The sequence below is a fragment of the Streptomyces sp. NPDC031497 genome, from assembly GCF_055580905.1.
Window position 1 is genome coordinate 281,613 of record NZ_JBVIKO010000006.1, and the last position, 57,168, is coordinate 338,780.

Annotated in this window: 49 protein-coding genes and 1 pseudogene (2 of these 50 running past the window's edge); 33 read left to right on the top strand and 17 right to left on the bottom strand. The window is 70.8% G+C overall.

Features of this window, described 5'->3' with window-relative positions; genetic code table 11:
- Together ACZ5K7_RS15120 and ACZ5K7_RS15125 are read right to left on the bottom strand one after the other, a co-directional pair.
- Window positions 1–1,988 carry the 5' portion of a tetratricopeptide repeat protein gene (locus ACZ5K7_RS15120; protein ID WP_468913603.1) on the bottom strand. Its footprint begins 1,213 nt before the window's first position, so 1,988 of the gene's 3,201 nt are visible here — the first part of the coding sequence; the start codon lies at window positions 1,986–1,988; its stop codon lies beyond the left edge, outside the window.
- A 93-nt stretch (window positions 1,989–2,081) separates the two neighbouring features.
- Window positions 2,082–2,480, bottom strand: coding sequence for a hypothetical protein (locus tag ACZ5K7_RS15125; RefSeq protein WP_351708436.1), 399 nt, complete (start codon window positions 2,478–2,480; stop codon window positions 2,082–2,084).
- A gap of 197 nt (window positions 2,481–2,677) precedes the next feature.
- On the opposite strand from ACZ5K7_RS15125, the gene ACZ5K7_RS15130 reads away from it, so the two are divergent.
- The 10 genes from ACZ5K7_RS15130 to ACZ5K7_RS15175 all read left to right on the top strand — a co-directional run bounded on the left by ACZ5K7_RS15130 (window position 2,678) and on the right by ACZ5K7_RS15175 (window position 18,456).
- Window positions 2,678–3,304 carry an ArsR/SmtB family transcription factor gene (locus tag ACZ5K7_RS15130; RefSeq protein WP_468913606.1) on the top strand — a complete coding sequence of 209 codons (627 nt, stop codon included), beginning with the start codon at window positions 2,678–2,680 and terminating at the stop codon, window positions 3,302–3,304.
- Window positions 3,285–5,312 carry a thioredoxin domain-containing protein gene (locus tag ACZ5K7_RS15135; RefSeq protein WP_468913609.1) on the top strand — a complete coding sequence of 676 codons (2,028 nt, stop codon included), beginning with the start codon at window positions 3,285–3,287 and terminating at the stop codon, window positions 5,310–5,312. Before ACZ5K7_RS15130 ends, ACZ5K7_RS15135 begins: the two co-directional genes overlap by 20 nt.
- Window positions 5,313–5,527: 215 nt before the next feature.
- Window positions 5,528–6,796 carry a glycosyltransferase gene (locus ACZ5K7_RS15140; protein ID WP_468913612.1) on the top strand — a complete coding sequence of 423 codons (1,269 nt, stop codon included), beginning with the start codon at window positions 5,528–5,530 and terminating at the stop codon, window positions 6,794–6,796.
- Entirely contained in the window at window positions 6,793–8,433 is a 1,641-nt protein-coding gene (locus tag ACZ5K7_RS15145) for an ArnT family glycosyltransferase (protein WP_468913615.1), read from the top strand. The genes ACZ5K7_RS15140 and ACZ5K7_RS15145 overlap by 4 nt, the downstream gene beginning before the upstream one ends.
- Window positions 8,430–9,602: a glycosyltransferase gene (locus ACZ5K7_RS15150; RefSeq protein WP_468913617.1), complete on the top strand. Its 1,173-nt coding sequence runs from the start codon at window positions 8,430–8,432 to the stop codon at window positions 9,600–9,602. Before ACZ5K7_RS15145 ends, ACZ5K7_RS15150 begins: the two co-directional genes overlap by 4 nt.
- Before the next feature lie 2 nt (window positions 9,603–9,604).
- Complete coding sequence (locus tag ACZ5K7_RS15155) at window positions 9,605–11,992, top strand: galactose oxidase-like domain-containing protein (protein WP_468913912.1); 2,388 nt, start codon at window positions 9,605–9,607, stop codon at window positions 11,990–11,992.
- A gap of 495 nt (window positions 11,993–12,487) precedes the next feature.
- The gene (locus ACZ5K7_RS15160; RefSeq protein ID WP_468913620.1) at window positions 12,488–13,774 is read left to right on the top strand and encodes a glycosyltransferase family 2 protein; all 1,287 of its coding nucleotides are present in this window, start codon (window positions 12,488–12,490) and stop codon (window positions 13,772–13,774) included.
- A gap of 4 nt (window positions 13,775–13,778) precedes the next feature.
- On the top strand, window positions 13,779–15,716 hold the full coding sequence (locus ACZ5K7_RS15165) for a right-handed parallel beta-helix repeat-containing protein (protein WP_351708459.1): 1,938 nt from the start codon (window positions 13,779–13,781) through the stop codon (window positions 15,714–15,716).
- Window positions 15,713–16,987, top strand: a complete 1,275-nt coding sequence (locus tag ACZ5K7_RS15170; protein WP_468913623.1) for a right-handed parallel beta-helix repeat-containing protein — start codon at window positions 15,713–15,715, stop codon at window positions 16,985–16,987. Before ACZ5K7_RS15165 ends, ACZ5K7_RS15170 begins: the two co-directional genes overlap by 4 nt.
- Before the next feature lie 125 nt (window positions 16,988–17,112).
- Entirely contained in the window at window positions 17,113–18,456 is a 1,344-nt protein-coding gene (locus ACZ5K7_RS15175; RefSeq protein WP_468913626.1) for a UDP-glucose dehydrogenase family protein, read from the top strand.
- A gap of 13 nt (window positions 18,457–18,469) precedes the next feature.
- Here the strand turns inward: ACZ5K7_RS15175 and ACZ5K7_RS15180 are convergent, their stop codons facing one another.
- The 3 genes and pseudogenes from ACZ5K7_RS15180 to trhA all read right to left on the bottom strand — a co-directional run bounded on the left by ACZ5K7_RS15180 (window position 18,470) and on the right by trhA (window position 20,612).
- Complete coding sequence (locus ACZ5K7_RS15180) at window positions 18,470–19,192, bottom strand: Mut7-C RNAse domain-containing protein (protein ID WP_351708468.1); 723 nt, start codon at window positions 19,190–19,192, stop codon at window positions 18,470–18,472.
- A 169-nt stretch (window positions 19,193–19,361) separates the two neighbouring features.
- A pseudogene (locus ACZ5K7_RS15185) lies at window positions 19,362–19,775 on the bottom strand (MFS transporter); the annotation flags it as partial.
- Between the two features lie 120 nt (window positions 19,776–19,895).
- On the bottom strand, window positions 19,896–20,612 hold the full coding sequence (gene trhA / locus ACZ5K7_RS15190) for a PAQR family membrane homeostasis protein TrhA (RefSeq protein ID WP_351708471.1): 717 nt from the start codon (window positions 20,610–20,612) through the stop codon (window positions 19,896–19,898).
- Window positions 20,613–20,979: 367 nt separating this feature from the next.
- Between trhA and ACZ5K7_RS15195 the strand changes: the two genes are divergently transcribed.
- Complete coding sequence (locus ACZ5K7_RS15195; protein ID WP_351708474.1) at window positions 20,980–22,803, top strand: phosphoenolpyruvate carboxykinase (GTP); 1,824 nt, start codon at window positions 20,980–20,982, stop codon at window positions 22,801–22,803.
- A 356-nt stretch (window positions 22,804–23,159) separates the two neighbouring features.
- Window positions 23,160–25,127 carry a calcium-binding protein gene (locus tag ACZ5K7_RS15200; protein WP_468913630.1) on the top strand — a complete coding sequence of 656 codons (1,968 nt, stop codon included), beginning with the start codon at window positions 23,160–23,162 and terminating at the stop codon, window positions 25,125–25,127.
- Window positions 25,128–25,199: 72 nt separating this feature from the next.
- Here the strand turns inward: ACZ5K7_RS15200 and ACZ5K7_RS15205 are convergent, their stop codons facing one another.
- From ACZ5K7_RS15205 to ACZ5K7_RS15230, 6 genes are all read right to left on the bottom strand, one after another.
- A complete protein-coding gene (locus ACZ5K7_RS15205) occupies window positions 25,200–25,802 on the bottom strand; it encodes a hypothetical protein (RefSeq protein WP_351708480.1) in 603 nt (200 codons plus the stop codon).
- Window positions 25,789–27,327, bottom strand: coding sequence for a vWA domain-containing protein (locus ACZ5K7_RS15210; RefSeq protein ID WP_351708483.1), 1,539 nt, complete (start codon window positions 27,325–27,327; stop codon window positions 25,789–25,791). Before ACZ5K7_RS15210 ends, ACZ5K7_RS15205 begins: the two co-directional genes overlap by 14 nt.
- The gene (locus ACZ5K7_RS15215; RefSeq protein WP_351708764.1) at window positions 27,324–28,523 is read right to left on the bottom strand and encodes a toxic anion resistance protein; all 1,200 of its coding nucleotides are present in this window, start codon (window positions 28,521–28,523) and stop codon (window positions 27,324–27,326) included. Before ACZ5K7_RS15215 ends, ACZ5K7_RS15210 begins: the two co-directional genes overlap by 4 nt.
- Window positions 28,524–28,553: 30 nt before the next feature.
- Window positions 28,554–29,630 (bottom strand): substrate-binding domain-containing protein, encoded by a 1,077-nt coding sequence (locus ACZ5K7_RS15220; RefSeq protein WP_351708486.1) that lies wholly within the window; start codon window positions 29,628–29,630, stop codon window positions 28,554–28,556.
- A gap of 249 nt (window positions 29,631–29,879) precedes the next feature.
- Complete coding sequence (locus ACZ5K7_RS15225; protein WP_351708489.1) at window positions 29,880–30,302, bottom strand: SCO4983 family protein; 423 nt, start codon at window positions 30,300–30,302, stop codon at window positions 29,880–29,882.
- Window positions 30,303–30,393: 91 nt separating this feature from the next.
- A complete protein-coding gene (locus tag ACZ5K7_RS15230) occupies window positions 30,394–31,605 on the bottom strand; it encodes a pyridoxal phosphate-dependent aminotransferase (protein ID WP_468913635.1) in 1,212 nt (403 codons plus the stop codon).
- 135 nt (window positions 31,606–31,740) lie between these two features.
- Here ACZ5K7_RS15230 and ACZ5K7_RS15235 point away from each other — a divergent pair, with 135 nt between their 5' ends.
- Window positions 31,741–32,391 carry a hypothetical protein gene (locus ACZ5K7_RS15235; RefSeq protein WP_468913638.1) on the top strand — a complete coding sequence of 217 codons (651 nt, stop codon included), beginning with the start codon at window positions 31,741–31,743 and terminating at the stop codon, window positions 32,389–32,391.
- A 122-nt stretch (window positions 32,392–32,513) separates the two neighbouring features.
- Here the strand turns inward: ACZ5K7_RS15235 and ACZ5K7_RS15240 are convergent, their stop codons facing one another.
- Together ACZ5K7_RS15240 and ACZ5K7_RS15245 are read right to left on the bottom strand one after the other, a co-directional pair.
- Entirely contained in the window at window positions 32,514–32,714 is a 201-nt protein-coding gene (locus ACZ5K7_RS15240) for a hypothetical protein (protein WP_351708497.1), read from the bottom strand.
- A complete protein-coding gene (locus tag ACZ5K7_RS15245) occupies window positions 32,711–33,142 on the bottom strand; it encodes a hypothetical protein (RefSeq protein WP_468913642.1) in 432 nt (143 codons plus the stop codon). The genes ACZ5K7_RS15240 and ACZ5K7_RS15245 overlap by 4 nt, the downstream gene beginning before the upstream one ends.
- Window positions 33,143–33,318: 176 nt before the next feature.
- Between ACZ5K7_RS15245 and ACZ5K7_RS15250 the strand changes: the two genes are divergently transcribed.
- Window positions 33,319–34,170 (top strand): trypsin-like serine peptidase, encoded by an 852-nt coding sequence (locus ACZ5K7_RS15250; RefSeq protein ID WP_351708503.1) that lies wholly within the window; start codon window positions 33,319–33,321, stop codon window positions 34,168–34,170.
- Window positions 34,171–34,261: 91 nt separating this feature from the next.
- Here the strand turns inward: ACZ5K7_RS15250 and ACZ5K7_RS15255 are convergent, their stop codons facing one another.
- Together ACZ5K7_RS15255 and ACZ5K7_RS15260 are read right to left on the bottom strand one after the other, a co-directional pair.
- Entirely contained in the window at window positions 34,262–35,878 is a 1,617-nt protein-coding gene (locus ACZ5K7_RS15255) for an N-acyl-D-amino-acid deacylase family protein (RefSeq protein ID WP_468913645.1), read from the bottom strand.
- Window positions 35,879–35,893: 15 nt separating this feature from the next.
- Window positions 35,894–37,174 carry an alanine racemase gene (locus ACZ5K7_RS15260; RefSeq protein WP_351708509.1) on the bottom strand — a complete coding sequence of 427 codons (1,281 nt, stop codon included), beginning with the start codon at window positions 37,172–37,174 and terminating at the stop codon, window positions 35,894–35,896.
- A gap of 217 nt (window positions 37,175–37,391) precedes the next feature.
- Here ACZ5K7_RS15260 and ACZ5K7_RS15265 point away from each other — a divergent pair, with 217 nt between their 5' ends.
- The 5 genes from ACZ5K7_RS15265 to ACZ5K7_RS15285 all read left to right on the top strand — a co-directional run bounded on the left by ACZ5K7_RS15265 (window position 37,392) and on the right by ACZ5K7_RS15285 (window position 41,923).
- A complete protein-coding gene (locus ACZ5K7_RS15265; protein ID WP_468913916.1) occupies window positions 37,392–38,432 on the top strand; it encodes a sugar kinase in 1,041 nt (346 codons plus the stop codon).
- Window positions 38,429–39,193, top strand: coding sequence for an IclR family transcriptional regulator (locus ACZ5K7_RS15270; protein ID WP_351708515.1), 765 nt, complete (start codon window positions 38,429–38,431; stop codon window positions 39,191–39,193). The genes ACZ5K7_RS15265 and ACZ5K7_RS15270 overlap by 4 nt, the downstream gene beginning before the upstream one ends.
- On the top strand, window positions 39,193–39,603 hold the full coding sequence (locus ACZ5K7_RS15275) for a RidA family protein (protein WP_351708518.1): 411 nt from the start codon (window positions 39,193–39,195) through the stop codon (window positions 39,601–39,603). The genes ACZ5K7_RS15270 and ACZ5K7_RS15275 overlap by 1 nt, the downstream gene beginning before the upstream one ends.
- Window positions 39,604–39,741: 138 nt before the next feature.
- Entirely contained in the window at window positions 39,742–41,223 is a 1,482-nt protein-coding gene (locus tag ACZ5K7_RS15280) for a GntP family permease (protein ID WP_468913650.1), read from the top strand.
- Between the two features lie 64 nt (window positions 41,224–41,287).
- On the top strand, window positions 41,288–41,923 hold the full coding sequence (locus ACZ5K7_RS15285; protein WP_468913653.1) for a hypothetical protein: 636 nt from the start codon (window positions 41,288–41,290) through the stop codon (window positions 41,921–41,923).
- 36 nt (window positions 41,924–41,959) lie between these two features.
- On the opposite strand, the gene ACZ5K7_RS15290 is transcribed toward ACZ5K7_RS15285, so the two are convergent.
- Complete coding sequence (locus ACZ5K7_RS15290) at window positions 41,960–43,315, bottom strand: M14 family metallopeptidase (protein ID WP_468913655.1); 1,356 nt, start codon at window positions 43,313–43,315, stop codon at window positions 41,960–41,962.
- Window positions 43,316–43,611: 296 nt separating this feature from the next.
- Between ACZ5K7_RS15290 and ACZ5K7_RS15295 the strand changes: the two genes are divergently transcribed.
- Window positions 43,612–44,535, top strand: coding sequence for an anti-sigma factor RsbA family regulatory protein (locus ACZ5K7_RS15295; protein WP_468913658.1), 924 nt, complete (start codon window positions 43,612–43,614; stop codon window positions 44,533–44,535).
- A 165-nt stretch (window positions 44,536–44,700) separates the two neighbouring features.
- On the opposite strand, the gene ACZ5K7_RS15300 is transcribed toward ACZ5K7_RS15295, so the two are convergent.
- Entirely contained in the window at window positions 44,701–46,425 is a 1,725-nt protein-coding gene (locus ACZ5K7_RS15300) for a chitinase (protein WP_468913661.1), read from the bottom strand.
- A gap of 202 nt (window positions 46,426–46,627) precedes the next feature.
- Here ACZ5K7_RS15300 and ACZ5K7_RS15305 point away from each other — a divergent pair, with 202 nt between their 5' ends.
- From ACZ5K7_RS15305 to ACZ5K7_RS15365, 13 genes are all read left to right on the top strand, one after another.
- Entirely contained in the window at window positions 46,628–47,557 is a 930-nt protein-coding gene (locus tag ACZ5K7_RS15305; protein ID WP_351708540.1) for a hypothetical protein, read from the top strand.
- A 55-nt stretch (window positions 47,558–47,612) separates the two neighbouring features.
- Complete coding sequence (gene cpaB, locus ACZ5K7_RS15310; protein WP_351708543.1) at window positions 47,613–48,317, top strand: Flp pilus assembly protein CpaB; 705 nt, start codon at window positions 47,613–47,615, stop codon at window positions 48,315–48,317.
- Between the two features lie 12 nt (window positions 48,318–48,329).
- Window positions 48,330–49,580 (top strand): CpaE/TadZ family protein, encoded by a 1,251-nt coding sequence (locus tag ACZ5K7_RS15315; protein WP_351708546.1) that lies wholly within the window; start codon window positions 48,330–48,332, stop codon window positions 49,578–49,580.
- 242 nt (window positions 49,581–49,822) lie between these two features.
- On the top strand, window positions 49,823–50,149 hold the full coding sequence (locus ACZ5K7_RS15320; RefSeq protein WP_468913666.1) for a pilus assembly protein: 327 nt from the start codon (window positions 49,823–49,825) through the stop codon (window positions 50,147–50,149).
- Window positions 50,146–50,487 carry a TadE/TadG family type IV pilus assembly protein gene (locus tag ACZ5K7_RS15325; protein WP_468913669.1) on the top strand — a complete coding sequence of 114 codons (342 nt, stop codon included), beginning with the start codon at window positions 50,146–50,148 and terminating at the stop codon, window positions 50,485–50,487. Before ACZ5K7_RS15320 ends, ACZ5K7_RS15325 begins: the two co-directional genes overlap by 4 nt.
- Window positions 50,488–50,504: 17 nt before the next feature.
- On the top strand, window positions 50,505–51,842 hold the full coding sequence (locus ACZ5K7_RS15330; protein WP_351708555.1) for a CpaF family protein: 1,338 nt from the start codon (window positions 50,505–50,507) through the stop codon (window positions 51,840–51,842).
- Between the two features lie 3 nt (window positions 51,843–51,845).
- Window positions 51,846–52,790 carry a type II secretion system F family protein gene (locus ACZ5K7_RS15335; RefSeq protein ID WP_468913672.1) on the top strand — a complete coding sequence of 315 codons (945 nt, stop codon included), beginning with the start codon at window positions 51,846–51,848 and terminating at the stop codon, window positions 52,788–52,790.
- Window positions 52,791–52,802: 12 nt separating this feature from the next.
- Complete coding sequence (locus ACZ5K7_RS15340) at window positions 52,803–53,690, top strand: DUF5936 domain-containing protein (RefSeq protein WP_468913675.1); 888 nt, start codon at window positions 52,803–52,805, stop codon at window positions 53,688–53,690.
- A gap of 23 nt (window positions 53,691–53,713) precedes the next feature.
- A complete protein-coding gene (locus ACZ5K7_RS15345; protein ID WP_468913678.1) occupies window positions 53,714–54,925 on the top strand; it encodes a sensor histidine kinase in 1,212 nt (403 codons plus the stop codon).
- 50 nt (window positions 54,926–54,975) lie between these two features.
- Complete coding sequence (locus tag ACZ5K7_RS15350; protein WP_468913681.1) at window positions 54,976–55,725, top strand: response regulator; 750 nt, start codon at window positions 54,976–54,978, stop codon at window positions 55,723–55,725.
- Between the two features lie 108 nt (window positions 55,726–55,833).
- Complete coding sequence (locus ACZ5K7_RS15355; RefSeq protein WP_351318768.1) at window positions 55,834–56,019, top strand: hypothetical protein; 186 nt, start codon at window positions 55,834–55,836, stop codon at window positions 56,017–56,019.
- Window positions 56,019–56,603, top strand: a complete 585-nt coding sequence (locus tag ACZ5K7_RS15360) for a pilus assembly protein TadG-related protein (protein WP_468913684.1) — start codon at window positions 56,019–56,021, stop codon at window positions 56,601–56,603. The genes ACZ5K7_RS15355 and ACZ5K7_RS15360 overlap by 1 nt, the downstream gene beginning before the upstream one ends.
- Window positions 56,604–56,639: 36 nt before the next feature.
- On the top strand, window positions 56,640–57,168 hold the 5' portion of the coding sequence (locus ACZ5K7_RS15365) for a hypothetical protein (protein ID WP_351708573.1). 56 nt of this gene lie beyond the right edge of the window; only the first 529 of its 585 coding nucleotides appear in the window; its start codon is at window positions 56,640–56,642; the stop codon falls past the right edge of the window.

Here is a 57,168-nt window from a genome sequence, read left to right on the forward strand (position 1 = left end):
TCGCCCAGCTGGCGGGCCGCGATACCGGTACGCCACTGCACCGAACGCACCAGCAGACCCTGGTCCACCGCCTGTGCCAACTCACTGATCTCACCGAGCCGGTACAGGTCGCCGCGCAGCAGGCAGTAGTCGCACAGGGCGCCCAGCAGATTCTGCACGGCCGCCTGGTCGACGCCCTCCGCATGCCGCAGCGCCGCCGTGATGAAGCTCGACTCGTCGTCCAGCCAGCGCAGCGCCTCGTCCAGGGAGGTGAAACCGTGCGGACTGAACCGGTCCGAGCGGGTCGACATGTTGCCGTCCACCAGCCGCAGCACCGAGTCGGCCAGCTCCCCGTAGTTGACGATCAGCCGCTCCTGCGCCGCCGCGCGGTCGGCCGGCTCCTCCTCGTCGGCGAGACGGGCCTGCGCGAAGGCACGGACCAGGTCGTGCAGCCGGTAGCGGCTGCCCCGGACATGGTCGAGCAGACCGGCCTGCGCGAGCGCGACCAGATGACGGGTCGCCTCCGCCTCGTCGGTGGCCAGCAGGGCGGCCGCGGCCGCCGCGCCGAGCGAGGCCCGGCCCGCCAGCGCCAGCCTTCTCAACAGCCGGCGCCCGGTCTCCGACTGGTCGGTGTAGCGCAGCCACAGCACCCGCTCCACCGGCTCGACCGGCCCGTACGCGCCCAGGTCCGTGGCCAGCTGGAGCGGCGAACGCGAACCCAGCGACGAACCCGCCACCCGCAGCGCCAGCGGCAGCCCGCCGCACAACTCCCGGATCCGCTCCGCGGACTGCGCGTCGTACGGCCCCGACGCATCCTGCGCCGCCGCGTCCAGCAGCTCCTCCGCGCCCGCCGCGTCCAGCGCCGTCACCGGCAGCTGGTGCACCCAGGCCGGCAGGTCCGCGGGCAGGTCGAGCTGCTCCCGGGCGGTGACCAGGACCAGGCTGTCGGACCGCTCCGGGACCAGCGTGCGCACCTGCTCGGCATCCGAGGCGTCGTCCAGCACGATCGTCACCGCAAGGCCCGTCAGATGCTGGTGGTACAGCTCGCTGAGCCGTTTGACCTGCTGGTCTGCCGAGGAACGCTCACGGAACAGCAACTGTTCGCGGGGCGCACCCAGCCGGTTCAGCAGATGCAGCAGCGCGTCCCGGGTGGGCAACGGCGGCTCGCCCCGGCTGTCGCCGCGCAGATCCACCACGACCGCGCCCCGGAAGAAGTCCTTCAGCTCGTGGGCGGCCCGGATCGCGAGCGTCGTACGCCCGGAGCCGGGCTCCCCGTGCAGGACGACGACCGTCGGACGGGTCTCCGTGGTCGCCCGCGCCGCCTGCGCCCACTGCCGGATCCGCGCCAGCTCCTGATGACGGCCGGCGAACGGCCCGTCCGGGTCGGGGAGCTGGCCGAACGACTGCTGAAGCACCATACGTCTGCGGGCCGCCGCGCTCTTGTCCGCGCCGCGCAGCCCCGGGCCCTGCTTCTTCGGTCCCGTGGAGGCGCTGAGAACCCGCTGCTGATCGAGGAACGGCCGGATGCCGCGTACCTCCAGCGCGGTCAGCCACTGCAGGCGCAGCTGCTCCGGGCCGCCGGGCTGACCGGCCGCGCCGGCCCGGTGATGAGCGGCGGGGAGATGGGTACCGGCGACCTTGACGACCGTGGCGGCCGCGCCGATCACTCCGGCGGCCACGCCCGCGCCGAGCGCCGTACCGGCGCCGGTGCCCAGGGAGAGGTCGGCGACGGTGGCGGCGACCGCGGCGACGGCCGCTACCAGCAGGGGGGTTCCGGCGCCCTCTCTGGCATACCGCTGGCCGAAGCTCTGCCGGCCGGCCTCCGTCTCGTCGAGGGCGTGGGCGTAAGTGTCGTACTCCTCGGCGGCGCTCTGCGCCATCGCCTCCAGGCCGCCCCGGGCCCGGGACAGCAGCAGCTGTCCGTCGACGCGGCCGCCGGAGCGGCGGACCTCCTCCTCCACGGCCTGGACCAGCAGCCGGTCGGCTTCCGCCCGATGGGCGTCCCGCATGTCCCGTCCCCCTCCAGCGGTAACTCCTTTGCTTATGAGTGTCCTTGGGAGAAGGCGAAGTTGCGAGAGGGCCGGATCATCGAAGAGCGGGGGCTAGCGCGGCACGGGCTCGCTCTGCCGTCCCTTCGACAGCGCCAGGAAGACGCACGCCGCGGCCAGTCCCGCCTCCGCCACGGCGCTGCCGAGCGCCTCCAGCAGTTCCGTGCCGACCGCCGACGTCGTTATGTCGAACCACGCGTCCAGGATCGCGACCGATGCCGTCGCCGAAGCCGTCAGACGGGCCCGGGCGTCGCCCCGCAACCCCAGCACCGCCGTCGCCGCGCAGCCCGCCGCCATCAGGACGTCCAGCCCGATCCAGGCCAGCGACCAGTTGTGCACCTCGGTCCTGGTGGGCAGCGTCAGCGCCAGCACCACCGTCCACGGCACGAGCAGCACGGAGGACGACCCGAGAAGGATCAGTGCCCACCGCTTCAACCGCCTTGTCCGCTTCATCCTCCGCGCCTTCGTCGCCGTTGACCGCTCCAACACCTCGACCCCCTCGCCTTGTTCCAGCCCCGCGGAACCTGTGGATCCTGTGGATCCCACGGGTCCTCCGGCATGCCCCCACGCTAGACCGCAGAGAAAATTCTGCAAAGGAAAATCGGCAGACATCAGGGACGGCTCAGGGTTCTCCGGGTTACGGTGATCGCATGACCGACGGCACGCCCAGGACGGCCGCGGCGCCCGACCCCGCCGCAGGCGCCGAGCTGACCAGCCTCGAACGCACCGCCCTCTACAAGTCCCTGGGCAACCCCCTGCGCCGCCGGATTCTCGACTACCTCGGCCGGCACGGCGAGGCCAACTCCACCGTGCTCGCCCGCGAACTCGGCGAGAGCTCCGGCACCACCAGCTACCACCTGCGCAAACTCGCCGAGCAGAAGCTCATCGAGGAGATCCCGGAGAAGTCCGGCGGCCGGGAACGCTGGTGGCGGAGCCTCCCCTTCAGCCACACCACACCCGACCCGGCCACGATGACGAGCGAGGAGTACACGGCGGCCGAGCACCTCGCCCTCCTCAAGATCGAGGTCGACACCAGGCTGTTCCGCCGCGCCCACGAGGAGTGCCGGGGCCCGCAGGGCTGGGCCCAGGTGCAGCGCACCGGCACCTGGATGACCAAGGACGACCTGCACGCCTTCGTCCACGCCTACCGGGAACTCCTCGACCGCTACAGCCACCCGGACGACGCGGTCCCCGAGGGGGCGCGCCGGGTCAACCTGCGCTTCTACGCTGCTCCGGACAGCGTGGGAGAGTGGGAGGGTGAACCGACTGGCCCATGAGACGTCCCCGTACCTCCTCCAGCACGCCGACAACCCCGTCGACTGGTGGCCCTGGTCGGCCGAGGCCTTCGACCGGGCCCGCGAGACCGGCAGACCCGTCCTGCTGAGCGTCGGATACAGCTCGTGCCACTGGTGCCATGTGATGGCTCACGAGTCCTTCGAGGACCAGGCCACCGCCGACTACCTCAACGAGCACTTCGTCTCCGTCAAGGTCGACCGTGAGGAGCGGCCCGACGTCGATGCCGTCTACATGGAGGCCGTGCAGGCCGCCACCGGGCAGGGTGGCTGGCCCATGACCGTGTTTCTCACGCCCGACGCCGAGCCCTTCTACTTCGGTACGTACTTCCCGCCCACCCCCCGCCACGGCATGCCCTCCTTCCGGCAGGTCCTGGAGGGTGTCCGGGCCGCCTGGACCGACCGGCGGGACGAGGTCGCCGAGGTCGCCGGGAAGATCGTCCATGATCTCGCCGAGCGGGAGATCGGCCACCAGGGCGCCCAGCCGCCCGGTGAACAGGAACTCGCCCAGGCCCTGCTCGGGCTCACCCGCGAATACGACGCGCAGCGCGGCGGGTTCGGCGGTGCTCCCAAGTTCCCGCCGTCCATGGTCATCGAGTTCCTGCTGCGCCACCACGCCCGGACCGGTGCCGAAGGCGCCCTGCAGATGGCCGCCGACACCTGTGAGCGGATGGCCCGCGGCGGCCTCTACGACCAGCTCGGCGGCGGCTTCGCCCGGTACTCCGTCGACCGTGACTGGACCGTGCCGCACTTCGAGAAGATGCTGTACGACAACGCCCTGCTCTGCCGGGCGTACGCCCACCTGTGGCGGGCCACGGGGTCGGAGCTGGCCCGCCGGGTCGCCCTGGAGACCGCCGACTTCATGGTCCGCGAACTGCGCACCGAGGAGGGCGGGTTCGCCTCCGCCCTGGACGCCGACAGCGACGACGGGACCGGCAAGCACGTCGAGGGCGCGTACTACGTGTGGACGCCCGCGCAGCTCGGCGAGGTCCTCGGCGCGGACGCGGATCTCGCCGCCCAGTACTTCGGGGTCACCGAGGCCGGCACCTTCGAGCACGGCCAGTCCGTCCTGCAACTCCCGCAGCAGGAGGGAGTGTTCGATGCCGAGAAGGTCGAGTCCGTCAAGCGGCGGCTGCTCGCGAAGCGTGCGGAACGCCCCGCGCCCGGCCGGGACGACAAGGTCGTCGCCGCCTGGAACGGGCTCGCCGTCGCCGCGCTCGCCGAGACCGGCGCCTACTTCGACCGGCCCGACCTGGTCGAGGCCGCCGTCGGCGCCGCCGATCTCCTCGTACGGCTGCATCTCGACGACCACGCACGTCTCGCCCGCACCAGCCGGGACGGCAGGGCCGGCGCCAACGCGGGTGTCCTGGAGGACTACGGCGACGTCGCCGAGGGCTTCCTGGCGCTCGCGTCCGTGACCGGCGAGGGTGTCTGGCTGGAGTTCGCCGGGCTGCTGCTCGACCATGTCCTGGTCCGCTTCGCCGACCCGGAGACGGGCGCCCTCTACGACACCGCCTCCGATGCGGAGCGGCTGATCCGCCGGCCGCAGGACCCGACCGACAACGCCACGCCCTCGGGCTGGACCGCGGCCGCGGGTGCGCTGCTCGGTTATGCGGCCCACACCGGGTCGGAGCCTCATCGCACCGCGGCGGAACGGGCGTTGGGCGTCGTCAGGACGCTCGGGCCGCGGGTGCCGCGCTTCGTCGGGTGGGGGCTCGCCGTCGCCGAGGCGCTCCTCGACGGTCCGCGCGAGGTCGCGATCGTGGGGCCTGACCAACGGGACAGCCGCACGGCCGTCCTGCACCGCACCGCGCTTCTGGGCGTCGCCCCCGGCGCAGTCGTGGCCATGGGGACTCCGGAGAGTGACGAGTTCCCGTTGCTCGTGGGGCGGCCGCTCGTCGGCGGGGAGGCGGCCGCGTACGTGTGCCGTAACTTCACGTGCGACGCCCCGACCACCGACCCGGAGCGGCTGAAAACGGCGCTTGGAGGCTGAAGTTCGGGGAAAGGCCTGCCCATCCGGGAGAACAAGTGGCCGGATTTGTGCGTCTGTTCGGATAGATACCGCTTACGGCCTCGCCGTTCCGAAACATGCTATTTATCGGAATGGCTACCTGGCTTCACAGATCCCCCCTAGGCTCTGCACAGACACGCGACGGTTGTGACTCAACGTCGCGTACAGGGGGCTTTGGGATCTGGGGGGATCTTCTCTTGCTGACGTCTGTCTTCATCGCGGTCGTCTCGCTCGCCTTGTTCTGGATGGCTGCCTTCACCCTGTGGTGGCAGATGCACGCGTGGCGTACGCCCGAGGTGCTCGCGTCCACCCGGTTCGGCAGACCTGACGGGGGCGAACACGTGTCGTTCTCGCTGTTGCTGCCCGCGCGGCACGAACAGGCCGTGCTCGACCACACCATCCAGCGGCTGCTGGAGTCCACGCACACCGACTTCGAGATCATCGTGATCGTCGGACACGACGATCCGGAGACCACCGCCGTCGCCCGCGCGGCGGCCGAGAAGGACCGGCGCGTCCGGGTCGTCGTCGACACCCACGAGAAGAAGAACAAGCCGAAGGCCATGAACACGGCGCTGCCGCACTGCCGCGGCGATGTCGTCGGGGTCTTCGACGCCGAGGACCAGGTGCATCCGGAGCTGCTCGCCCACGTCGACCACGCCTTCCGCACCACGGAGGCGGACGTCGTCCAGGGCGGCGTCCAGCTCATCAACTTCCACTCCAGCTGGTACAGCCTGCGCAACTGCCTGGAGTACTTCTTCTGGTTCCGGTCCCGGCTCCATCTGCACGCGCAGAAGGGGTTCATCCCGCTCGGCGGCAACACCGTCTTCGTGCGGACGGCCGTGCTCCGGGAGGCCGACGGCTGGGACCCCGACTGCCTGGCCGAGGACTGCGACCTGGGCGTGCGTCTGTCGTCCGTCGGCAAGAAGGTCGTCGTCGCCTACGACTCCGACATGGTGACCCGCGAGGAGACCCCGGGCTCGCTCATGTCGCTGCTCAAGCAGCGCACCCGCTGGAACCAGGGCTTCCTGCAGGTCTACCGGAAGCAGGACTGGAAGCAACTCCCGGGCTTCGGGCAGCGGTTGCTGGCCCGCTACACCCTGATGACGCCGTTCCTGCAGGCGTTCTCCGGCGTGATCATCCCGCTGAACGCGGCGGTCGCGCTCTTCCTCGACGTCCCCGTCGGCGTCGCCTTCCTCACCTTCCTGCCGCTCGTCACCGCCGCCGTCACCTTCGTCTTCGAGGTGGTCGGGCTGCACGACTTCGGCAAGCAGTACGGGCTCCGCGTCCGCTTCATCCACTACGTGAAGCTCGTCGTCGGCGGCCCCTTCTACCAGGTCCTCCTCGCCGGAGCAGCGATCCGCGCAGTGTGGCGCGAGCAACGCGGCCGGAACGACTGGGAGTTGACCACTCACGTCGGCGCGCATCTCACCGCGGCCGAGACGATCCGAGAGGACGTTCCTGCGTGACCTCCACTCTTCCCGCGGTGACCACTCCGAAGGTCCCCGCGCAGCGCAGAGCTGTGCCAAAAACAGGTTCGACCGGTCGGACAGCGCCCCCGCTCCGGCTCCGCTCGTCCCGTCGTGACCTGATCCTGTGCGGTGTGCTGCTGCTCGCGATCCTCGCGGTCCAGGGCTGGAACATCGCCGACTACCCGACCCTCAGCGACGACGAGGGCACCTACCTCGCCCAGGCCTGGGCCGTCCAGGAGGGCCGGGGCCTGGCCCACTACACCTACTGGTACGACCATCCGCCGCTGGGCTGGATCCAGATAGCCCTGCTCACCTGGATACCCTCCGCCATCGACCCCGGCCTGATGACCGTCGGCTCGATGCGCGTGGCGATGCTGCTGGTCAGCGGCGTCAGCGCGGTCCTCGTCTATGTTCTCGCCCGACGCCTCTCGCTGCCCCGCTGGGCGGCCGGCCTCGGCATGGCCCTGTTCGGGCTCTCGCCGCTCTCCGTCGTCCTCCAGCGCGAGATCTTCCTCGACAACATCGCCGTGATGTGGCTGCTGCTGGCCTTCTGCCTCGCCGCCTCGCCCAGCCGTCACCTCTGGCACCACTTCGGCGCCGGCCTCGCCGCCGCCGCGGGCGTCCTCACCAAGGAGACGATGCTCGTCGTCCTGCCCGCCCTCCTCGTCACCATGTGGCGGCACGGCCACCCCGACACCCGCAAGTTCGCCCTCACCGGCGCCGTCACCGCATGCACGCTCGCCGGACTGTCGTACCCGCTGTTCGCCCTCCTCAAGGGCGAGCTGCTGCCCGGCGCCGGCCATGTCTCGCTCTGGGACGGCGTCAAGTACCAGATGGCCAGGCCGGGTTCGGGCTTCATCCTGGACACCTCGTCCGGCTCCTACGGCGTGCTGCACTCCTGGCTGTACTACGACCGGGTGCTGCCCGTCGGCGGCCTCGCCGCGGCCCTGCTGCTCCTGGCCGCCCACCGCTGGTCGGTGACCGCCCGCGCGCTCGCCGGACCGGCCCTGACCGTGGTGATCCTGGCCGCCGTCGCCCTGCGCCCCAACGGCTATCTGCCCGCCATGTACATCATCGGCGCGCTTCCGTTCCTCGCCCTGGTCCTCGCCGGGGCCGCCGCCTCCGTCACGCACGCCGCGCTCCGCAGGTGGCGCACGGAGGGCGAGAAGCGGGCCGTGACCTACGGCCGGTACGCGCTGGCCGCCGTACTCGCCCTCGCCGCCGGCGCGTACACCGTGCCGAAGTGGTACGACGGCGACCGCACCGCCGTCACCGCCGACGCCAACGCCTCCTACCGGAAGGCCTCGCACTGGCTCGGCACGCAGGTCGCCGACCCCGCCCGCGCCCGCGTCCTCGTCGACGACGCCCTCTGGCTCGACCTGGTCCACCAGGGCTACCGGCCCGGTCTCGGCGCCATCTGGTTCTACAAGGCCGACCTCGACCCGGCCGTCACCAAGACCATGCCGCACGGCTGGCGCGACCTCGACTACGTGGTCGCCTCGCCGACGGTACGGCGGGACGCCCGCGACCTGCCCAACGTCCGGGCCGCGCTCCGGCACTCCGCCCCCGTCGCCACCTTCGGCACTGGCGACGACCGCATCGAGATCCGGCAGATCGCAGGGGGTACCCGTTGAGCAGCCACGAGTACACCGTCCCCGCGGCGGGGCTGGAAGCGGCGGAAGTCCCCGAGCCGGGCGCCGTCACCATCGTCGTACCGACCTTCAACGAGTCGGGGAACGTACGGCAGTTGCTGCACCAGATCACCGAGTCGGTGCCCGTGCGGCTGCCCTGTGAGGTCGTCTTCGTCGACGACTCCACCGACGACACCCCCGAGGTCATCCGGCAGGCCGCGCAGGACTGCCCGTTCCCGGTGGCGGTGCTGCACCGCGAGGAGCCGGTGGGCGGGCTCGGCGGGGCCGTCGTCGAGGGGCTGAAGGCGGCCACCTCCGAGTGGATCGTCGTCATGGACGGCGACTGCCAGCATCCGCCGTCCCTGGTACCGGAGCTGGTGGCCACCGGGGAGCGGGCGAACGCCGGGCTCGTCGTCGCCTCCCGGTACATCAAGGGCGGCAGCCGGGCCGGGCTCGCCGGCAGCTACCGGATCGCCGTCTCGCGCGGGGCGACCTGGCTCACCAAGTCCCTGTTCCCGCGCCGCCTGCACGGCATCAGCGACCCGATGAGCGGCTTCTTCGCGATCCGGCGGAGCGCGGTCACCGCCGATGTGCTGAGGCCCCTCGGTTACAAGATCCTCCTGGAGATGGCCGTGCGGAGCCGCCCGCGCGAGGTCGCCGAGGTCCCGTTCGTCTTCCAGGACCGGTTCGCCGGCGAGTCCAAGTCGACCGCGCAGGAGGGCCTGCGCTTCCTGCGCCACCTGGCCGGCCTGCGCACCGCCTCGCCCGTCGCCCGGATGGTCGGCTTCGGGCTGATCGGGCTGAGCGGCTTCGTGCCGAACCTCGTCGGGCTGTGGGCGCTGACCGCGTTCGGCCTGCACTACGTCCCCGCCGAGATCCTCGCGAACCAGCTCGGCGTCGCCTGGAACTTCGTCCTCATCGAACACCTGCTGTTCCGCGACCGGCGGGCCCATCGCCGCTGGTGGGACCGGGCCGGCCGGTTCGCGCTGCTCGCCAACGCCGACCTGGTGCTCCGCATCCCGCTGATCGCCCTGTTCGTCGGCCGGTTCGGGATGGGCGCGCTGGCTGCCACCGCGCTCGCCCTGGTGACGACGTTCGTCCTGCGCTTCGCCGGGACCGAGGCGCTGGTGTATCTCCCGCGCCGCAAGAAAGATGCAAGGAGAGCCGCGTGACCATGAAGCACAGAAGGACGGCGCTGGTCGGGGTGGGCGCCCTGACCGCCGGACTGCTGCTCACCGCACCCCAGCCCGCCGAGGCGGCCAACCTCGTCAAGAACCCGGGCTTCGAGACCGCCGGCACCGACGGCATGCCGTACTGCTGGGAGAAGTCCGGCTGGGGGGACAACGACTTCGCCTTCGCGACGACGACGGACGCCCACTCCGGCTCCCAGGCCATGAAAGTGACACTGACCCGGCGGGTCGACGGCGACCGCAAGGCGCTGATCACCGAATCCACCGACTGCGCGCCCGTCGTCACGGCGGGCAAGCAGTACGACCTCTCGCTCTGGTACAGGTCGACCACCCCGGACACGTCGGTCACCCTGTTCCGGCACGACACCACGGCGGGCTGGCAGTACTGGACCGACCTGAAGACCCTCGACATGGCGACCGCGTACACCCGGGCGACCGTCCGCACCCCCGAGGTCCCCGCCGGTACCGACCGCATCACCTGGGGAGTCTCGGTCTACGGCACCGGCTCGGTGACGACCGACGACTACACGATGGAGCAGGTCGCCGACGCCGTGCCGCCCGCCCAGTGCACGGGCACGAACGCCCAGTGCGCGGACGGCAGCTGGTCGGTCCTGCCGACCCAGAACCCGGTCCGCTCCATGCACTCCGTCGTCCTCAACAACGGCAAGGTGCTGCTGATCGCCGGCTCCGGCAACAGCGAGGAGAACTTCAACGCCGGCACCTTCACCAGCGCGGTGTACGACCCGGCCAACGGCACCTACAAGGTGATCCCGACGCCGAAGGACATGTTCTGCTCGGGGCATGTGCAGTTGCAGGACGGCCGAGTGCTCGTGATGAGCGGCAACAAGGCCTATCCGGTCGCGGGCGGACACGGCTACGAGGGATACAAGGACTCGTACGTCTTCGACCCGGCCACCGAGACCTACAGCAAGACCAACGACCTCAACGACGGCCACTGGTACCCCTCGGCGACCGAGCTTGGCAACGGTGACGTCATCTCCTTCGGGGGGCTCCGGGAGGACTCGTCGGGGTCGGTGACGGCGGAGTACTGGTCGGACGCCCAGCAGAAGTGGCTGGGTCTCGGGGACGTCCACCAGACCTGGTCGTACTGGGGGCTGTACCCGTCGATGATCCTCATGCAGGACGGGCGGCTCTTCTACTCCGGCAGCCATGTCTTCGGCAACAACATCCCGGGTACCGGCTCCGCGGTCTACGACTACGGCGCCAACACCGTCACCCAGATCCCGGGGCTCCGGAACAAGGACGAGCGCGACCAGTCGGCGAGCGTGCTGCTGCCTCCGGCACAGGACCAGAAGGTCCTCACGCTGGGCGGCGGCAACATCGAGTCCAACCCGGACGCGAACCGGCTGACGGACCTGATCGACCTGAAGGACCCGAACCCGTCGTACGTCGCCGGGCCGCCCCTTCCGCAGGGCACGGTCGATCTCGGCAACGGGCCGGTGGCCGAGACCGGCAACCAGGGCAAGATGTACGTCTCCGCCGTGCTGCTCCCCGACGGCAAGGTCCTGGAGACGGGCGGCGCGCTGCACAACCGCGCCAACCCGGTGTACGAGTCGTCGATCTACGACCCGGACACCAACGCGTTCGACTCCGTGGCCGCGGATCCCGAGGCCCGGGGCTACCACTCGTCGGCGTTCCTGCTGCCCGACGGGCGGGTCATGGCCACCGGTGACAACCCGGGCAACGGCACCTGGAACCACAACGTGTCGATCTACACGCCGCCCTACCTGTACAAGGGCACCCGGCCGGCCATCACCTCGGTGATCAACCAGGAGTGGAAGTACGGCGACACCCAGCGGATCACCGTCGACCGGCCCGTCGCCAAGGCGGAGCTGATCCGGCCGGCCGCGGTCACCCACTCCTCCGACCCGAACCAGCGGTTCGTGGATCTGCCGCTGTCCGTCGACGGCAACAACGTCGACCTCAACGTCACCAGCAATCCCGATCTGGCTCCGCCCGGCTGGTACATGCTGTTCGCGGTCGACGCGAACGGGGTGCCGTCGGTCGCCAAGTGGGTGCATCTGCAGGGGCCGGCCGCGCTGGGGGACGCCTCGCCGCATATCCACTCCTTCGCCGACTCCCTTACGGGGAAGACCTCGGGGGCGGGGAAGAAGCGGGCCTCGCAGCCGGTCAGTACGACGGTCTCCGGGTGCGACCGGCACTACGGGTCGGTCAACGTGTGCGTGCCGACCGCCTTCCCGGCGGGGGTCAAGAAGACGGCGGCGGCTCGCTGCGCTTGGCTCAAGCTGAATCAGTACGGGCGGCTGACGGTCAACGGCAAGGATGATCCGCTGGGGCTTGACCGGGATCGGGACGGGGTTGCCTGTGGGCGGGGGGATGTAGGCCGGTAGTTGTCTGCGGGTGTGCGGGGGCTGGCCGCGCCCACGCGGCGGTAGCCGCACATCGACTACAGCCCGGCGCCCCTGACGGGGCGCTCCAGCGCAGGGCGTTGAAGAGGCGGGGCGTGTGCCACGGTGGTCGTGGCGCGCGCCCCTTCTCGTGCGCGTGTTCGAACGGATCGCGCTTTCTGCTCGTTGCGTCGAAACATGTCATTTATCGGATGAGTTCATGCTCTTCACATCACCCCCATACAATCCCGATCGTGCCGTGACGCGTGTGACGCGTTGTCATGGTCGGGGAGGGAATGGGGAACTGGGGGTCTCGCGCACTGGCCGTCCGGCGGTTCGTCGCGTCCGCGGCGAGTGGTGTGTGAAGATTTTGTAAGTGAAGTTTGCGCTTTGTGTGACCCCTGTTCACCCAAGATCTCCTAGCATCGCTGAAGCAGTGCCCGGTTCTGTCGCTTTTCGGACCGAGGCAGCCGTGTTATGTGGGGGGAGAACGCAACATTGTCCGAGTTCTTCGACCAGGTCTGGTCGTGGATCGTCGAGGCTGTGGGGGAAACTTCGTGGCGAGAGCTGATGCCGCTGGGGCTTGCCGGACTCTTCGTCTGGGCGCTCTGGCTGTACCGAGCGGTGCTCTCCCGGTTCGCCAGACCAGTCGTCAACAACTTCCGCACCAGTGTCTCCGTGGTGGTCCCGGCGTACCGGGAGGACCCCGACATCCTGCTGGAATGCCTGGAGACCTGGCTCGCCCAGGATCCGGCTGAGATCATCATCGTCCCCGACGTGGAGGACCACGAGGTACTGCACCGGCTGTCGCTGGTCGAGGACCCCCGGGTCCGGGTGCTCGCGTTCGAACACAGGGGGAAACGTTCCGCCTTGGGTGTCGGCATACGCGCGGCCACCGGGGAGCTCCTCGTCCTGGTGGACTCCGACACCCGCTGGGAGCCGGGGCTGCTGGACGCCGTACAGATGCCCTTCGCGGACCCCACGGTCGGCGGGGTGGGCACCCAGCAGAACGTTTACCAGCGCACCACCAGTGTCTGGCGCCGCATAGCCGACTGGCTGGTCAACCTCCGCTACTACGACTACGTCCCGGCCATGGGCCGGGCCGGTGCCGTGGCCTGTCTGTCGGGCCGTACGGCCGCCTACCGACGGGCCGCGGTCCTGCCGGTCCTGGAGAACCTGGAGAACGAGTTCTTCCTCGGCCGCCGCTGCGTGGCCGGTGACGACGGCAGGCTGACCTGGCTGGTGCTCGCCTCCGGCTACAAGACGGTGCACCAGTCCTCCGCACGGGCCATCTCCATGTTCCCGTCGTCCTTCCGGGCCTTCGTCAAGCAGCGCGTCCGGTGGAGCCGCAACTCCTACCGGTGCTACCTGACCGCGCTGTACAAGGGCTGGCTGTGGCGGGCCCCGCTGGTCACCAAGATCACCGTGCTGCAGATCCTGCTCACCCCGGTGACCATGGGCATGGCCCTCGGCTATCTGCTGCTGAGCCGGCTCGACTTCAGCGGGCGCGGCATCGTCCTCACCCTGGTCTGGCTGATGCTGGGCCGTGCGGTCCGTGGCTACTCGCATCTGCGCAGGCATCCGCAGGAGATCCTGCTGCTGCCGCTGACGGCTCTCGTGGTCATCATGATCTCGCTGCCGATCAAGCTGTACGCCTTCGTCACCATGAACAAGCAGGGCTGGCTCACCCGCAGCTCCACCAGCATCGGAGGCGAGGGGCAGAGCGCGGCCACTCTCTCCGGCGGCGGTCAGAACCACTCCGCTCTCCAGCCGGAGGTGATCTGACGTCATGTCAGCGCAACTCATCACTGTCAGACCGGGCCCCGGCACCGGGCTGCGCCGGGCCGGTGCCAGAACGGCGGCGCTGCTGGGCGCCTTCGCGGTGGCGGCGACGCTGCTGCTGGGCACGTCCACCGCGGCGCACGCCGACGGGGACGGCGACCAGAAGAAACTCGCCGCCGAGGACGCGGAGACCCAGGCCGCGCTGGTCGCCGACGAGGACCACCGGCTCAACCAGGTACGGGCCTTCACCTCGGTGGCGCCCCTGCAGAGCACCAAGTGGACCGTGCCGTACCGGCTGGACACCGACAACGGATACACCCTGGTGCTCACCCAGCGCAGCAACGCCTACACCATCGCCGACCTGCTGAAACTCGCCCCGCAGACCTTTCTGCGGCGCAAGGACGGCTCGTATCTGCTGACCGAGAACATCTACCTCAACGTCGGCGCCAAGCTGAAGCTGTCCAACCCGGGCGGCCTCACCCTGCGGATGGCCAGCAACCGCACCGGCTTCGTCTCCATCGTCTCCTTCGGCGGCGAACTGGCGCTCCAGGGCACCGCCCAGGCGCCGTTGACGATCACCAGCTGGGACCCGCAGGCCAACAAGGCCGACGCCGACGTCCGGGACGGCCGCGCCTATATCCGCACCATCGGCGGCCAGTTCGAGATGACGCACACGAAACTCTCGAACCTGGGGTTCTGGAGCGGCCGTACCGGCGGGCTCAGCCTGACCGGAACCGACCGGCCGAACACCGGATCGCTGGAGGACACCGGCCAGATCCACGGCAAGACCGCGCGCGAGCGGGCCGAGGAGCAGGGGAACGCGCAGGACGACGGGAACTCCAGCAGCGGTGATGTCACCGCCATGCCGTCCGGCGAACTGACCACTCCCGACGCCCGTTTCTCCACCGGCGGCCTCTCCTACGTCTCCGGGTCGATCACCCACTCGACCATCACCGGCAACGCCTTCGGGATCTTCATCTCCAGTGCCACGGGGATCGAGATCAGCGACACGACCGTGGAGAACAGCCTGGAGGACGGTGTGGTGCTGCACCGCTTCGTCTCCAGCTCGCTCGTGCAGCGCACGGTCGCGAAGGACAACGGCGGCGACGGCTTCATCCTCTCCCGGGCCACCCAGCAGGTGCGGATCAGCGGCTCCACCGCCCAGGGCAACGGCGGCAACGGCTACACCCTCAGCGGCAAGCCGCTCGCCGACGGCCCGTCCGCCTCCGGCCAGGCCGTCGACAGCTACGGCTCCAACTCGGTCGCCAACAGCGTGGCCAAGGACAACGGCCGCTACGGTGTCGAGGTGCTCGGCGGGTTCGACGTCGGGGTGCAGAACAACCGCATCGAGGGCGGTGACATGGGGATCGTGGCCCGCCTGGAGGCGGACAAGGTGTCCATCACCGGCAACCGCCTGACCGGCCAGAACCGGCAGGGCATCTCGGTACGGGACGGCGTCACCGACGCCACGGTCACCGGCAACATCATCGACGGCCCGGAGACCGGCGTGTACGTCCGCGACTCGGCCGCCGAGATACGCGGCAACACCGTCCAGGACGCGACCAACCACGGTGTCAGCCTGGTCGGTGGCGTGGACGGTACGACGGTCTCCTTCAACGTGATCGGCGGGGTCGGCCCCAGCGCACTGGACTCCAGCCGCTCCCACGGCGGCGCCTCCATCAAGGAGAACCAGACCTTCGCCTGGTACGACACCAGTTCCTTCTGGGTCAAGGTCAAGCACTACGCGAGCCCGATGACCCTGCTGTGGACCGGCATCCTGCTGCTGATCCTGTTCTCGGCCGTCATGGGCCGGCGCAGGCGGCGCGGTCACGGGCGGATCGCCCGGATCATCCATCCCTACTCCGACAAGGCACCGCTGCCCGCCCCGCCCCCGGACGAGATCGAGGTGGCAGGCCGCCGCAGGACGCCGGTGATGAGCGAATGAGCGACGACACACCGGACGAAACACCGGACGGGACAGGTGCCGGCACAGCGGCCGGCACCCCGGGGACGTCACCCACTCCGGTGGAGCGGCTGCGCCGGATCTGGCTGTCCGGCGGCCTGCCGCTGTGGGTGGCCTCGGCCGCCCTGCTGATCTCGGTGGTGGCGCTGATCGTGGCGGCCTCCACCGGAGACGGCCCGCCCGTGGTGTACGGGGCGGGCCCCGACGCGGGTCCCACCATCGCGGTGGCCACCCCCACGGACGACACCGACGACTCCGGTGCGGCCTCCTCCGCTCCGGAACCGAGCGGTACGGCCTCCGACGAGCCGACGGCCGCGCCCACCCCGTCCAGCTCCGCCGCGGCCGCCGCGTCCGGAGGGACGAAGTGCCCGGCCGCCACGGTGACCGTGGGGGACGCCAAGTCCCTTGCGGAGGCCCTGGACCAGGCACAGCCCGGCGATGTCATCAAGATGCGGGACGGGGTGTACGACGACAAGTTCACCGCCGCCAACCCCGGCACCGGGAGCCGGCCGATCTTCCTGTGCGGCGGCCCCGGCGCGGTGATCGACGCCGGTGACGTCGACGGCGGTTACGCCTTCCACCTGGACGGCGCCAGCCACTGGCGGCTGATCGGCTTCACGGTCCGCAACGGCCAGAAAGGGGTCATGGCCGATCATGTCCGGAGCACCATCATCCAGGGCCTGACCGTCGAGAACATCGGCGACGAGGGCATCCACCTGCGCGACTTCAGCTCCGGCAACGTGGTCGAGAACAACACCGTCCGCGCCACGGGCAAGCGCAAGGAGCAGTTCGGCGAGGGCATCTACGTCGGCTCGGCCGAGTCCAACTGGTGCACGGTCACCGACTGCAAGCCCGACAAGAGCGACGACAACGTCATCCGCGGCAACCATGTCAGCGCCACCACCGCCGAGTCCGTCGACATCAAGGAGGGCACCACCGGCGGCTCCCTCATCGACAACACCTTCGACGGCGTGGGGCTCAGCGGGGGACACAACGACTCCTGGGTCGACGTCAAGGGAAACAACTGGCTGATCAGGGGCAACGTCGGCCGTCACTCCCGTGAGGACGGCTTCCAGACCCATCAGATCCTCGACGGCTGGGGCACCGGAAACGTGTTCCAGGGCAACACCGCGCAGGTGGACGGCCCCGGCTACGGCTTCCATCTCGCGCCCGTCGAGAACAACAAGGTCGCCTGCGACAACAAGGTCAGCGACGCGGCGAAGGGCCTAGCCAACACCGCCTGCTCCTCCTGACGGCGAGGGGCCCGGTGCGCACCGGGCCCCGCACGCCGACGCAGTCCCCTCTCCTTCCCCCACGTTCACCCACGCGCGTCCTCGGCATGCGCGCTTTCTGCTCGGGAACCCCTCTCGGAGGCATCATGGACACTCTTCTCGACGGCACCGCCGCCCCCCGTCTCACGGTCATCGGCACCGGCTACCTGGGCGCCACGCACGCCGTGTGCATGGCGGCGCTCGGCTACGAAGTACTGGGCGTCGACGTGGACCCCGCCAAGATCGAGCTGCTGAGAGCCGGGGAGGTGCCGTTCTTCGAGCCAGGACTGCCCGAACTCCTGGTCAAGGCCCAGGAATCCGGCCGGCTGCACTTCACCACCAGCCTCGCGGAGGCCGCGGAGTTCGGCGACATCCACTTCGTCTGCGTGGGCACCCCGCAGCAGCCCGGCTCCTACGCGGCGGACCTGCGCTACGTGGAGGGCGCGGTCACCGAACTGGCCCGGCATCTGAACCGGCGGGCCCTGGTGGTCGGCAAGTCCACGGTGCCGGTGGGCACCGCGGCCCGGCTGGCGGAGCTGGTCCGCGCGACCGCGCCGGCCGGGGACGAGGTCGAACTCGCCTGGAACCCGGAGTTCCTGCGGGAGGGCTTCGCCGTGGAGGACACCCTGCACCCCGACCGGCTGGTGTTCGGCACCGAGTCCGCGTGGGCGGAGGAGCAGCTGCGCGCGGCGTTCGCCCCGGTCATCGCCCAGGGCACCCCGGTGGTGGTGGCCGACCTGCCGACCGCCGAACTGGTCAAGGTCGCCGCCAACTCCTTCCTGGCCACGAAGATCTCGTACATCAACGCCATGGCGGAGGTCTGCGAGGCCACCGGCGCCGATGTGCACCGGCTGGCGGAGGCGCTGGCCTACGACGACCGGATCGGCGGCCGGTTCCTCAAGCCGGGCCTGGGCTTCGGCGGCGGCTGCCTGCCCAAGGACATCAGGGCCTTCATCCACCGTGCCGAGGAGCTGGACGTCGCCCAGGCGGTGGCGTTCCTGCGCGAGGTGGACGGGATCAACCAGCGCCGCCGGGCCCGCACCGTGGACCTGGTCCGTGAGCTGGTCGGCGGGGAACTCGCCGGGACGAAGGTGGTCGCGCTGGGGGCGGCCTTCAAGCCCAACTCCGACGACATCCGGGACGCCCCGGCGCTGGACGTCGCCGCCACGCTGCACCGGGCCGGTGCCCGGGTGACCGTCTACGACCCGGTGGCGATGGACAACGCCCGCCGTGTCCACCCGGAGCTGGAGTACGGCACCGACGTACTGCAGGCCGCCGCGGACGCCGATGTCGTGGTGCTGCTGACCGAGTGGGCGCAGTTCCGGGAGATCGACCCGGAGGTCATGGGTTCCGTGGTGAACCGGCGCCGGGTCGTGGACGGCCGGCACGCCCTGGACCCCGCCCAGTGGCGGGCGGCCGGCTGGGAGTACCGGGCGCTGGGCCGCAGCTGACCCCGGGCCCGGCTCAGGCGAACTCGGCGAGGGCGCGCTCCACGATGGCCTCCAGCTGCTGGTGGTGCGCGCCCTTCCAGTAGGCGCGGCCGCACTCCGTGCACTGGGCGAAGACGTCGTACGACTTCTGCGTCCCGCCCTTGAGCTGGTCCGCCACCTCCTCCTTCGTCGCATTCCTCAGCAGGCCGTTGCAGGCCGTGCAGCGGGTCCAGGGGTGCAGTTCGGGGGCGAAGCGGTCGAGGATGTCGTGGAGTTGCTCGTCGGGGCTGGTGCTGTAGACGTAGGCGCCGGCCCACAGTTCGCGGCGGCGCAGCAGGCCCCGGTCGCGGCTGAGCAGCACGCGCCTCTCGGCCGCCGAGCGGGCGGAGAGGGCGGGGTCGCCGATGTCCGTCGACTCGTAGGCGGTGTCCACGCCGAGCAGGCGCAGCCGGCGGGCGAGGGTGCCGAGGTGGACGTCGAGGAGGAAGCGGAGCGGGGCGCCCGGGACCTCCTGCGGGCGCCGGACCGCGCGCACGGCCACCGACTCGCCGTCGGCCGGGATGTGGGCGGCCGGCACCTCCCGGCCGTCCACGACCAGCGCGCCGACCTCGGTGAGCGGGACGCCCAGGGACTCGATCACATGGCCGAGCGTCGAGACCGCGTCGACGGCCAGCGGGTGCGTGCCGGTGCGGCGGGCGTGCGGGACGAACAGGGCCAGCTCGGGGGCGACTTCGACACGGATCTCGGCAGCGTTCACCTGGTCAGGATGGCACGGGAGGCGGCCGGGACCTCAGGGTTTTTCCGGCGGCAGACCGTTTTCGATGACGTTCAGGGCGCGGTCCACGAGGGACTGGAAGTCGGGCTCGTGGTCCTGCTCCTCGACCAGCGCGTACATCGCCTCGCGGGTCTTGATCTTCTTCCGTCGGCAGGCCGGACAGCACGAACATCACGAGCGTCGCGGCGAGGGTGCTGAGCAGGAAGCCGCGGGGGGCGAGGAGGGTCATGTCGAGCGTGGGGCGCTCGACCCGGCGTTCGCGCAGCACCAGGCCGGTGATGAGGGCGACGGAGCCCGCCGGCAGGGCCAGGACCAGCGGGTCGCCCCAGCCGCGGTCGGGGGCCTCGATGATCGGGTGGATCAGGGCGCCGAGGCCGGTCACGGTGAGCGCGGTGGACAGGACGTCGCCCCTGGGGGAGGCGGGGTCGCTGGTCTCGGGGAGCAGGAAGCCGCCGGTGATTGGGCCCAGCGGCAGGCCGGGCGCCGAGGTGGCCGAGACGATGCCGACGGCCCGGGTGCGCTCCTTCGGCCCGAACAGTGAGGGCGGCACGGGCATGGCGAGCGGCATCAAGGAGATGAGAGTGGCTGTCAAAATCTATTGCCTGTCAATGGGGAGATCCCGTCGAGACATGAAAAAAGTGGCCACGGCTCGGGAGCCGTGGCCACTCGGAGCGGCGTGGTGGGCCTACGCGTGCTGGTAGGCCACCAGGGAGATCCCCACGTAGTGGACGACGAACGCGGCCAGCGTGAGGGAGTGGAAGACCTCGTGGAAACCGAAGTAGCGGGGTGACGGGTTCGGGCGCTTGATGCCGTAGATCACGCCACCCGCGCTGTAGAGCAGACCGCCGACGATCACCAGGACCAGCACGGCGATACCGCCGGTACGCATGAAGTCGGGCAGGTAGAAGACCGCCGCCCAGCCCATCGCTATGTAGCAGGGCGTGTACAGCCAGCGAGGGGCGCCGACCCAGAAGACCCGGAAGATGATCCCGGCCGCCGCCGCGGCCCAGACGCCCCACAGCAGCCACTGCCCCTTGGCGGCGGGCAGGAGCAGCAGGGTCAGCGGGGTGTAGGTGCCCGCGATGATCAGGAAGATGTTGGCGTGATCGAGTCTGCGCAGGATGCCGTCCATGCGCGGGCTCCAGTTGCCCCGGTGGTACAGCGCGCTCACGCCGAACAGCAGGCACGCCGTCAGGACGTAGATCCCGCAGGCGACGCGACCGCGCGGTGAGTCGGCGAGGGCGGTGAGAACCAGGCCCGAGATGAGTACGGCCGGAAACATGCCCAGATGCAGCCAGCCACGCAACTTGGGCTTGACCTGGTGCGACAGGGAGGAGAGCGCGCTGGAGCCGCGGCCGGCGGCCGGCGAATCCGAGGGCGCGTCGGGGACGGGCGCAGTCATGCACCGCATCGTACCTACGGAACCGTAAGTCACGGATCAGTCTCGCCCGATGACCGTCCAGGAGTGGCCATCGTCTCACGGTCACCCGGCGGGCTCGCATCGCCGGGCAAAAAGACCTTGAGGCGAACTCAATGTGGATGCAAAGAAACGCAGGTGGGCATGGCGACCGTGGCCTTCCTCACGTCGCTCATCTGTGACTCCCTCTGGACAGATGGGTGATCGAGTCGGAGGATCAAATGAGTGCGGTCGGCACCGGATGAGCGCCAGACAGTCGTGCACTGTGAAGCATCCGGGTCGCAGCCCCCACGGGGCGACAAGGTCCTCAGCGGACCAAAAAGATCAAAAAACCCCTCATTTAGGAGCAATCGTGGCGCGCGACATCGCGGCTCCCACCGTCATTCCCACCAAACATCAGGAACTGGTCTCGTGGGTCAACGAGATCGCCGAACTGACGCAGCCGGACAGTGTGGTCTGGTGTGACGGATCCGAGGCCGAGTACGAGCGACTGTGCGAAGAGCTCGTGGCGAAGGGCACCTTCAAGAAGCTCGACCCGATCAAGCGCCCCCACTCCTACTACGCGGCCTCCGACCCGACCGATGTCGCCCGGGTCGAGGACCGCACCTTCATCTGCTCCGAGCAGGAGCAGGACGCCGGCCCGACCAACCACTGGAAGGACCCCGCGGAGATGCGGGCCATCTTCACCGGTGAGCAGGGGCTGTTCCGCGGCGCGATGAAGGGCCGGACGATGTACGTCGTCCCGTTCTGCATGGGCCCCCTCGGCTCCCCGCTCTCCGCGCTCGGGGTGGAGATCACGGACTCCGCGTACGTCGCCGCCTCCATGCGCACGATGACGCGCATGGGCCAGGCCGTCCTCGACGAACTCGGTGACGAGGGCTTCTTCGTGAAGGCCGTGCACACCCTCGGCGCCCCGCTGGAGCCCGGCCAGGCGGACGTCCCCTGGCCCTGCAACCGGACCAAGTACATCTCGCACTTCCCCGAGTCCCGCGAGATCTGGTCCTACGGCTCCGGCTACGGCGGCAACGCCCTGCTCGGCAAGAAGTGCTACGCCCTGCGCATCGCCTCCGTGATGGCGCGCGACGAGGGCTGGCTCGCCGAGCACATGCTGATCCTCAAGCTCACTCCTCCGCAGGGCGAGTCCAAGTACGTTGCCGCCGCCTTCCCGAGCGCCTGCGGCAAGACCAACCTCGCCATGCTGGAGCCCACCGTCTCCGGCTGGACCGTCGAGACCATCGGCGACGACATCGCCTGGATGCGGTTCGGCGAGGACGGCCGCCTCTACGCGATCAACCCCGAGGCCGGCTTCTTCGGCGTCGCGCCCGGCACCGGTGAGCACACCAACGCCAACGCGATGAAGACGCTGTGGGGCAACGCGGTCTTCACCAACGTGGCGCTCACCGACGACAACGACATCTGGTGGGAGGGCATGACGGAGGAGCTTCCGGCCCACCTCACGGACTGGAAGGGCAACGAGTGGACGCCGGCGTCCGAGACTCCGGCCGCCCACCCCAACGCCCGCTTCACCGTGCCCGCCGCGCAGTGCCCGATCATCGCGCCGGAGTGGGAGGACCCGAAGGGCGTGCCGATCTCGGCGATCCTCTTCGGCGGCCGCCGCGCCACCGCCGTACCGCTGGTGACCGAGTCCTTCGACTGGAACCACGGCGTGTTCCTGGGCGCCAACGTGGCCTCCGAGAAGACCGCCGCCGCCGAGGGCAAGGTCGGCGAGCTGCGCCGCGACCCGTTCGCGATGCTGCCGTTCTGCGGCTACAACATGGGCGACTACATGGCGCACTGGGTCAACGTGGCCAAGGACAAGGACCAGTCCAAGCTGCCGAAGATCTACTACGTCAACTGGTTCCGCAAGAACGACGCGGGCAAGTTCGTCTGGCCCGGCTTCGGCGAGAACTCCCGGGTCCTGAAGTGGATCGTGGAGCGGCTGGACGGCAAGGCGGCGGGCGTGGAGACGCCGATCGGTGTGCTGCCGACGCGTGAGGCCCTCGACACCAAGGGGCTCGACCTGGCCGACGGCGACCTCGACTTCCTGCTGACCGTCGACAAGGAGATCTGGCGCGAGGAGGCCGCGCTGGTCCCCGACCACCTCAACACCTTCGGCGACCACACGCCGAAGGAGCTGTGGGACGAGTACCGGGCGCTGGTGCAGCGGCTGGGCTGAGCCCCGCGTGAAGACTCCGCGGCCGGTACGGGAATGCCCTGACCAGCGATCGTCACGACCGGCCGCGGATTGAACCGGCGAGGCCGCGCACAACGGCGTGTGCGGCCCCTGGGCCTGCCGTCACCGACCCGTCCACCCCGACGGGACCGGTGACGGCAGGCCTTCGCCCGTCGACGGGCCGCGGCCCCGGCGGTGGCCGCTCACCCGCCGGGGTGATTTCCTGCGGCCGGTGAGGGCAAGACGGCTCGTGGCGAGCCGACCCGGGAACCGGTACCGGGACGCTGTCGCCCATGTTCACACCTCATGTTCGGTCGTTCACACCCCGTGTTCGATCGCTCACGGTCCGGGCCGCCACCGTGACAGCCACCCTCCTGGCGCTCGTGGTGGCCCTGCCCGGTACCGCGTTCGCCGCCCCCGGCGACCTGGACACCGCCTTGGGCGGCACCGGCGCGGTCCTCACCGACTTCGGCGGGGAGGACCACGCCAACGACGTGGCCGTGCAGCCGGACGGCAAGATCGTCTCCGTCGGTGCCTTCGTCGACGAATCGGCCCTGGAGAGCGACTTCGCGCTGACCCGCCAGAACCCCGACGGCACCCCGGACACCGGCTTCGGCGGCGACGGCCGGGTCACCACCCCCATCAACAACCTCCCTTCGAACGACGGCTTCCAGTGGAGCGAGGCCCACGCCGTGGCGCTCCAGCCCGACGGCAAGATCGTCGTGGCGGGCGGCAGCTGGCGGGGGTACGAGAACTGCTGCTGGTTCGTGGTGGCCCGCTACAACCCGGACGGCACGCTGGACACGGGCTTCGGCGGCGGTGACGGCCGGGTGTTCACCGACTTCGGCAGCCCCGAAGAGGCCAAGGACGTGGCGGTGCAGCCCGACGGCAAGATCGTCGCCGCGGGTTATGTGGGCGGCCGGGCCGCGGTGGCCCGCTACAACCCCGACGGCAGCCCGGACACGAGCTTCAGCGGCGACGGCATGGTGAGCGCCGATCCGGACCCGTCCCCCGAATCGGGCGGTGACGCGCGCGCCCTGGCCCTCCAGCCCGACGGCAAGATCGTGGTCGCGGGCGAGGTCGGCACGACCCGCTTCGACTTCTCGCTCATCCGCTTCAACGCCGACGGCAGCCTCGACTCCGGGTTCGGCAGCGGCGGCGTCCAGCGCACCGACTTCGGTGACTACGACACCGCGGAGGCGCTCGCGGTCCAGTCCGACGGCAGGATCGTCGCGGCCGGCAGCAGCGGCGGCCGGTTCGCACTGGCCCGCTACAACACCAACGGCACCCTGGACACGGGCTTCGACGGCAACGGGCTGGTCGTCACCCCCGGCGGGGGCGCCCAGGACATGAAGCTGCAGAGCGACGGGCGGATCGTCGCCGTCGGCGGCGGGCCCAGCGGTGCCTTCGAGGTCCGGCGCTACAACACCGACGGCAGCCTGGACAGCGGCTTCGGCACCGGCGGTGCGGTCACCACGGACTTCGGCGGCAGCGACGCGGCCCGCGGGGTGGCGATCCAGCCCGACGGCAGGATCGTCGCCGCCGGCCCGGGCGGCCCCGACCGGGACTTCGCGCTCGCCCGCTACCTGGGCGGAGGCGGCAGCACACCCCCGCCGCCCAGCGCCGATCTCTCGGTCACCAAGACCGGCCCGTCCTCCGTCACCCTCGGCGACCGGGCCACGTACACCGTCCGCGTGACCAACGCGGCCGCCTCGACCGCCTCCGCCACCGGCGTCACCCTGAGCGACACGCTCTCCGGCGCCGGCGCGACCCTGGTCTCGGCCACGACCACCCAGGGCGGCTGCACGGCCTCCGCCACCGGCGCCACCTGTGCCCTGAACACGCTGGCCCCGGGCGCGAGCGCCACCGTCACCGTCGTCGCCGAACCCCGCACCACCGGCACGCTCCGGAACTCGGCCGCCGTCACGGCCGACCAGTCCGACCCGGCGACCGGCAACAACACCGCCACGGCGACCGGTACCGTCACCAACTCCCGGGGCTGCACGATCATCGGCACCAGCGGGGCCGACACCCTCAACGGCACGTCCGGCAACAACGTGATCTGCGGCCTGGGCGGCAACGACACCCTCCGCGGCAACGGCGGCGCCGACACCGTCTACGGCGACTACGGCGACGACAACATCGACGGCGGGGACGGCAACGACACCCTGTACGGCGGTCCGGGCAACGACTCGGTGAACGGGGCCTCGGGCAACGACCGGGTGGTCACCACCGACGGCGTCTCCGGCAACGACACGGCCAACGGCGGCCTCGGCTTCGACACCTGCACCACCGACCCGGGCGACCGGCGCATCAGCTGCCCCTGAGGCTCCGCGAGCGGGTCCGCACCACCGGACCGGGCCGGCCTTCCGCACCGGGAGGCCGGCCCTTGGTTCGCCTCAGTTGTTCCGGTCCTCCAGGTACCGGGTGTGGGTCTCCTGGCGCCTGGCCTCCGCGTCCCGGAGGCCGGCCGCCAACTGCTCGGCCTCCTCCTTGAGCAGGGCCAGCTGGCGCTCCAGGTGCCGCTCCGGCGGCTCCTGCCCGGGCGTCAGACGCGTCCACCACCGGGTGCGGACGAAGCTGTCGACCGCCTCCGGGATGTCCTGCCGTACCGTCCGGGACAGCACATGGACGCCCTCCGGGTCCTGGGCCAGCAGCTCGGCCGCCCAGCCCGGGTCCAGCAACGCCGTGAGCAGGCCGGTCAGTTCGCCGAGCCGTGCCTGCGCCGAGGCCGGCAGACCGACCTCCGTCAGATAGGTCTCCAGTTTCCCGAAGTCGGCCCGCACCCCCTCCAGCTGGGCCGACGGCGTCGGGAAGTCCGGCAGCGGCGGCCGCTCCGGCGGTGCGATCAGCGCGCCCGCGCCGTACAGGCCCGCCACCACCACCGGCCAGTACGGGCCCGCCACCCCGGTGAAGGTGAGGACCAGGCCGAGCAGGCCGCCCGCGCTGCCCGTGAGGTTCTTGCGGGACTCCAGGTAGCCGAGCAGCTTATTGGTAGCCACGGATCTCCTCGAAGGCGCCGTCCAGGGAGCCCTGCTGGGCGTCGAAGAGACGGCCGCCGGTCAGGGCCGCGATGTGCTGCAGTTCGGTGCGGGAGGAGTCCCCGAACAGGATCGGGAAGACCGGGATGTTCCGCTGGGTGGTGGACAGGCCCCGGTAGAAGTCGTCGAACTCGCCGGCCTTGGCGCCCGTGGTGTTCTCGCCGTCCGTCATCAGCACGATCGAGGTGAAGGTGTCCCGGTCGGTGCGCAGCTGGTCGTACGCCTTCTCCAGCGAGGTGTAGATGGCGGTGTTGCCGTCGGCCCGCAGGGCGTCGGTGTCCTTGCGGATCGCGTTCAGGCCGGTGTCCGGGTCGGCCGGGTCGACGACGTGCGTGCTGACGTCCTTCACGTCCGAGCCGAACGGCATCAGGGTGACCTCCTCGCGGTCGCGGAAGTCGCCCGTGAGGTCGGTGAGAGCCTTCTTCAGGCGGTCGAGACGGTCGCCCTCCATCGAGCCCGAGGTGTCCAGGACGTAGACCGTGCGGGACGGCCGGCGCAGCTCGTTCTCGTACGCGGAGATCAGCCCGTCGGCCACCGACTTGCTGCCCGGGAAGGGGAGTTCGCGGCGGCGGGAGGTGTCGAGGCCGGCGGCCGGCGGCACCGAGGCGACCACCGGGCGGCGGTGCGTGGTGTCCGTGATGAGCTTCTGCACGGCCGTCGTGCGCAGGTCCTCGGCGACCCTGCGGACGTCCTCGCGGGTGTCGGCGGAAGAGGCGGAGAGCGAGGAGAGCGGGTAGTCCGCGGTGATCACGCCGTCGCTGGGGCGGATCACAGTGAGGCCCTGGATGCCCTTGAGGACCGACTCGTAGTTGAGCAGGGCGTCGACGTCGCCGCGCCGCCGGTACGCGGAGGCCAGCCAGCCGGAGGAGCCGGAGGTCAGGGTCTGGCCCTTGAAGAACTTCTTCAGCCGCGGGGTCGCCTTGGTCACGTCGGCGTCCGTGAGCGCCGACTGGGCGCCGGAGAGCGCGGAGGCCACCGAGACCAGCGTGGAGAAACCGGAGTTGGAGCGGGCCGGGTCGGTCATGCCGTAGGTCAGCCGGCCGGCCTCCACGGCCTGCTCGACCTGCGACCAGGTGACGTCGGCCGGTTTCCAGCCGAGGGACCTGACGGTGGCCGCCTTGACGCCGATCGCGACCGGGCTGGACATGATCGAGGTCTCCGACACGACCTTCTTCGCCGCCTCCGGGCGCAGCCGCAGATAGTCGTCGGAGGACAGCCACAGGGCGTCGTACGCCCCGTCCGCCTTGCCCTGGGCGACCAGGTCGACGGCGTCCAGGGTGCCCATGTAGGTGGGGCGGATCGTCACGCCGGTGTCCTTGCGGACGCGGTCGAAGACGGCCGTCATGTCGCTGAGTTCGGAGGAGGCCAGGACCCGCAGGGTGCCGGGCTTCGGGGCCGTGGCGTCGTCGTCCTGGTGGCTTTCGGAGGTGCACCCGGTCAGCAGGGCGGCGGTGGCGAGCAGGGTCAGCAGCGGGCGTCTGTTCATGCCGGGCCGCCCTCCAGCGCGCCCTTGGCGCGGCTGCGCTCCAGGTAGGCGCCGGCCGACTGGAGTTCGTCCGTGAGGGACTGCACGGTGTTCGCCATCACCTCGGTCGCCTGCACCTTGTAGGTGTCGATGGCGTCCAGGGTGCGGTAGATCTGCTGGAAGGCGGCGCGCAGTGTCTCGGCGCCGACGGCCGGGTCGGCGGCGATGCGCTGGATCTCCCCGCTCTGGCTCGCGAGCATCTCGGCGTTGCCCCGGATGAGGTCCTCGGTCGTCCCGCGCAACGCGTTGACCTGCTCGATGACCTTCTTCTGGTTGTCCAGCGCGGAGGCCAGCATCACCGAGATGCGCAGCGCCGACACGGTGGTGGTGGCGGCGCGTTCGACGCCCTTGATCAGCTCGTCGTTGTTGCGTCGGACGACGTCCATCGCGAGGTAGCCCTGCGCGGACACCGCGAGCTGGGTGAGCAGGTCCTGGTGCTTCTGCCGGACCGGGAAGAGCACGTCGGCGCGGAGCGCGTCGGCCTCCTGGGGGTCCGGATGCCGTCCGATGTGCTGCTCGACGGCGGTGTCCAGGGCCTGGGTGAGGACGACGTACTCCTGGAGCTTGCCCATCGTCTCCCAGAGCCGGACCCGCTCGGTCTGCAACGCGGCGTTGTCCCGGCGGAGTTCGTCCTGGCCGCCGCGCAGCGAGCCCACGATCTTGTTCAACGTGCCCTGGGCGGAGGCGTACTTGGCGACGTGGTCGCGAAGCCTGTTGCCGCCGGGCAGCCGGGAGAGGAACTTGCGGCCCTTGCCCGCGGGCAGGTCGCGCGGGTCCAGGTCCTCGACGACCCGGCGGAGTTCGACGAGCGAGCCGGCGACCTTGCCCTGGGCGTCGCCGCCCTTGTCGGGCAGGCTGCGGACGGCCCGCTCCAGCATCCGGTTGGACTGCGAGGCGGCGCTGCGCATCTCGCCGGCGCCGAGCCCGGTGATCTCGCCGACCTTGCTCGCGAACTCCGGTGACCGCGCGTCCAGGGCGGCGAGGTCCCGGACGTACACGGAGGCCTTGTGCGCCATGTCGGTGCGGACACTGTCGTCGACGGGCACGAGTCCGCCGGCCTTCTCCCGCGGCACCGGCGCGACCGCCTCGGGCGGGGTCAGCGTGAAGACGTCCTCACCGCTCAGCGTGGGCGGGTGCTCGCCGCCGCTCGGCCTCATCTTGTCGAAGTTGCTCACAGGATCCCCCCGTCAGCCGCGCGCCCGGCGGGCCATCTCGTGCAGCACCGCGGAGGTGGGCACGGGCGCCTGCCGGACGCCGGTCAGTGTCTGGTTGAGGTACGCGGCCCGGTCGGCGGTGGCCGTGACGAACTCGGCGGAGTCGCCCTGGGGCCGGAAGCCGTGCTTCACGGCGAGCTTGCGCAGGGTCGGATCGGTGCTGAGGAGGTCGCCGAGCTCCCGGCCGGCGTCGTCCATCGGCACGATCGTGTGGTCGCTGTTGACCGTGGTGTCCGGGTAGAGGACCACCAGGTCGTCGGCGCCGTGCTGTTCGGCGAGCAGCGAGACGACCTGCGACTCGTAGAGGCACACCAGCGGGTTGCCGGCACCGCTGATGAAGTCCCGGAAGACCGAGTCGCTGCTGGGCTGCTGGGCGCCCTGGACGCTGACCAGCTTGCGCAGCAGGGGAGCGGTCTTCGCGACGGCGGCGTCGCCGGCCACGACCTGGCCGCCGTTGGCGACGTAGGAGGCGGCGGCGAGGTAGAGGGCGCCGGAGTTGGAGGTCTCCGGGTCGGTGCTGGTGATGTACAGCGTCCCGGTCAGCTCGCCGTGCGCCTTGGCCCCCTTGAGCTGCTGCCAGGTCCGGTCGTGCCGGGCGGCGTCCAGGTAGGCGGCCATCTTCAGGGTGCCCTTGCCCTTGCCGTCGAGCACGGCGAGGCCGTTCGCCGCCAGCACCTCGGCGGCGCTGCGGTGGGCCACCACCACGAGGGGCGAGTAGAAGGGCCGGGGGAGGGGCTGGCGGGCGTGGTACTTCGCGGCCAGCTGGTCGGCGGGCGCCGAGCTGGACGGGAACGCGAAGTCATAGCCCTTCAGGTCCAGGCCGTCCATGGCCCAGGACCCCGACGCCTCCGTCTTCACGGTGTAGCCCTTGGCGGCGAGGGCCTTCACCACATCGGGATCGGCGAAGAAGTCCGACTTCTCCGAACCGATCACACCACGCACGGTCTTCGTTGCCGTGCCCTTGTCATCCCCTTGCCGGCCTGCGACGACGGCAGCCACCACGCCACCGATCAGCAGCACCGCCAGGATGATTCCCGCGATACGTCTCACGCCGGGGAGCGTGCTCGCGGAACCCCACATTCCAGGGCGCTCAGGGTGAACGGGGCGTGAAGTGGACGTCCCGGATTACAACGGGGGGACGACGGCCGATCAGGAGTGCGGTGGAACCGGGCACCACCGGACCGCCGTCGCTGCGGGCAGAGGGGGCTGTGGGGAGGCGGGGGTTGTGGCAACCCGGTCCGCGCGCGGTTGTGGGGCGCGCGGACCGGGGCCGTTCGGGGGCGCGGCGGATCGGCCGGGTCAGGCGGTCGCGGTGAGTTCCGTGGCCGCCGCGTGGGCGTCCATGCGTTCCGCCGCGAGGATCGCCGCCGCGGTGTCGGCCCTGGACGCCGCGACGACCAGCGCGCGGCCGGCCAGCGCGTGGGCGCGCTCGTGCAGGCTCGCCGGCTGCCGTACCGCCGTCAGCGACGCGCGGACCGGCGTACGTCCGCCCCGCAGCCGGGTCACCTGCTCGGCCAGCCGGGTCGCGGCGGCGTCGAGGTCGGTGGACGGCGTGAGGCCGCGCAGCTCGTCGGTGACGGCGAGCAGCGCCGCGAGATGTCCCGCGAGCTGGATGTCCAGCTCCTCCTCACGCGTGTGGTGGGGGAAGTCGGACGTCGTGCCGGCCATCGTGCTGCGGACGGACCCCTGGTGGGAGGAAGGGGTGCGGATCGGTTCGTACATGGGAGATGGCCTCCTGTGCTGTCAGGAAGCCATCCTAGCTTAGATCTCGTCTAAAGTTGACCCGGTTCACGGACGGTGGGTCGGCCGCTACCTACGGCTGTCCGTAGCCGTCCAGGAACCGGCCGATCCGCGTGATCGCGTCCCGCAGATCACCCACCGACGGCAGGGTCACCACCCGGAAGTGATCCGGCTCCGGCCAGTTGAAGCCGGTGCCCTGGACGACCATGATCTTCTCCTGCCGCAGCAGGTCCAGGACCATCTGCCGGTCGTCCTTGATCTTGAAGACCTGAGGATCGAGGCGCGGGAAGAGATAGAGGGCGCCCTTGGGCCGGACGCAGGTCACGCCCGGGATCTGGGTGAGCAGCTCGTACGCCGTGTCCACCTGCTCCTTCAGGCGTCCGCCCGGCAGCACCAGCTCGTTGATCGACTGGCGCCCGCTGAGCGCGGCGACGACCCCGTGCTGACCGGGCATGTTCGCGCACAGCCGCATGTTCGCGAGGATCGTCAGGCCCTCGATGTAGGAGTCGGCGTGCGCGCGGGGGCCGGAGATGGCCATCCAGCCGACCCGGTAACCGGCCACCCGGTAGGCCTTCGACATGCCGTTGAAGGTGAGCGTGAGCAGGTCCGGGGCGACGGCGGCGGTCGGGGTGTGGGTGGCGTCGTCGTAGAGGATCTTGTCGTAGATCTCGTCCGAGCAGACCAGGAGGTTGTGGCGGCGGGCGATGTCGGTCAGCCCGCGCAGCATCGCCTCGTCGTAGACCGCGCCCGTCGGGTTGTTCGGGTTGATGATGACGATCGCCTTGGTGCGGTCGGTGACCTTGCGCTCGACGTCGGCGAGGTCGGGCATCCAGTCCGACTGCTCGTCGCAGCGGTAGTGCACGGCCGTACCGCCGGAGAGCGAGACCGCCGCGGTCCACAGCGGGTAGTCCGGCGCCGGGACGAGCACCTCGTCGCCGTCGTCCAGCAGGCCCTGCATCGCCATCACGATCAGCTCGGAGACGCCGTTGCCGATGAAGACGTGCTCGACGTCGGTCTCGATGCCGATGGTCTGGTTGTGCATGACGACCGCGCGCCGGGCGGCCAGCAGGCCCTTCGCGTCGCCGTAGCCGTGCGCCGAGGAGACGTTGCGGAGGATGTCCTCCAGGATCTCCGGCGGGCAGTCGAAGCCGAAGGCGGCCGGGTTTCCGGTGTTGAGCTTGAGGATGCGGTGTCCCGCCGCCTCCAGCCGCATCGCCTCCTCGAGTACCGGGCCCCGGATCTCGTAACAGACGTTGGCGAGCTTGGTCGACTGGATCACCTGCATGCCGGTGAGCTTACGGGGCGGTAACGCTCGTCGCGTCGTGTTTCCCACCACGTGAGACACGGAAAGCCCCGGAGGTTTGGCCTGTTATCGCCGGTAGCTGTCTCATCGGCCCCTTCCCTCCTAGAATCCGCGTCCATGCCGAGACCTGCCGAGGAAGAAGACGGACCTCCTTCCAACGTCTACCGCCCCCAGGGCGCCCCGGTCCCCGCGTACGAGGACTTCAGGGATCCGGCGTCCGCACATGGCTGGCTCAACGCCTACGACGAGACGCGCGAGCTGCCCCGGATCGCCCCCGTCGCCCCCGTACAACCGGGGCCGGGCCGGGCGGACCGGCGGCGGGCCGCCCGCGATACGACCGGCCGGCGTGCGAAGCATGTGGCCGTCGCCGTGGGCGCGCTGGGCGCCGCGTCCGTGGCCGCGCTGATCGCCGGCTTCGCCCTCTCCCCGTCTTCTTCCTCCTCGTCGTCGGACGGCACGCAGGACGGCCGGAGCCGTACGCAGCGCACGGCCGGCGAGTCGCCGGCCGGGGAACCGGATGAGGTGAGCCCGAGCAGCGCCTCGGCCGCGCCGGTCGGGGCCGCGTCGTCCGCCCTGGCCGCCTCGCATGTGGGCGACTCGCCGTCCGCCGGTGCGCCCACACCCACGAGCGCCTCGACCAGCCCTGCCGCCTCCCGCAGGGCCGACGTGACGCCCTCGGCGACGTCCACCCCCACTTCGCCGGCCGAGAGCACCTCGTCCTGGCGGCCGGGGCGAGGACATGGCAGAGGCGGCGGTCGGTCCCACTGAGAAGCGGTGTGACGCGGCGTGTACCGGTCTGACGCGGTGGCACGCCTCAGCGTCTCGGCAGGGCGTGCAGGCCGCCGTGCGAATCGCGTCGCCTGCGGACGTCTCGGACACACCTGTGACGGTCAGCCCCGGAAGGCGGAGCGGCAGCCGGCGGTCGTCGTCGGTGACGAGATCGATGGCGTACAGGTGGCCGACCGGAGTCTGGCCAGCTGCGCGCAGTCCGCTGCCGGGGAGTGGAGGGCGCCGAGCTGGGGATGGTCGTACCTTCCCGTGCCGATCAGCAGGGCGCCGCGGTGGCCCTCGGTGAACGCCGGTGCGGTCACGCGGAGTTCGAGTCCTGCGACGACGGCTCGGACGCGGGCCGGCCCGGCTCCCCGTCCGGCTGTCCGGCGCTCGCGAGGAACGCGTCGATGAGGCGTTCCCGTTCGGCGGCCGAGGCGTGACCCAACTCGACGCTGCGGCCGTCGAGTTCGACACGGATGCCGCGCAGGGGCCGGTTCTTGAGCCAGGTGTCCGCGAGGAGCAGGGCCTGGCGCAGGGCGAAGGAGGCGGCCGTGACGACGAGCGTCCCGGTGGCCACGAGTTCCCCGCCCTTGGAACCCGTGGGCGGGTTCTCGGAGGAGTGGGCCGACCCTATTTCGGCCACGTCCAGGTCGGCGAGCGATCGGCGCAACCGGCCAACCAGCCGCAGCAGTTCGTCGTCATCCGTGTCGGGAAGTCCCAACAGCTCCAGTCGTACAGTCCTGCTCATCGCCCCCGTGAACCCCCTTCGTGCGCGGCACACTCTACCGGCGCCGGATTGCGCAGGCGGGGGCCGTCCGGAAACTGCGTCTTGCCCTCACACCCCGTTGTGCTGAAAATGTGCATGACAAAAAGCGGGTGGCCGGAAGATCTCCGGTCACCTCGTCGTATAGAGGGGACCCCCACATGAACAAGCCTCTCGTCGCCGCGCTCGCCTCCCTGGCCATCACCGGGATGGGCGTGGTACCGGCAGTCGCCGCGCCCGCGGCCAAGGCCGACGCGCGGCCGAAGGCGGCCGCCGCGGTGACCGTCAACTTCGCCGGCACCGTCTCGCTCAGCAACTGCTCCGGCTCGGTCATCCGCTTCCCGAACTCCGCGGACACCGACCCGGCGCTGGTCCTCACCAACGGCCACTGCCTGGAGACCGGCTTCCCGGAGCCCGGCGAGGTCATCACCGGACAGTCCTCCAGCCGTACCTTCGGCCTGCTGAACTCCACCGGCACCAAGGTCGCCACGCTCCGCGCCAACCAGGTCGTCTACTCGACGATGACCGACACGGACGTCACGATCTACCGCACCACCACGACGTACGCGGCGATCAAGAGCTCCTACGGCATCAGCCCGCTCACCGTCAGCAGCACGCACCCCGTCGCCGGCACCGCCATCAAGGTCGTCTCCGGCTACTGGAAGACGATCTACAGCTGCAACATCGACGGGTTCGTGTACCGGCTGAAGGAGGGCGACTGGACCTGGAAGGACTCGGTCCGCTACACCTCCGCGTGCAACACGATCGGCGGGACCTCGGGCTCGCCGGTGATCGACACCACCACGGGGCAGGTCGTCGCCGTCAACAACACCGGCAACGAGGACGGGGAGCGGTGCACCGTCGACAACCCGTGCGAGGTGGACGCGAGCGGGAACGTCACGGTGCGGCAGGGGATCAACTACGCGGAGGAGACGTACATCATCCCGGCGTGCTTCACGACGGGGAACGTGCTGAACCTGAGTGCGAGTGGTTGCACCCTGCCCAAGCCGTAGGGGGTGGCGGGCGGCCGTGTGTGTCTGCGGGTGGGTGGGGGCCGGTCGCGCCCACGCGGCGGCAGCCGCAGATCGACACGGCCCCGCGCCCCTAAAGACCTTGCGGTGAACGTCGGACGGCTCGTCCCGCCAGTTCGTCCGTCCTTCGGCCCTCCTCGATCACGAAGCGGCCGTTGACCAGGACGTATGGGATGCCTGTCGGGAGTCGGCGCGGGTTCTCGAAGGTCGAGCCCGCCGCCACCGTCGCCGGGTCGAAGAGGACGACGTCGGCCCGGTAGCCCTCGCGTACGAGTCCGCGGTCCGGCAGGCGCAGCCGGGCCGCGGGGCGGGCAGTGAGGTGGGCGACGCACTCCTCCAGGGAGAGGACTCCCAACTCCCGTACGTAGTGGCCGAGGTAGTGCGGGAACGTGCCGTACGCGCGCGGGTGCGGCTTGGCGCCCTGGAGGATGCCGTCCGAGCCGCCGGTGTGGACGCGGTGGCGCATGATCGTGCGGACGTTCTCCTCGTGGCCGACGTGCTGGAGGATGGAAGGGGCCAGCCGGTCCGCCAGCAGCAGATGGCGGGCCGTCGTCCACGGGGTCTCGCCGCGCAGCCGCGCCGACTCCGCCACCGTACGGCCGACGAACTCCGCCAGCGCCGGGTCGGCCACGCCGGAGATCTCGATCGTGTCCCACTCGATGGGGACGCCGTGGCAGCCGTCGGAGCCGAGGGACTCGACGTGGTGGCGGACGCGCTCGGCCGTCTCGTCGTCCGCGAGCCGGGCCAGGACCGCGTCCGGGCCGCCCTCGTTCGCCCAGCTCGGCAGCATCGCCGCGAGGGTCGTGCTGCCCGGGGTGTAGGGGTAGGTGTCGAGCGTGATGTCGGCGCCGGCCGCCAGGGCCTTGTCCAGCAACGACAGGAGCTCGGGTGCCCGGCCCTTGTTCACGCCGAAGTTCATGGTGGCGTGGGCCAGGTGGAGGGAGCAGTCCGCCTCCCGTGACAGGGCCACCATCTCCTCGTACGCCTCCAGGGCGCCCGCCCCGTACGAACGGTGGTGCGGGCAGTAGTAGCCGCCGTACGACGCCACCACCCGGCACAGCTCGGTCAGTTCGGCGTCCTCGGCGTACATGCCCGGGGTGTAGGTGAGGCCGGAGGACATGCCGACCGCGCCCTGTTCCATGCCCTCCGCCACCAGCCGGCGCATCCGGTCCAGCTCGGCCGGGGTCGCCTCGCGGTCCTCCCAGCCGACGGCCAGCGCCCGGACCGTGCCCTGCGGGATCAGGTAGGCCGCGTTGACGGCGATGCCCCGGTCCAGACGGTCCAGGTACTCGCCGACCGAGCGCCAGTCGAAGTCGATGTCGTCGCCGTGGCCGTTCCAGCCGGCGATGGCCCGGCGGACCTCGGCGAGGGTGCGGTCGTCGACCGGGGCGTAGGACAGCCCGTCCTGGCCCAGGACTTCGAGGGTGACCCCCTGTGCGGCCTTGGCGCTGTGGTCCGGGTCGCGGAGCAGGGCCAGGTCACTGTGGGCGTGCATGTCGATGAAGCCGGGGGAGAGGACCAGGCCCTCGGCGTCCAGCTCGCGCGTCGCGTGGGGGCGCTGGCAGCCCGCCGCCGCGGCCTCCTTGACGACGGCGACGATCCGGCCCCCGTCGACGACCACGTCCGCGCGGTAGGAGGGCGCGCCGCTGCCGTCGACGACATCGGCGTCCCGGATGACCAGATCCTCCATGACCCCTCCTGGAAGCTAGAAGAACGTGCGGACGTAGTCGACGACCGTGCCGTCCGCCTCGGCGACCGGGATCAGCTGCCACTTGTCGAACGACGTGCACGGATGCGAGAGGCCCAGGCCCACCCAGTCCCCGACCTGTAGGTCCGCCTCGGGGGTGGTGGCGAGCCAGGCGTGCTGGTCGGACAGGCCGGTGACCGACACCCCGGTCGCCGGACGCTCCGTGCCCGCCCGGCGGATGACCTGGGCGAACGGGAGGTCCAGGTCGTAGGCCGCGTCCCGCTTGCCCGCGTTGGCGAAGGCCTGCTCGGCGGAGGGGCGGGAGACGATCTGCGCCCAGAGCCGGAAGGCCGGCTCCAGGGCGCCCTCCTCGGGCACCCGGTTGAAGGGGGTGACCTCCCGGTAGCGGCCGTCGTCGTGCGAGACGTAGGCGCCGGACCGCAGCAACTTCAGCACGGGGAGGGAGAGTCCGGGGATGTCGGCGAAGACGTCGGCGACCGCGTCGAACCAGGCGCTGCCGCCCGCGCTGACGACGATCTCGTCGGTGCCGGCGAACCGTCCCGCCTTGTCGAAGTCGGCGGCGAGCGCGACCAGTCGGCGCAGATAGGCGTGCACCCGGTCGGGGTCGGCCCGAGGGACCTCGCCCTCGTACCCGGCGACCCCGACCAGGCGCAGCGTCCCCGCCGCCGCGGCCACCGCGTCCGCGACCGCCGCGCACTCCGCCTCGGTACGGACGCCGGTTCGAGCGCCCTCGCCTGCGGCCAGCTCCACGACGACGTCGACCGGACGGGAACTCCCCTTCAGCGCCGCGTCCATCAGCTCCACCCCGCGCACGGAGTCGACGTAACAGACGAAGCGGAACTCCGCGTCCCGCTCCAGCTCGGCGGCGATCCAGCGCAGCGCCGGGGCGTCCACGAGCTCGTTCGCCAGGAAGATCCGCCGGGTGCCGAAGGCGCGGGCCACCCGTACCTGGTGCGGGACGGCGAGGGTGATGCCCCACGCCCCGTGCTCGACCTGGCGCCGGAAGAGCTGCGGGGCCATGGAGGTCTTGCCGTGCGGGGCGAAGGCGAGGCCGTGCCGTTCGGTGTACGTCTCCATGAGCGCGAGATTGTGCTCCAGGCGCTCGGCGGACAGGGCCAGCACGGGCGTGGCGAAGCCGTCGGAGAACAGGTTGCGGCGCTGGGCGGTCAGCTCGCCGACGGTGAGGCCCTCGGCGTCGGGCGGGAGGCCCTTGAAACGGTGATCCACGCGTTCCTCCGTGAGACGGGCGAGCGCGTCGGTGCCGGTGTCGAAGGACACGGAGCCTCCCTGATCTGACGGGTTGCATTGTGTGCAACGTCCATTGCGTATATCGCTTACCGCTGTCTAACATCCACGCCAACGCCGGGTCAATGGAGCCCGCGGCAACCCGAGACGACGAGGAGCCACGACCATCGTGAAGGCCACGGACGCCGTTGACACCGTCGACGGTGCGGATGTCGTGGACGTCGTGGACGTCGTCGCGCTCGGCGAGTCCATGGTGACGTTCCTGCCCACGCGGCCGGGGCGCCTCGCGGACGTGCCGTCCTTCGACCGTGCGATCGGCGGCGCGGAGTCCAACTTGGCGTGTGCGCTGGCGGCGGCGGGACATTCGGTGCGGTGGGTCAGCCGGGTCGGCGCGGACGGGTTCGGCGACCATCTGGTGGAGACGTTGGCTTCGTACGGCGTCGACGTCGGACGCGTGGACCGCGACCCCGTGCGGCCGACCGGGGTGTACTTCCGTACGGCGGGGGACCGGGCGACGGACGCGCACGAGGTCGCGTACTACCGGGCGGGGTCGGCGGCGTCGGCGATGTCGGTGGCGACCGTGGACCTGGCCGCGGTGCGCGCGGCCCGGATCCTGCACCTGTCGGGCATCACGGCCGCGCTGTCGCCCGGGTGCCAGGACCTGCTGAGCAAGCTGACGGCTCCCGCCGAGGGGCGGCCGGTGGTGTCCTTCGACGTCAACTACCGGCGCGGGCTGTGGGGTTCGGGCGACGGGCCTGATGTCCTGCTGGAACTGGCGCGCCGGGCCGACATCGTGTTCGTGGGGGAGGACGAGGCGGCGGAGGCATGGGGGGTGACGGGCGGGCCGGAGGCGGTTCGGGCGGTGCTGCCGGAGCCGGGGGTGCTGGTGGTGAAGCAGGGGGGAGTGGGGGCCACGGCTTTCGTGTCGGGTGCGGCTTCGTCTTTGGGGGCGGGCGGCACCCTGCCAACGCCGGTAAGTGACCCCACCCCCGCCCCCACCTTCGAACCCGCCCCCGTCGTAGACGTCGTCGCCCCCGTCGGTGCCGGGGACGCCTTCGCCGCCGGGTTTCTCTCCGGGGCCCTGCGGGGACTGCCCCTGCCGCGAACGCTGCGGCTCGGCCACCTCTACGCCGCCGCCGCCCTCACCACCCCCGCCGACCTCGCCGCACCCCCCGCCCGCGACACCGCCGACCGGCTGACCGCCCTCGACGCCGCCGCGTGGGAGAGACTTCGACTCGGCCCCGGCTGGACCCAAGCCGACACGGCCGAAGAGGAGGTACGCACCCCATGAGCCAGACCGTCGACCGAGCGCTCAGCATCCTGCCGCTGCTCGCCGAAGGCCCCGCCGACCTCGGCCAGGTCGCCGAGCGCCTCGGCGTGCACAAGTCGACCGCGCTGCGGCTGCTGCGCACCCTCCACGAACACGGGCTCGTCTACCGCCAGTCCGACCAGCGCTACCGCCTCGGCGCCCGGCTCTTCGCGCTCGCCCAGGAGGCGATGGAGAACCTCGACATCCGCGAGATCGCCCACCCCCACCTGGCCCGGCTCAACGAGGCCTGCGGGCACACCGTGCACCTCGCCGTGTTCGAGGAGGGCGAGGTCCTCTACATCGACAAGGTCGAGAGCCGCTACCCGGTGCGCATGTACTCGCGGATCGGCAAGCCAGTGGCCATCACCGTCGCCGCCGTCGCCAAGCTGCTCCTCGCCGACCTGCCCGAGCCCGAGCGGCGCGCCCTCGCCGACAAGCTCGACTACCCCATGTACACGGCCCGTTCGACACCGAACGCGGAGGCCTTCCGCAAGGAACTGGCCAAGGTACGCGAACAGGGCTGGGCCACCGACCTCGGCGGCCACGAGGAGTCCATCAACTGCGTCGCGGCCCCCGTGCGCGGCGCCGACGGCCGGGTCGTCGCCGCGATGTCGGTCTCCGCGCCCAACGTCGTCGTCACCGCCGACGAACTCCTCACCCTGCTCCCGCAGGTGCGCCGTACGGCGGACGCGATCAGCGGCGAGTACTCAGGAAGAACCCCGATCAAGGAAGCCGGCAACTGATGACCGAGAAGACCGCCCTCACCCCCACGACCCACACCACCCCGCCCGCCAAGTTCTCCCACGGCGTGCGGAAGGGCAACATCCTCCAGGTCGCCGGCCAGGTCGGCTTCCTGCCCGCCGAGGAGGGCAAGCCCCCGACGCCGGCCGGCCCCACGCTCCGCGAGCAGACCCTCCAGACCCTCGCCAACGTCAAGGCGATCCTGGAGGAGGGCGGCGCCTCCTGGGACGACGTCATGATGATCCGCGTCTATCTGACGGACGTGGACCACTTCGCCGAGATGAACGGCATCTACAACACCTACTTCGAGGAGCAGGGCCTCACCGCCCCGCCCGCCGCCCGCACGACCGTCTACGTCGGTCTGCCCGCCGGCCTCCTCATCGAGATCGACGCCCTCGCCGTCCTCGGCTGACGGCCCACCAACTCCCGCACGTCCTGCACGGCACGGCACCCCACCGGGTGCCGTGCCGCGATCCCCCCTGCCCGGCTGTGCCTGTCGGGGGACCCCCAACGCCCCCCCCGGACCGTGTACTTACGAAGAGGCCCCCACATGTCATCCCAACCGCTCGCCGCCTCCACCGCACCAGCCACCCCACCCCACACCGGAGGACTGCTCCTCCTCCTCGACGGCACCGCGGGACTGCTCACCGTCGCCGCCATCGGTATCGCCCTGCTCCTCTTCCTCATCATCAAGGCGCGGCTCCAGCCCTTCGTCGCCCTGCTCGCCGTCTCCATAACCGTCGGCCTGCTGGCCGGTCTCTCCGTCACCGAGCTCTTCGGAACCGTCCAGCGCTCGGACGCCGTCTCCACCATCGAGTCCGGCATGGGCGGCATCCTCGGCCATGTCGCGATCATCATCGGCCTCGGCACCATGCTCGGCGCGATCCTCGAAGTCAGCGGCGGAGCAGAGGTGCTGGCCTCCCGGCTGCTCAACCTCTTCGGGGAGAAGCGGGCCCCGCTCGCCATGGGCCTCACCGGCCTGATCTTCGGCATCCCCGTCTTCTTCGACGTCGGCATCTTCGTCCTCGCCCCCCTCGTCTACGCGGCCGCCAAGCGCGGCGGCAAGTCGATCCTGCTCTACTGCCTTCCGCTGCTCGCCGGTCTCTCCATGACCCACGCCTTCCTGCCCCCGCACCCCGGCCCGGTGGCCGCCGCCGCCCTGCTCCACGTCGACCTCGGCTGGGTCATCCTCATGGGCGTCGTCTGCGGCATCCCGGCGGTGCTGGCCGCGTGGGTGTACTCGGCGTGGATCGGCAAGCGGATCTTCGTCGCCGTACCGCAGGACATGGTCGAGGCGGCGGACGAGGCCAAGCAGGCCGTGCTGGCCGAGCAGCGGGCGGCCGGCGTCGAGCCGCAGGAGAAGCCGGTCCCGCTCGGCACGGTCCTGGCCATCATCGGCACCCCGCTCGTCCTCATCCTCGCCGCGACCTTCTCCTCGATCGCCCTGGACCCCTCCACCGGCCGCTCGGTGATCGAGTTCTTCGGCACGCCGATGGTCGCCCTCACCCTCGCCCTGGTGCTCGCCTACTACCTGCTGGGCATCCGGCGCGGCTGGTCCCGCAAGTCCCTGGAGACGGTGTCGACCGCGTCCCTCAAGCCGGTCGGCAACATCCTGCTGGTGGTCGGCGCGGGCGGGATCTTCGGTGCCGTGCTGAAGGCCAGCGGCGTCGCCCAGGCCCTGTCCGACACCTTCAACGGCGTGGGCCTCCCGGTGATCGTCCTCTCCTACCTGATCTCCGTCGTCCTGCGGGTCGCGCAGGGCTCGGCGACGGTGGCGATCGTGACCACGGCCGGCATCGTCGCCCCGCTGCTGAGCGAGGGCCACCACTCCCAGGCCTTCGTCGCCCTCGTCATCATGGCCATCTCGGCGGGCTCCATCTTCGCCTCACACGTCAACGACGGCGGCTTCTGGATGGTCGCGAAGTACTTCGGCATCAGCGAACGGGACACGTTGAAGACGTGGACCGTGCTGGAGACGGTGTTGTCGGTGGCCGGGTTCGTGGTGGCGGCCGTGCTCAGTGTCTTCGTGTAGGCGTCTGATAACGAAGTCGGGACCGGCTGTCTCCGGCACAGGTTCTTGGACCATACTGCCCGCTGTGGAGCAGCGCATAGGAGCCAACAGCCAGCCCCTGGAAGGCGCCGGATTCGACCCGGCCTTCATCCCCGGGCTCACCTCACCCGCGTCCGCCCAGCCGGAGGACGCGGGGCCGGAGGACACCCGGCCCGAGGAGCCCGCGGGTGCCGAGGCGGCGGTGGAACCGGTGGCCCTGACCAAGGACGCGGCCGCCGCCGACACCACGGTGGACGACGACGCCGAAGACGCCGAGGAGACCGAGGCCGCCCCTGAGGGGCCCGTCTTCGAGGCCTCCGACCGGCGCGCCCGGATAGAGGCCGACCACCAGGGCGTGCGCCTCAGCCTCGACGAGGAGAAGTGCGAGTTCCGCTGGGACGAGATCGGCGCGATCGAGACCGAGGCACCGCGCTTCGGGAAGCGCTTCACGATCACCGTCCACACCCCGGAGCGCCGCTGGTACCCCATCGAGATCGAGGCGACGTCCCGCTCCCGCTTCAAGGCGTGGGAGGACGACCTTGACGCCGTCCTGGACGCGTACTTCGAGGACGGCGTGGAGGAGGACGACGCCCTGGAGACGGACGACAAGGCCGAGGCTGAGACCGGGGCCGAGGCCGACGCCGACGCCGACGCCGAGGACAAGGTCCGCGACGAGAAGTAGCCCGGCGCAGGCGGGCGGCCCCGGTCCCGTGGCCGCCTAGCCGCAGTACTGTGCTTCCTTCCCGATCGACCGGTACATGCAGTCCGCGTTCTCCAGCAGCTGGAACACCGCGTCCCGGTTCCGGGAGGTCTCCCGCTCGATCACCTCGTCGGGCGGGTAGAACCCGCCCCCGGAACTGGACGTCGGGTACATCTCGAAGGTGAAGTCGAAGATCTTCTGCGTACCCCACAGATAGTCGTCGATCGACCCGTCCGTGATGTACAGATCACTGGACTGCTCCGGCGTGTAGCCGTTGCTGGCCGCCATCTTCTGTCCCACGGCCTTGAACGCGGCCGCGTCGTCCGCGGTCATCCCGGTGGCGGTGTCGGCCGTCGTGTACCCGAACGGCCACAGCACCAGCTCGCTGTACGTGTGGAAGTCGATCCCGGCCTTGATCTGCTGCTTCCCGCCGACGACCCGGCTGCGTACGAAGTCGGCGACGACCTTCACCTCGGGCGCCGACTCGGCGGCCGAGCCCCGGTAGGTCTCCGAGGACGTGCTGCCGGAGGACCCGCCGCAGCAGCCCCATCTGTAGTTCCAGTTCCGGTTCAGGTCCGTACCGACGTACGAGGAGCCGGAGTTGGGCTGCCGGTTCTTGCGCCACGACCGGTACGAGCCGGTGGCGATGTCGTACTCGCCGCCGTCCGGGTTGAGATCGGGGACGATCCAGATCTCCCGGCTGTTGACGATGTTCGTGACCCGGGAGTCGGAGCCGTATCCCGCGCCCAGCTCCCGCAGCAGGTACAGCGCCATCTCCACCGTGAGGTGCTCGCGCGCGTGCTGGTGGAAGGTGAGGAGGACCTCGGGTTCGTTCTCGTCCGTCGCGACGTTGTCGCTGACCTTGATGGCGACGATGTCCCGGCCCTGGTACGACTTGCCGATCACCTGCTTGCTCATGATGGCGGGGTAGGCGGCGAGCCGCTGGCTGATCTCGGTGTTCGCCTCGGCGTAATTGTGGTACTTCGAGTCGGCCGTCGGGAAGTCGAACAGGCGTAGCTCGTCGGCGGCGGTGGACCGGTCGGGGGCCGCGCCGAGGGGCGTGACCTCGTAGCCGAGGCGTTTCAGCGCCGCGATCTGCGGGGCCCGTCCGGAGACGACCACCGTCTCCTCGTCGACCTCGTCCACGGTGACGCCGGTCTGCTGGATGGCCGCGCGGGTCACGGGGGTGGTGCTCTGGTGGATCTCGTACTGCCGGACGTCGTCGGCCGAGGGCGGCGCCGGGCGTGCGCTGTCGGCGGTCGCGTGGGTGGCCGTCGCCGACACGGGGGCCGCGAGGGCGAGGGCCAGCAGGGTGCCCAGCGCGGCGGTCCGGCCGCGGCGGAGGGCGCCGGAGCCGCGAATGCGAAGTCGCATGAAATCTCCTGGGGGAGGTGGGGGTGGTTCACTGCGACGAACCTGTGCGGTTGTTGTGCCGAGACTGTGCGGGTGCCGCTCATCGTCCAAGGAATGGCATGAACAGGTCAAGACTGTAAAACTGGCCGCGGAATCCAGCCGCGGAAACCGGCCGCGCGAAACGGCCGCGCAGAGTACGCCTTTACCCCCAACCGCAGGCGGCCCCCACCGAAATACACCCACCCGCGTGACGTCCGTGTGCGTCTCCCCGGTCCGCCGGGAGACCGTGGAAGGAGGGCCAGGAGGAGGGCTGGGTGATGACGAGCACCAGTACGAGCGCGCGCTCCGCCGCGGCCGAGAGCCACTTCGACCACCGGATGGCCGTGTTCGGCTCGGACGAGGCGTTCGTCGCCGCCGCCCTGCCGTTCCTCGCCGAGGGGCTCGCCGCCCCCGACGAGCCGCCGCCCGTCGCCATCGCCGCCCCCGGCCTGCTGGCCGCCCTGCGCGACGCCCTCGGCACCGACGCCAGGGACATCGGCTTCATCGACCACACCGACTGGTACACGGGCACGGCCGCCAACGCCGTGGCCCAGGGCGCCGGCTACCTCGCCGCGAACGCCGGACCCGGCGGCCGTCTTCATCTCCTCATGGAGCCCGACTGGGCGGGCCGGGCCGGGCGTTCGGTGCGGGAGAGCACCGAGTGGATCCGCTACGAGTCCCTCGCCAACCTCCTGTTCGCCCCCTTCGCCACCACGGCCCTGTGCGCGTACGACACCCGGACGGCGGGCCCGGCCGTCGTCGACGCGGCCCGCCGCGCCCACCCGGGCACCGGGGTGTACGAGCAACCGCCGGTACTGGTGCGCGAACTGGACGCCGTACCGCTGCCGCCGCCCCCGCGGACGGTCACCCGGCTGCCGGCCGCGGAGTCGGTACGCGCCTGGGCGGCCGGGCAGGGGCTGGCGGCCGCGGACGCGGAGCTGTTCGCACGGGCGGTCGTGGCCGCGGCCGGCGCCCATGGTCCGGTCGTCGAGTTCCTGGCCTGGGGCGAGGCCCCGGCCTGCGTCTGCGAGCTGCGGCTGTGCCGGGCCGTGGGGGACCCGCTCGCCGGGTTCGTGCCGCCGCCGGCCGGGGAGCCGGAACCCGGGCAGGGGCTGTGGTTCACCCGCCAGGTGTGCGCGTACGTCGATGTGCGGGACGGGGCGCCGGGGGACCGGGCGAGGATCCGCGTCCAGTACGGGTGAACGATGTGGTTCGAGTTCGGTACGCGTGGGTGCGAGCGGCTCCGCGGGGCGGGCCGCGACGGGGGGTGGGCGTCGCGGCCCGTCATGTGAGTGCGGGATCGTCGTGGCTGATCGTGTCCACGCGGCGGCAGCCGCAGATCGACGGCCCCGCGCCCCTCGGGTGCGCTACGGCAGGCCGTGGACGTGGGCTCCGACCGAGTTGGACCACGCGTTGCCCGACGACGCGTCCCAGTTCGTCGACCAGGTCATCGCGCCGCGCAGGTCGGGATAGGTCGTCGACGGCTTGAAGGAGCCGCAGTTGGTGAGCTTGGTCAGGCAGTCCAGGGCGTTGTTGACCACCGTCGGGGAGACGTAGCCGCTGCCGGCCGCGCTGGTCGACGCCGGCAGGCCGAGGCCCACCTGGGAGGGGCTGAGGCCGCCCTGGAGCTGGATGCAGGCGAGCGCGGTGAGGAAGTCCACCGAGCCCTGGCTGTACACCTTGCCGTCGCAGCCCAGCATGGAACCGCTGTTGTAGTACTGCATGTTGACGACCGTGAGGATGTCCTTGACGTTCAGGGCCGTCTGGAAGTACCCGTTGGACGTCGACTGCATGTCGATCGTCTGCGGGGCCATGGTGATGATGAGCGAGGAGCCCGCCTTCGACGACAGCGAGCGCAGCGCCTGACTCATGTAGGTGGCGTTGATGCCGTTCTCCAGGTCGATGTCGACGCCGTCGAAGCCGTACGTCTGCATCAGCGAATAGACGGAGTTGGCGAAGTTCGTCGCGGACGCCGAGTCGCTCACCGAGATCGTGCCGTTCTGGCCGCCGATCGAGATGATGACCTTCTTGCCGGCCGCCTTCTTGGCCTGGATGTCGGCCTTGAACTGGTCGACCGTGTACCCGCCGAGCCCGGCGGAGTCGAGGGTGAAGCTCACCGCGCCCGGGGTGCCGGTCGCGTCCGCGAAGGCGACGGCGATGATGTCGTACGAGGAAGGCACGTCGGAGATCTTCTGGACGGTCGCGCCGTTGTTGAAGTTCTGCCAGTAGCCCGTCACCGCGTGCTTGGGCAGCGAGCCGCCGCCGTTGCCGCCGGACGCGGTCGTCGTCGCCGTCACCGCCGTCGACTTCGCGGACTCACCCGCCGAGTTGGTCGCGGTGACCTGGAAGGAGTACGACGTCGAGGCGGCGAGGCCGGCGATCGTGGCCGAGGCGCCGGTGACCGCCGTGACCTTGGTGCCGTTGCGGTAGACGTTGTAGCCGGTCGCGCCCGACACCGCGCTCCAGGACAGCGACGCGGAGGACGACGTGGTACCGGAGACCGCGAGGCCGGTCGGGGTGGCGGGGACGGTCGGGGCCGGGTCGGAGCCGCCGCCGCCGTCGGGGCCGAAGACCGAGACGTCGTCGGCGTAGTAGGCGGCCTGGCCGTACCAGCCGTGGGTCCAGACCGTGACCGAGGTGGTCGAGGAACCGGTGGTGAAGGTCGTCGACAGCTGCGTCCAGGACGTGTTCGGGGTCCAGGTCGACACGTCCGTGGTGCCGGTGCCGGTCACACCGAGATAGGTGTAGGAGCCCTGCACCCACGCGCTCAGCGTGTAGGTGGAGTTGGCCTTCACCGCCACCGTCTGGCTGCACTGGGCGTAGTCCTGCCCGGCCGGGGTCGCCTTGAGGGCGGCGGCGCCGGAGTGGACGGGAGAGGAGACGGTCGTACCGCTGCTCGCGGAGCAGGTCCAGTTGGTGAGGGCCGACTCGAAGCCGGCGTTCTTCACGTTGTTGACGTCGGCGGCGGAGGCCGGGGAGGAGGCCAGGCCCGCCATCGCGAGTGCCGTGGCGAGCGCGGCCACGGCAGACCAGGTTCGGATACCTCGCTGTCCGGCATGCCGGGACACGAGTCGGGGGATGAGTCTGGGCATGACAATCAAGGTGGTCCAGACCAATTCACGTGTCAATAGGTCCAGACCAAATTCAAAGCCGCCGCTGACCGGACCAGACCCCGGTCATATGCTCAACCTGTCCCGGTTTGGCGCAACTTGTATGGTCACGGATCCCAGACAGCTGGACAAACGCTGTTCTCCGGTCACAGAGGCGTGGTTACAGTGCTGAGGTAGTCACGCAATGAAGTCGTCCCGGCTCATTGGAGTAACACCGGTGGGCCGCCGGGGTGTGAAGAGCGGGGAGCTGCGCGTGCCAACTGCCATTGCCGTGACCAGCGCCGACATGGCGCTGCCGGTGCAGGACGAGCGGACCATGCCCGCGGTCGTGCTCCGGGACCTGGACCGGCGGCCCCTCGACCAGACCCTCGCCGAGTTCGTGGCGCTCATCGAGCAGCACGGACACGTCATCGTCGTCTGCTCCGCGGCCGTACCCGAAGCCGTGACCCGGCGCCTGCACACCCTGCGCTCCCTGCTGGAGAGCGACCGGATCGCCCTGTTCCGTCCCGACCTGCCGCCACTCGGCATCGCCGTCCTGGCCCGGCAGTTGCGGCAGCTGGCCTCCTGCGACCTCAGCCCCGGCGTCCTCGCGTCGGCCGGCCGGCTGCTCACCCACTACATCCACTCCGGCGCGGTCCTCGGCTCGGTCGCCAAGCTCGACCGGGTCCCGGTCACCCTCAAGGCGCACGCCAAGTCCTGGATGCCCGGCACCCAGTTCGCCGTCGTCGCGCACCCCCAGCCGCAACTGGTCCGCGTCGGCCCGGAGGCGACCCTGACCGGACCCGAGTTCAGCACCTGGATGCTGGTCGCCAGGGGACAGCTGCAGTCCGAGTGGATCGGCGGCCTCGCCAAGTCCTGGGGCGCGTACGGGCTGCGCGAGACCCCGCTGCCGGCCGAGTCGTCCCAGTGGTGGGGGACCGGCCGGATGATCGAGTTCACCAGCTACCTCGCCGACCTGTCGGTCCTCTACCAACTGGTCACCTCGGTCCGGCAGACCAGCTGCCACTGGTGCGGCATCGACGTCATCGGCGACCGCTGTGTCTTCTGCTCCGCCACCCCGCCCGTCTACGACCCGCCGGCGCACCGCGCGCTGGAACAGCGGACGCCCGCCTGACCCGTACCACCCACCGCTCGGTTCCCCCACTTCCCCCGATGAGGTCGCACGGTCCATGAACTCCCGTCAGCGCCGCGGCGTGATACTCCTGATCCTGTCGGTGATCTGCGCGCTCGGCGCGTTCGCCGGCGTGCTCTCGGTCATCGACAACGCGAAGTCCGAGGTCGGCCCCAAGGTCACCGCGTACAAGGTCCGGTCGGACGTCAAGCCGTACACGACGCTGAGCGCCGGCCAGTTCCAGAAGGTCGAGATGCCCCAGCGGTGGCTGTCCGCCAACGCCGTCACCAGCCTCAGCGCGATCGAGGGAAAGATCGCGGTCACCACGCTGAAGAAGGGCTCGCTGCTCCAGACCGACATGATCGTCGACCAGCCCGCACTGAAGGCCGGCGAGCAGGAGGTCGCGATCATGATCGACGCGGCCACCGGAGTGGCCGGCAAGATCACCCCGGGCTCGCTGGTCAACGTCTACGCCACCTTCGAGGGCAAGCAGCAGAGCGACCCCGACCAGTCGAAGATCATCGTGACCAACGCCCGGGTCCTGGACGTCGGCGCCCAGCTCAGCTACGTGGACCCGGACAACCGGAACCAGCAGCCCAGCGACGCCGTCCCCATCACCTTCGCGCTGTCCACGCTCGACGCCCAGCGCCTCACCTACGCGGAGTCCTTCGCCCAGCGGGTCCGGCTCGCCCTGGTCGCGCCCGGCACGACCACCACCGTCCCGGACAAGGACCGCACCTACGAACTCGCGACGGACAAGTGAGAGGCGCCTCGCATGCCCATCAGGATCCTCCCCGCCGTCGGTGACGCGGACGCCGTCCGCTCCCTGGTCTCCCTGCTCAGCCAGCTCCCGGACAGCGAACCGCTGCCGCCCGTCGTCGACTCCACCCAACTCGTCGACACTCTTTCCCGGTTCGCCGCCGAGTCCGTCGACGAACTCCCCGAGGTCGTCGTCGTCCACGAACGCATCGGCCCGGTCCCGGCCCTGGAGCTGATCCGCGAGGTCGCCCTGCGCTTCCCGGCGGTCGGCGTCGTCCTCGTCACCACCGACACCAGCCCCGGCCTGTTCGCCGCCGCGATGGACTCCGGCGCCCGCGGCCTGGTCGGGCTCCCCATGAGCTACGAGGAGCTGGCCGGCCGCGTCCAGGCGGTCGCCCAGTGGTCCACGGGCGTACGGCGCCACCTCGGCCACGGCGCGGACGCGTTCGCCGGCGTCGGCGGGACCGTCGTCACCGTCAGCGGCGCCAAGGGCGGCACCGGCGCGACCCTGGTGGCGATCCAGATCGCCCTCGCCGCACAGGCATCCGGCCACTCCACCGCCCTGGTCGACCTCGACCTCCAGACCGGGGACGTCGCCTCCTATCTGGACGTCCAGTTCCGCCGCTCGGTCGCCGACCTGGCCGCGGTGGGCGACATCTCCCCCCGGGTCATGGCCGAGGCCGTCTTCCGCCACGACTCCGGGCTCGCCCTGCTCCTCGCACCCGCCGAGGGCGAACGCGGCGAGGAGGTCACCGACCGGGCCGCCCGCCAGATCCTCAGCGCCCTGCGCTCCCGCTACGAGATCGTGGTCGTCGACTGCGGTGCCCAGCTCGGCGGGGCGGGCGCGGCGGCCATCGAGACCGCCGACCTGGCGCTCCTGGTGACCACGCCCGACGTGGTCGCCGTACGCGCCGCCAAGCGCACGGTGCGGATGTGGGACCGGCTGCAGATCCGCAAGGCCGAGGAGACCACGGTGGTCGTCAACCGGCACACCAGGGCCACGGAGATCCAGCCGGCGCTGATCCAGCGGATCACCGGCACCGCCCTGGCGGGGACACCGGTCCCCGCCAACTTCAAGGAACTCCAGGGCGTGGTGGACGCCGGGCGGATCCACGAACTGGACGCCCGCAGCACGGTGAAGCAGGCGCTGTGGGCGCTGGCCGGGGAGCTGGGGCTGGTGCGGACTGCGGAGGGAACGGTGCCGCGCCGGGCGCGGGGCGCGGAGCGGCCGGCGGTGGGTTTCCGGCGGCGGAGGGAGCTGCCATGAAAGGCCGTCGGCCGGGTGCGGGTGCGTGGGGGCTGAGCGCGCCCACGCGGCGGAGCCGCATATGTCACAGCCCCGCGCCCCTTGGGCGCGCTTCAGCGAAGCGCGTCTTCGAAGCGTCCCGCAAGGCAGCGCCCCGTAGGGGCGCGGGGCTGCATCGGATATGCGGCTACCGCCGCGTGGGTGCGACCATTCCCCACCGACCCGCACCCGACCGCGGTCAAGTCACTGTCGAACTCCTCGGCATGACCCCGGTCATCATCCTCACCCTCGTGCTCATGTGGCAGGCCGTTCTCGCCGGATACGCCTTCACCCTCGCCGGAAACGCCGCCGACGAAGGCGCCCGGGCGGCCACGGCCGTCCCCCCGGGGGAACGGCAGGGCGCCTGCGAGCAGGCCGCGCTGAAGGATCTCTCCAGCGCCTGGCGGGAGGGCGCCACCGTGGCGTGCGGCGGCACCGGCATGGTCACCGCGGACGTCTCCCTGCACGTCCCGGTCCTCTTCCCTGGCCTGATCGACTTCCCCGTCACGGTGCCTGGCCACGCCGGCACGGTGGAGGAGGTGAAGCAATGACGCGTCGTACCGAGCGCGACCGCGGCCAGGTCGCCGTCGAGTACCTCGGCTTCATCCCGGTCCTGCTCATCGTCGGGCTGGCCGGCATCCAGCTCGGCGCCGTCGCCTACGCCGCCGAGCAGGCCGGGACGGCGGCCCGGGCGGGGGCCCGGGCCGCCTCGCTGCACGAAGACGTGACCGCGGCCTGCGCCGCCGCGGTCAGCGGCGGGATCGAAGTGAGCTGCGCCTCCTCCGGCGGCGGCGACTCGGTCACCGTGACCGCCACGGTCCACATCCCGAAGATCGTCTGGGAGCTGGGCAACGCCACCAAGGCCGCCACGATGCCCGTCGACCACTGAACGAGGAGCACGGCAACATGAGCCTGCGGGCACGTATCAACTCCCCCGAGGAGCACGGCAGCCGGGGTGAGGACGGCCATCTGGTCTCCTCCTACCGGGCCAAGCTCCTGGAGGAGATCGACCTGGCGGAGATGAGCGCGCTGGCCGCCGCCGAGCGCCGGGCGCGCCTGGAACGCGTCCTCGGCCACATCATCAGCCGCGAGGGCCCGGTCCTGTCGACCGCCGAACGCTCCCAGCTGATCCGCCGGGTGGTCGACGAGGCACTGGGCCTCGGCATCCTGGAGCCGCTGCTCGAGGACGCGTCGATCACGGAAATCATGGTGAACGGCCCCGACGCGATCTTCGTCGAGCGCGGCGGCCGGGTCGAGCAGCTGCCGCTGCGGTTCGCGTCCGCGGACCAGCTGATGCAGACCATCGAGCGGATCGTGTCGACGGTCAACCGCCGGGTGGACGAGTCGAATCCGATGGTCGACGCCCGGCTCCCCTCCGGCGAACGCGTCAACGTGATCATCCCGCCGCTCTCCCTGACCGGCCCCATCCTCACCATCCGCCGCTTCCCGCGCTCCTTCACCCTCCAGGAGCTGATCGGCTTCGGCTCGCTCGACGAGCACATGGTGTTCCTGCTGGCCGGCCTGGTGCAGGCGAAGTTCAACATCATCGTCTCCGGCGCCACCGGCACCGGGAAGACCACCCTGCTGAACGCCCTCTCCGGGCTCATCCCGGCCCACGAACGCATCATCACCATCGAGGACTCCGCCGAACTCCAGCTCCAGCAGTCGCACGTGGTCCGCCTGGAGTCGCGCCCGGCGAACGTCGAGGGCAAGGGCCAGGTCAGCATCCGCGACCTGGTCCGCAACTCGCTGCGGATGCGCCCCGACCGGATCGTGGTCGGCGAGGTCCGCGGCGGCGAGTCCCTGGACATGCTCCAGGCCATGTCCACCGGCCATGACGGCTCGCTCGCGACCGTCCACGCCAACAGCGCCGAGGACGCCCTGACCCGGCTCCAGACCCTGGCCTCCATGTCGGACGTCGAAGTCCCCTTCGTCGCCCTGCACGACCAGATCAACAGCGCGGTCGAGGTCATCGTCCAGCTGACCCGGTTCGCGGACGGCGCCCGGAGGATCACCGAGATCGCGGTGCTGGACAGCCACGGCAGCGAGCCGTACCGGCTGGCGACGGTCGCCCGCTTCGACGCCCGGCCCATGACCCACGACGGCCATGTCCACGGCGCCTTCCAGTACTTCCCGCTCCCGCGCCGCACCGCCGACCGCCTCTACCTGGCGAGCCAGCCCATCCCGCAGGCCTTCGGCGTGGCCCAGCACTTCGACCAGCTCACCACCCGAGAAGCGAGGTAGGCCATGACCCTCCATGACCTCGTCACCCTCACCACCGGCGTCACCCTGCTGGCCTGCCTGCTGGCCGTGGTGGGCCTGCACACCTACGCCTCCGGCAGGGCCCAGCGCGCCGCCCTGGTGGACCGCCTCTCCTACACCGGCCAGGCCCCGCTCACCGGCCGCCGGCGCCGCTTCCGCAACCTGGACCGCCGGCTGCGCGGCACGGCGATCGGCCGCCGCCTCGAACTCCGCCTGGCGGCGACGGGCCTGGACGTGACGCCCGGCGAGTTCTTCGCCTACATGCTCGCCGTCGTCGTCGCCCTCTGGCTCATCGGCCAGGCCGCCCTGGCCCCCTTCTTCGGGCCGATCGCCGGCCTCCTCGGGGTCTTCGCCGCCGTGCAGTTCCTCAACTGGCAACGCCAGAAACGCATCGAGCGGTTCATCGCCCAACTCCCGGAACTCGCCCGCATCCTGGCCAACGCCACCCACGCCGGCCTCGCCCTGCGCACCGCGATCGGCATGGCGGCGGAGGAGCTGGAGGCCCCGGCCGGCGAGGAACTCGCCAAGGTGGCCGACCAGCTGGCGATCGGCCACTCCATGGACGACGCACTCGGCGAACTGACCGCGCGGCTCCCGTCCCGGGAGCTGGTCGTCCTGGTCACGACCCTGGTCCTGTCCAACAGAGCGGGCGGGCAGGTCGTCTCCGCGCTGCGCAACCTCACCGAGACCCTGGAGGAGCGCAAGGAGACCCGCCGCGAGGTCCGCACCCAGCTCTCCCAGGTGACGATGACGTCGTACGCCGTCCCGGTGCTCGGCATCGGCGCCCTGTTCCTGATGAACGGGGTCAAGGGCGACACGCTGGACCGCATGACGGGCACCGCCCTCGGCCAGGCCGCGGTCCTCATCGCGTTCGGCCTCTACGTCATCGGCTTCGTCCTCATCCGCCGCCTCAGCCGCATCGACGTATAGGGGGTTGTGACCATGCCACTGCTCCTGGCCCTCCTGATGGCCCTCGCCGTCTACGGCGCCTTCGCGGGCATCCGCATGTACCGCGCGGACGCGAAACTCCCCTCCGACCTGGCGATCGCCCTGGAGGTCGGCGCGACCCGCACCGGCGCCGCCAACTCCCTCATCGACCGCATGGGCATGCGCTACGCCCCCGCCGTCCTCCGCCTGATGGGCCCGCGCCTGGTCGCCAAGTACCGCCGCAGGATCGACCTGGCGGGCAACCCCGGCGGCCTGACGATCGACCGCTACGCGGCCCGCCGGGCGGTCTACGGCGCACTGGGCACCGTCGGCTTCCTGGTCTTCCTCCTCCGCGGCCAGTGGCTGATGGCCGTGCTGCTCCTGCTCTTCGGCGCGTTCTGGACGGAGGTCGGCATCTGGTCGGCGATCCGCATCCGCAAGGACGTCATCGAACGCACCCTGCCCGACTTCCTGGACGTCCTGGCGGTGGTGGTGAGCGCCGGCCTCGGCTTCCGTCAGGCCCTGGACCGGGTCGCCTCGCACTACGAGGGCCCCTGGGCGGACGAACTCCGCATCACCCTGCGCCAACTGGACCTGGGCATGAGCCGCCGCCAGGCGTTCGCGGAACTCCGCCGGCGCAACGACTCCGAACAGGTGGCGATGTTCGTCACGGCGCTCCAGCAGGGCGAGGAACTGGGCGCACCGATCGTCGACACCCTGGTCGCCCTGGCCAAGGACATGCGCCGCACGGACGCCCAGAACGCCCGCCGCAAGGCGGCCCGAGCGGTCCCGAAGGCCACGCTGATGATCACCACGTTCATGGTCCCGGCCACGATGCTCCTGCTGGCCGCCGGCCTGCTGCTGGGCTCCGGGGTCGACTTCGGGTCGGTCACGGGGAAGTAGCCGAGGGAGGGCGGGTGAGGGCGATGGCGACACGGAAGGACGACGGGAAGGTCGAGATCCGGGCCCTGCAGGCGATGGGCCGCCAGGTCTTCGGCTTCCGCCTGGCGATGATCGCCGTGGCGGCCCCCGCGGCCCTCCTCAACGCCACCCCCGGCCTGGGCACCCGCCTGGTCGGCTCGGCGGTGGTCGTCACCTTCATGATCTCGTACGTCCTCTTCCGCGACTGGCAGCGCTTCGGCCCGCTCCTGCTGCGCCACCCCACCCTGCTGGCCGCCGACACCCTCTTCGGCTCCTTCCTGCTGGTCTCGGCCGGCCCCGACACGACCCTCGCGTACGTCAGCGTCTGCACCCCGCTCCTCGCCGGCCTCCTCTACAGCTGGCGCGGAGCAGCGGTCTTCGCGTCCCTCCAGTCGCTGATCCTCCTGGCCGTGGAGGAGACGCTGGACCACCACACCGGCGTGGCGGACTCCCTCCTCCTGCCCGGCCTGTGCGTGATCACCGGCGCGATGGGTTCCACCCTGCGCACCCTGATGCTCCGCTTCGGCACCGCCACCGAGGCCCTGACCGAGACCCGCGCCCGCCTCGCCGCGACGGAGGCGGTGAGCGCGGAACGCGCCCGGCTGGCCCGCGAGATGCACGACTCGGTGACCAAGACGCTGTACGGCGTCGCACTGATCGCCGACGGCCTCGCGGAGTCGGCGTCCGCGTCCCCGGACCGCCTGGACCCGACGCTGATCAGACAGCAGGCGGAACTGGTCGCGAACGCGGCCCGCAGGGCGGCGGGGGAGGCCCGCGAACTCCTGACGGACCTGCGCGCCAGGACGGACGGCGAGGCGTCGGACGTACGCTCCGAACTGGAGTCGCTGACCAGTGACTTCACGGCCCGTACGGCGCTGACCGCGACCTACGAGGGCCCCGCCACGCCGGTCCCGCTGCCCCACGCCACGGCTCGCCAGCTGCTGGGCATCACGGCGGAGGCCCTGGAGAACGCCCACCGCCACGCACGGGCGACGAGGGTCGACGTACGGGCCGAGACGACCCCCGACCACCGTCTGATCGTCACGATCCACGACGACGGACGCGGCCTGCCCCCGGACACCACCGTCGAGGACCTGCACCGAACCGGCCACTTCGGCCTGCTCGGCATGACAGAACGGGCCGCGTCGATGGGCGCGCGCCTCCGGCTGACCGCCGACCAGGGCACCGAGGTCCGGGTGGAGGTGCCACTGACATGACGGAGATGACGGAGACGACGGAGACGACGGAGACGAGAGGAGGCCCCCAGATGTCGCAACACCCCTTCCCGGAGGGCGAAGAGCCCCCGCCCCCGCCCCTGCGCGTCCTGGTGGCCGACGACAACCCGGTGATCCGCGCGGGCCTGACGGCGGTCCTCTCCGCGCCGGACGACCTCACGGTGGTGGCGGAGGCCGACGACGGCCGCGCGGCCTACGAGGCGGCCCTGCGCCTCCGTCCCGACGTCATCCTCCTCGACGTCCGCATGCCCGGGGTCGACGGCATGGCCGCGCTGCCGCACCTGGTGCGCCTGGCCCCGGTCATGATGCTGACGTACAGCGACGAGACGGAGATCGTGCAGGAGGCCGTACGCCTGGGCGCGGGGGGCTACCTGGTCCACGGCGAGTTCACGACGGCACAGCTGACGCAGGCGGTACGGGACGTGGGCGGCGGCCGGCCGCACTTCACACCGACCGCCACGAACGCGTTGCTGGCCCATATCAGAGGCCATGCAACTGCACACGTGAAATCCGAACTACGCGCCCTCCCAACACATTTTCCACCCAAAGGGCTTTCGCAACTGCAATCCACTGTGGGACAGTCGTCGAAGTCCCGGTTTCAACTGAGCGGCAGGGAGGCGGAGATCATGGACCTCATCGCGTCCGGCATGACCAACCAGCAGATCGCCGCCGTCTGTTTCATCAGCGAGAAGACGGTCAAGAACCACATCAACCGCATCTTCGCCAAGCTCCACACCACCACCCGCGCCCAGGCGACGGCCAAGTGGCTGGGGGTGTCATGAGGATGAACAGGGTGAACTGGGTCCGGATTTGGGTCCTGGGACCCTCCGCGGATGGGTATGTTCCGCCGTACGGTGCGAGGATCGGAACCGAACCGGGAGGGGAGCACCATGAGCGACCGGATGCTGAGGATGCTTGTCGCGCTGCAGCGCCGCGCCGACGACCGGGGGCAGACCGCGGTCGAGTATCTGGGGATCATCGCGGTGGTGGTGGCGATCGTGCTGGCGGTCACGGGTACCAGCATCGGCCAGACGATCCTCACCAAGATCACTGCGCAAATCAACAAGATCGTGTGATGCGTCTCCGCCGTTACGGCGACTCAGGGCAGGCCTTCCCCATCTACATCACGGTAGCGGGGGGCCTGCTCTTTCTCGCGTTCGCGTACCTCGCGGTCGGCCAGGCCGCGGTGAACCGGAACGGTGCCCAGACGGCCGCCGACGCGGCGGCGCTCGCCGAGGCCATGAACACGCGTAAAGAGCTCGCGGACCAGTGGGTGCAGGACGTAAGCGACCCGACCAAGTGGCTGGACATCTTCGAGGGCAGGGTGAACGTCCCACCTTCGTGCTGGCCCGCCCAGCAACTGGCGGCCCAGAACTACGCGGAGGCACAGTGCCTGCCCGGACCTCCGCTGAGCTTCAAGGTCAGGGCCAAGACGAACAAGACCGTGGGCGACTCCGTCGTGCCCGGCACCGAGAGTCTGAAGTCGACGGCGTACGCCACGGCCGTGATCAAGTCGCTCTGCACGTTCCCGCCTGCCGGTGACGACGGCGGCCTGCCCGAACTCACCTGCGAGGGCGGCCGGAAGTGGAAGCTGGACCCGACCGATCCGACCAGTCTGCCGGGCCCCGAAGACCTCTTCGACGTCTACCTGGCCGACTGACAAGCGAATCGACGAGCGAAGAAGGAGGCGGGAACGATGAGCATGCGGTTCACTGCGAAGGCCCGCAGGGGGGCGGTCGCGTTGATGGTCGCGACGGGCCTTGCGGTGGGGGTCGCCGGCTGCGGCGGCGGAGGCGACGACAAGGCGGACAAGCCCCAGGCGTCGGCCTCCGCGTCCAAGAGCGGCGGATCGAACCCGAGTGCTCAGGAGGGCGAGTCCCAGGCGCCGATCGCCGAACTCAGGGGGACGGACGGTCTGCTCCTTCAGGTCACGTCCGCTCAGCGGGACTCGGGCGGGTTCGTCACGGTGAACGGCACCCTCAAGAACGACGGTGCCGAATCCGTCGTCATCCCCGCTCAGGTCAGCGGTGACGAAACAGAGATCACCAGGCACGGCTTCTCCTTCGGCGGGGCCACCCTGGTCGACTCCAAGGGCAAGAAGCGCTATTACGTCCTACGCGACACGGACGGCCGGCCGCTCACCAGCATCGGCATCACCAACGTCGACGCCGGCCAGACCGTCCCCGTCTTCATGCAGTTCCCCGCCCCACCCGCCGACACCACCG

Bases quoted from the DNA above. Each gene is read 5' to 3' on its own strand.
- ACZ5K7_RS15295 (WP_468913658.1), top strand. From the start codon at position 43,612: ATGACGAGCACCAGTACGAGCGCGCGCTCCGCCGCGGCCGAGAGCCAC.
- ACZ5K7_RS15300 (WP_468913661.1), bottom strand. From the start codon at position 46,425: ATGCCCAGACTCATCCCCCGACTCGTGTCCCGGCATGCCGGACAGCGA.
- ACZ5K7_RS15215 (WP_351708764.1), bottom strand. From the start codon at position 28,523: ATGAGGCCGAGCGGCGGCGAGCACCCGCCCACGCTGAGCGGTGAGGAC.
- ACZ5K7_RS15170 (WP_468913623.1), top strand. From the start codon at position 15,713: ATGAGCGACGACACACCGGACGAAACACCGGACGGGACAGGTGCCGGC.
- ACZ5K7_RS15360 (WP_468913684.1), top strand. From the start codon at position 56,019: ATGCGTCTCCGCCGTTACGGCGACTCAGGGCAGGCCTTCCCCATCTAC.
- ACZ5K7_RS15255 (WP_468913645.1), bottom strand. From the start codon at position 35,878: ATGGAGGATCTGGTCATCCGGGACGCCGATGTCGTCGACGGCAGCGGC.
- ACZ5K7_RS15340 (WP_468913675.1), top strand. From the start codon at position 52,803: ATGCCACTGCTCCTGGCCCTCCTGATGGCCCTCGCCGTCTACGGCGCC.
- ACZ5K7_RS15175 (WP_468913626.1), top strand. From the start codon at position 17,113: ATGGACACTCTTCTCGACGGCACCGCCGCCCCCCGTCTCACGGTCATC.
- ACZ5K7_RS15130 (WP_468913606.1), top strand. From the start codon at position 2,678: ATGACCGACGGCACGCCCAGGACGGCCGCGGCGCCCGACCCCGCCGCA.
- ACZ5K7_RS15280 (WP_468913650.1), top strand. From the start codon at position 39,742: ATGTCATCCCAACCGCTCGCCGCCTCCACCGCACCAGCCACCCCACCC.
- ACZ5K7_RS15305 (WP_351708540.1), top strand. From the start codon at position 46,628: ATGAAGTCGTCCCGGCTCATTGGAGTAACACCGGTGGGCCGCCGGGGT.
- ACZ5K7_RS15125 (WP_351708436.1), bottom strand. From the start codon at position 2,480: ATGAAGCGGACAAGGCGGTTGAAGCGGTGGGCACTGATCCTTCTCGGG.
- ACZ5K7_RS15350 (WP_468913681.1), top strand. From the start codon at position 54,976: ATGTCGCAACACCCCTTCCCGGAGGGCGAAGAGCCCCCGCCCCCGCCC.
- ACZ5K7_RS15270 (WP_351708515.1), top strand. From the start codon at position 38,429: ATGAGCCAGACCGTCGACCGAGCGCTCAGCATCCTGCCGCTGCTCGCC.
- trhA (WP_351708471.1), bottom strand. From the start codon at position 20,612: ATGACTGCGCCCGTCCCCGACGCGCCCTCGGATTCGCCGGCCGCCGGC.
- ACZ5K7_RS15345 (WP_468913678.1), top strand. From the start codon at position 53,714: ATGGCGACACGGAAGGACGACGGGAAGGTCGAGATCCGGGCCCTGCAG.
- ACZ5K7_RS15335 (WP_468913672.1), top strand. From the start codon at position 51,846: ATGACCCTCCATGACCTCGTCACCCTCACCACCGGCGTCACCCTGCTG.
- ACZ5K7_RS15210 (WP_351708483.1), bottom strand. From the start codon at position 27,327: ATGAACAGACGCCCGCTGCTGACCCTGCTCGCCACCGCCGCCCTGCTG.
- ACZ5K7_RS15265 (WP_468913916.1), top strand. From the start codon at position 37,392: ATGGTGACGTTCCTGCCCACGCGGCCGGGGCGCCTCGCGGACGTGCCG.
- cpaB (WP_351708543.1), top strand. From the start codon at position 47,613: ATGAACTCCCGTCAGCGCCGCGGCGTGATACTCCTGATCCTGTCGGTG.
- ACZ5K7_RS15355 (WP_351318768.1), top strand. From the start codon at position 55,834: ATGAGCGACCGGATGCTGAGGATGCTTGTCGCGCTGCAGCGCCGCGCC.
- ACZ5K7_RS15330 (WP_351708555.1), top strand. From the start codon at position 50,505: ATGAGCCTGCGGGCACGTATCAACTCCCCCGAGGAGCACGGCAGCCGG.
- ACZ5K7_RS15325 (WP_468913669.1), top strand. From the start codon at position 50,146: ATGACGCGTCGTACCGAGCGCGACCGCGGCCAGGTCGCCGTCGAGTAC.
- ACZ5K7_RS15250 (WP_351708503.1), top strand. From the start codon at position 33,319: ATGAACAAGCCTCTCGTCGCCGCGCTCGCCTCCCTGGCCATCACCGGG.
- ACZ5K7_RS15290 (WP_468913655.1), bottom strand. From the start codon at position 43,315: ATGCGACTTCGCATTCGCGGCTCCGGCGCCCTCCGCCGCGGCCGGACC.
- ACZ5K7_RS15225 (WP_351708489.1), bottom strand. From the start codon at position 30,302: ATGTACGAACCGATCCGCACCCCTTCCTCCCACCAGGGGTCCGTCCGC.
- ACZ5K7_RS15320 (WP_468913666.1), top strand. From the start codon at position 49,823: ATGACCCCGGTCATCATCCTCACCCTCGTGCTCATGTGGCAGGCCGTT.
- ACZ5K7_RS15245 (WP_468913642.1), bottom strand. From the start codon at position 33,142: ATGAGCAGGACTGTACGACTGGAGCTGTTGGGACTTCCCGACACGGAT.
- ACZ5K7_RS15235 (WP_468913638.1), top strand. From the start codon at position 31,741: ATGCCGAGACCTGCCGAGGAAGAAGACGGACCTCCTTCCAACGTCTAC.
- ACZ5K7_RS15315 (WP_351708546.1), top strand. From the start codon at position 48,330: ATGCCCATCAGGATCCTCCCCGCCGTCGGTGACGCGGACGCCGTCCGC.
- ACZ5K7_RS15230 (WP_468913635.1), bottom strand. From the start codon at position 31,605: ATGCAGGTGATCCAGTCGACCAAGCTCGCCAACGTCTGTTACGAGATC.
- ACZ5K7_RS15275 (WP_351708518.1), top strand. From the start codon at position 39,193: ATGACCGAGAAGACCGCCCTCACCCCCACGACCCACACCACCCCGCCC.
- ACZ5K7_RS15165 (WP_351708459.1), top strand. From the start codon at position 13,779: ATGTCAGCGCAACTCATCACTGTCAGACCGGGCCCCGGCACCGGGCTG.
- ACZ5K7_RS15155 (WP_468913912.1), top strand. From the start codon at position 9,605: ATGAAGCACAGAAGGACGGCGCTGGTCGGGGTGGGCGCCCTGACCGCC.